Annotated in this window: 42 protein-coding genes and 2 pseudogenes; 5 read left to right on the top strand and 39 right to left on the bottom strand. The window is 49.0% G+C overall.

Going from position 1 to position 53,604, the window contains the following annotated elements:
* From ACLTD4_RS12730 to rbsK, 26 genes and pseudogenes are all read right to left on the bottom strand, one after another.
* Positions 1-269 (bottom strand): annotated as a pseudogene (locus ACLTD4_RS12730) (sugar ABC transporter substrate-binding protein); the annotation flags it as partial.
* Positions 270-295: 26 nt separating this feature from the next.
* Complete coding sequence (locus ACLTD4_RS12725; protein WP_117634370.1) at positions 296-1,144, bottom strand: carbohydrate ABC transporter permease; 849 nt, start codon at positions 1,142-1,144, stop codon at positions 296-298.
* A gap of 4 nt (positions 1,145-1,148) precedes the next feature.
* Positions 1,149-2,039: a carbohydrate ABC transporter permease gene (locus tag ACLTD4_RS12720; protein ID WP_055657614.1), complete on the bottom strand. Its 891-nt coding sequence runs from the start codon at positions 2,037-2,039 to the stop codon at positions 1,149-1,151.
* 5 nt (positions 2,040-2,044) lie between these two features.
* Positions 2,045-3,091, bottom strand: a complete 1,047-nt coding sequence (locus ACLTD4_RS12715; protein WP_055657617.1) for an ABC transporter ATP-binding protein — start codon at positions 3,089-3,091, stop codon at positions 2,045-2,047.
* A 39-nt stretch (positions 3,092-3,130) separates the two neighbouring features.
* Positions 3,131-4,423, bottom strand: coding sequence for an ectonucleotide pyrophosphatase/phosphodiesterase (locus ACLTD4_RS12710; protein ID WP_055657619.1), 1,293 nt, complete (start codon positions 4,421-4,423; stop codon positions 3,131-3,133).
* A 287-nt stretch (positions 4,424-4,710) separates the two neighbouring features.
* Positions 4,711-5,586: a ribokinase gene (locus tag ACLTD4_RS12705; RefSeq protein WP_117634372.1), complete on the bottom strand. Its 876-nt coding sequence runs from the start codon at positions 5,584-5,586 to the stop codon at positions 4,711-4,713.
* Between the two features lie 105 nt (positions 5,587-5,691).
* Positions 5,692-6,813, bottom strand: a complete 1,122-nt coding sequence (locus ACLTD4_RS12700) for a nucleoside 2-deoxyribosyltransferase (protein WP_117634374.1) — start codon at positions 6,811-6,813, stop codon at positions 5,692-5,694.
* A gap of 15 nt (positions 6,814-6,828) precedes the next feature.
* On the bottom strand, positions 6,829-7,782 hold the full coding sequence (locus tag ACLTD4_RS12695; RefSeq protein WP_117634427.1) for a nucleoside hydrolase: 954 nt from the start codon (positions 7,780-7,782) through the stop codon (positions 6,829-6,831).
* A 63-nt stretch (positions 7,783-7,845) separates the two neighbouring features.
* Positions 7,846-8,253: a secondary thiamine-phosphate synthase enzyme YjbQ gene (locus tag ACLTD4_RS12690; protein WP_055657627.1), complete on the bottom strand. Its 408-nt coding sequence runs from the start codon at positions 8,251-8,253 to the stop codon at positions 7,846-7,848.
* A gap of 14 nt (positions 8,254-8,267) precedes the next feature.
* Positions 8,268-9,410 carry an SIS domain-containing protein gene (locus tag ACLTD4_RS12685; RefSeq protein ID WP_117634376.1) on the bottom strand — a complete coding sequence of 381 codons (1,143 nt, stop codon included), beginning with the start codon at positions 9,408-9,410 and terminating at the stop codon, positions 8,268-8,270.
* Position 9,411: 1 nt separating this feature from the next.
* Positions 9,412-10,314 (bottom strand): nucleoside phosphorylase, encoded by a 903-nt coding sequence (locus ACLTD4_RS12680; protein ID WP_117634378.1) that lies wholly within the window; start codon positions 10,312-10,314, stop codon positions 9,412-9,414.
* Positions 10,304-11,338, bottom strand: coding sequence for a carbohydrate kinase family protein (locus ACLTD4_RS12675; protein ID WP_117634379.1), 1,035 nt, complete (start codon positions 11,336-11,338; stop codon positions 10,304-10,306). The genes ACLTD4_RS12680 and ACLTD4_RS12675 overlap by 11 nt, the downstream gene beginning before the upstream one ends.
* Positions 11,339-11,371: 33 nt before the next feature.
* Positions 11,372-12,295 (bottom strand): hypothetical protein, encoded by a 924-nt coding sequence (locus ACLTD4_RS12670; RefSeq protein WP_412331342.1) that lies wholly within the window; start codon positions 12,293-12,295, stop codon positions 11,372-11,374.
* Positions 12,296-12,355: 60 nt separating this feature from the next.
* Positions 12,356-13,336: an ADP-ribosylglycohydrolase family protein gene (locus tag ACLTD4_RS12665; RefSeq protein ID WP_412331341.1), complete on the bottom strand. Its 981-nt coding sequence runs from the start codon at positions 13,334-13,336 to the stop codon at positions 12,356-12,358.
* A 12-nt stretch (positions 13,337-13,348) separates the two neighbouring features.
* Positions 13,349-15,535, bottom strand: coding sequence for an ADP-ribosylglycohydrolase family protein (locus tag ACLTD4_RS12660; protein WP_117634383.1), 2,187 nt, complete (start codon positions 15,533-15,535; stop codon positions 13,349-13,351).
* A 71-nt stretch (positions 15,536-15,606) separates the two neighbouring features.
* Positions 15,607-16,449 (bottom strand): carbohydrate ABC transporter permease, encoded by an 843-nt coding sequence (locus ACLTD4_RS12655; protein WP_002601213.1) that lies wholly within the window; start codon positions 16,447-16,449, stop codon positions 15,607-15,609.
* A 9-nt stretch (positions 16,450-16,458) separates the two neighbouring features.
* The gene (locus ACLTD4_RS12650) at positions 16,459-17,328 is read right to left on the bottom strand and encodes a carbohydrate ABC transporter permease (RefSeq protein WP_055657638.1); all 870 of its coding nucleotides are present in this window, start codon (positions 17,326-17,328) and stop codon (positions 16,459-16,461) included.
* A 106-nt stretch (positions 17,329-17,434) separates the two neighbouring features.
* Positions 17,435-18,871, bottom strand: coding sequence for an ABC transporter substrate-binding protein (locus tag ACLTD4_RS12645; protein WP_117634384.1), 1,437 nt, complete (start codon positions 18,869-18,871; stop codon positions 17,435-17,437).
* Positions 18,872-19,343: 472 nt separating this feature from the next.
* Complete coding sequence (locus ACLTD4_RS12640; RefSeq protein ID WP_243008338.1) at positions 19,344-20,399, bottom strand: LacI family DNA-binding transcriptional regulator; 1,056 nt, start codon at positions 20,397-20,399, stop codon at positions 19,344-19,346.
* Positions 20,400-20,577: 178 nt separating this feature from the next.
* Positions 20,578-21,669: an ADP-ribosylglycohydrolase family protein gene (locus ACLTD4_RS12635; RefSeq protein WP_147335899.1), complete on the bottom strand. Its 1,092-nt coding sequence runs from the start codon at positions 21,667-21,669 to the stop codon at positions 20,578-20,580.
* 32 nt (positions 21,670-21,701) lie between these two features.
* Complete coding sequence (locus ACLTD4_RS12630) at positions 21,702-22,619, bottom strand: carbohydrate kinase family protein (protein ID WP_117634390.1); 918 nt, start codon at positions 22,617-22,619, stop codon at positions 21,702-21,704.
* A 33-nt stretch (positions 22,620-22,652) separates the two neighbouring features.
* Positions 22,653-24,791 (bottom strand): ADP-ribosylglycohydrolase family protein, encoded by a 2,139-nt coding sequence (locus ACLTD4_RS12625; RefSeq protein WP_117634392.1) that lies wholly within the window; start codon positions 24,789-24,791, stop codon positions 22,653-22,655.
* A 16-nt stretch (positions 24,792-24,807) separates the two neighbouring features.
* Positions 24,808-25,644, bottom strand: coding sequence for a carbohydrate ABC transporter permease (locus ACLTD4_RS12620; protein ID WP_117621491.1), 837 nt, complete (start codon positions 25,642-25,644; stop codon positions 24,808-24,810).
* Positions 25,637-26,518, bottom strand: coding sequence for a carbohydrate ABC transporter permease (locus tag ACLTD4_RS12615; protein WP_117634394.1), 882 nt, complete (start codon positions 26,516-26,518; stop codon positions 25,637-25,639). The genes ACLTD4_RS12620 and ACLTD4_RS12615 overlap by 8 nt, the downstream gene beginning before the upstream one ends.
* A 121-nt stretch (positions 26,519-26,639) precedes the next feature.
* Complete coding sequence (locus ACLTD4_RS12610) at positions 26,640-28,034, bottom strand: ABC transporter substrate-binding protein (RefSeq protein WP_147335900.1); 1,395 nt, start codon at positions 28,032-28,034, stop codon at positions 26,640-26,642.
* Between the two features lie 32 nt (positions 28,035-28,066).
* Positions 28,067-28,975, bottom strand: a complete 909-nt coding sequence (rbsK, locus tag ACLTD4_RS12605; protein WP_320922976.1) for a ribokinase — start codon at positions 28,973-28,975, stop codon at positions 28,067-28,069.
* A gap of 228 nt (positions 28,976-29,203) precedes the next feature.
* Between rbsK and ACLTD4_RS12600 the strand changes: the two genes are divergently transcribed.
* The gene (locus tag ACLTD4_RS12600) at positions 29,204-31,096 is read left to right on the top strand and encodes a PfkB family carbohydrate kinase (protein WP_117634400.1); all 1,893 of its coding nucleotides are present in this window, start codon (positions 29,204-29,206) and stop codon (positions 31,094-31,096) included.
* Positions 31,097-31,179: 83 nt separating this feature from the next.
* Here the strand turns inward: ACLTD4_RS12600 and ACLTD4_RS12595 are convergent, their stop codons facing one another.
* The gene (locus tag ACLTD4_RS12595; RefSeq protein WP_117634402.1) at positions 31,180-32,634 is read right to left on the bottom strand and encodes a M81 family metallopeptidase; all 1,455 of its coding nucleotides are present in this window, start codon (positions 32,632-32,634) and stop codon (positions 31,180-31,182) included.
* A 71-nt stretch (positions 32,635-32,705) separates the two neighbouring features.
* On the opposite strand from ACLTD4_RS12595, the gene ACLTD4_RS12590 reads away from it, so the two are divergent.
* Positions 32,706-33,980, top strand: a complete 1,275-nt coding sequence (locus ACLTD4_RS12590) for a PucR family transcriptional regulator (RefSeq protein WP_055657655.1) — start codon at positions 32,706-32,708, stop codon at positions 33,978-33,980.
* 4 nt (positions 33,981-33,984) lie between these two features.
* Here the strand turns inward: ACLTD4_RS12590 and ACLTD4_RS12585 are convergent, their stop codons facing one another.
* The 3 genes from ACLTD4_RS12585 to ACLTD4_RS12575 form a co-directional block, all read right to left on the bottom strand.
* Positions 33,985-34,809 (bottom strand): carbohydrate ABC transporter permease, encoded by an 825-nt coding sequence (locus ACLTD4_RS12585; protein WP_117634404.1) that lies wholly within the window; start codon positions 34,807-34,809, stop codon positions 33,985-33,987.
* A 2-nt stretch (positions 34,810-34,811) separates the two neighbouring features.
* Positions 34,812-35,735 (bottom strand): carbohydrate ABC transporter permease, encoded by a 924-nt coding sequence (locus tag ACLTD4_RS12580; RefSeq protein ID WP_055657762.1) that lies wholly within the window; start codon positions 35,733-35,735, stop codon positions 34,812-34,814.
* Positions 35,736-35,806: 71 nt separating this feature from the next.
* Positions 35,807-37,177 (bottom strand): ABC transporter substrate-binding protein, encoded by a 1,371-nt coding sequence (locus ACLTD4_RS12575; RefSeq protein WP_055657657.1) that lies wholly within the window; start codon positions 37,175-37,177, stop codon positions 35,807-35,809.
* A gap of 278 nt (positions 37,178-37,455) precedes the next feature.
* Here ACLTD4_RS12575 and ACLTD4_RS12570 point away from each other — a divergent pair, with 278 nt between their 5' ends.
* From ACLTD4_RS12570 to ACLTD4_RS12560, 3 genes are all read left to right on the top strand, one after another.
* Positions 37,456-38,400, top strand: coding sequence for a DUF1177 domain-containing protein (locus tag ACLTD4_RS12570; protein WP_117634405.1), 945 nt, complete (start codon positions 37,456-37,458; stop codon positions 38,398-38,400).
* 13 nt (positions 38,401-38,413) lie between these two features.
* Positions 38,414-39,466, top strand: coding sequence for a GNAT family N-acetyltransferase (locus ACLTD4_RS12565; RefSeq protein ID WP_412331340.1), 1,053 nt, complete (start codon positions 38,414-38,416; stop codon positions 39,464-39,466).
* 261 nt (positions 39,467-39,727) lie between these two features.
* Positions 39,728-41,479 (top strand): sensor domain-containing diguanylate cyclase, encoded by a 1,752-nt coding sequence (locus ACLTD4_RS12560; protein ID WP_117634409.1) that lies wholly within the window; start codon positions 39,728-39,730, stop codon positions 41,477-41,479.
* A 194-nt stretch (positions 41,480-41,673) separates the two neighbouring features.
* Here ACLTD4_RS12560 and ACLTD4_RS12555 read toward each other — a convergent pair.
* The 9 genes and pseudogenes from ACLTD4_RS12555 to ACLTD4_RS12515 all read right to left on the bottom strand — a co-directional run bounded on the left by ACLTD4_RS12555 (position 41,674) and on the right by ACLTD4_RS12515 (position 53,565).
* Positions 41,674-42,952: pseudogene (locus ACLTD4_RS12555) on the bottom strand (serine dehydratase subunit alpha family protein).
* Between the two features lie 37 nt (positions 42,953-42,989).
* A complete protein-coding gene (locus tag ACLTD4_RS12550) occupies positions 42,990-43,637 on the bottom strand; it encodes a GntR family transcriptional regulator (protein ID WP_117634413.1) in 648 nt (215 codons plus the stop codon).
* A 97-nt stretch (positions 43,638-43,734) separates the two neighbouring features.
* Positions 43,735-44,811: a M24 family metallopeptidase gene (locus tag ACLTD4_RS12545; RefSeq protein ID WP_181988668.1), complete on the bottom strand. Its 1,077-nt coding sequence runs from the start codon at positions 44,809-44,811 to the stop codon at positions 43,735-43,737.
* Between the two features lie 46 nt (positions 44,812-44,857).
* Positions 44,858-45,697, bottom strand: coding sequence for a carbohydrate ABC transporter permease (locus tag ACLTD4_RS12540; RefSeq protein WP_002601238.1), 840 nt, complete (start codon positions 45,695-45,697; stop codon positions 44,858-44,860).
* On the bottom strand, positions 45,694-46,557 hold the full coding sequence (locus ACLTD4_RS12535; RefSeq protein ID WP_117634429.1) for a carbohydrate ABC transporter permease: 864 nt from the start codon (positions 46,555-46,557) through the stop codon (positions 45,694-45,696). The genes ACLTD4_RS12540 and ACLTD4_RS12535 overlap by 4 nt, the downstream gene beginning before the upstream one ends.
* Before the next feature lie 71 nt (positions 46,558-46,628).
* Entirely contained in the window at positions 46,629-48,080 is a 1,452-nt protein-coding gene (locus ACLTD4_RS12530; RefSeq protein ID WP_117634417.1) for an ABC transporter substrate-binding protein, read from the bottom strand.
* Positions 48,081-48,095: 15 nt separating this feature from the next.
* Positions 48,096-49,055 (bottom strand): uroporphyrinogen decarboxylase family protein, encoded by a 960-nt coding sequence (locus ACLTD4_RS12525; RefSeq protein ID WP_117634419.1) that lies wholly within the window; start codon positions 49,053-49,055, stop codon positions 48,096-48,098.
* Between the two features lie 237 nt (positions 49,056-49,292).
* Positions 49,293-51,989 carry an alpha-L-rhamnosidase gene (locus ACLTD4_RS12520; RefSeq protein WP_117634421.1) on the bottom strand — a complete coding sequence of 899 codons (2,697 nt, stop codon included), beginning with the start codon at positions 51,987-51,989 and terminating at the stop codon, positions 49,293-49,295.
* A gap of 40 nt (positions 51,990-52,029) precedes the next feature.
* The gene (locus ACLTD4_RS12515; RefSeq protein ID WP_117634431.1) at positions 52,030-53,565 is read right to left on the bottom strand and encodes an FGGY-family carbohydrate kinase; all 1,536 of its coding nucleotides are present in this window, start codon (positions 53,563-53,565) and stop codon (positions 52,030-52,032) included.
* Between the last annotated feature and the right edge of the window lie 39 nt (positions 53,566-53,604).

Below are 53,604 nucleotides of genomic sequence, written 5' to 3'. Positions count from 1 at the left end.
ATCTTATCCTGGGACTCGTTAAACCGTCTGGCCAGCTCCTCATTTGTCTCTCCGATCTTGTCTCCCCAGGCGTACCAGAACTCGATTTTTACCTTTTCTCCTCCAGTGTCGGCTGCAGCTGCAGCTGCCGTTGTCTCTGTCTCTGCCTGTGTGGTTCCCTGGGTATCGGCAGGCACCGCCGTCGTCTCTTCAACAGCCTTCTTTCCGCATCCGCTTAAAAGTGTGCCGGCAAGCAGCAAAACTGACATCATAGCTAATGTTTTCTTCATCTTAAATCTCTCCTTTTCTCTCCTGTTTACTTTTCTCCTGTATAGGTAAACGCCCGTATGATCTGGCGCTGGGCACAAACAAAGACTATCAGAATCGGCAGAACTAAAATCACATTGCCTGCCATTAAAACATTCCAGGAAGCGCCGCCTTCTGTGTTTTTCAGCATGGAAACACCGATGGAAAGCGTGCGGACCTTATCATTGGTTGTCATAACAAGCGGCCAGAAATAATCGTTCCAGCGGCTGATAAACGTCAGAAGCATCAGCGTGACGATGGTTGGCCTCGCCATTGGAACCATAATGTGCCTGATGATCTGCCACTCACTGGCCTGATCCAGCCTGGCTGCCTCTAAAAGCTCTTCCGGAATCTGCATAAAACTCTGCCGCAGCATAAATATCCCAAATGCACTGGTAGAAAAGGGAAGAATCATGCTGACGTAGGAATTGATCAGTCCCATCTTGGAAAAGATCAAAAACAGCGGCATAAAGATCAACTGTCCCGGTATCATGAGCGTCATCATCGTAATCCCAAACAGGATCGTCTTCCCCCGGAATTTGCACCGGGCAAATGCATAAGCGGCCGGAACAACAAACAGCAGCTGCAGGATCATGCTGGAAAATGTGATAATGGCACTGTTTAAAAAGAAATGCAGAAACGGCCCCGATTTCCACGCCTTTACATAGTTCTCAAAATGAAAATCAGACGGAATAAAAATTGGCGGATTTGTCAGCGTTTCCCCGATGGACTTGACTGACGTGGATACCATCCAGACAAATGGAATAATAAACAGCACCAGCAGTATGGCAAATCCGATATACTGTACGGCCGTCAATACTATTTTTTTCAGTCGGTATGTCAGTTGCAATCGTTTCACCCCCCTATTGGTAATGTACTTTTCTTCCCAGTAAATTAAAATAAATAATCGTCATAATTCCGACCAGCACCAGCAGCACCACTCCTGCCGCAGAGGCGTATCCCATTTTATAAAAGCGGAAGCCATTCTGGTAGATATAGTAAACCAGTGTATTGGTGGAATTCATAGGCCCGCCCTCTGTCATGATGGACACGGTCTCAAACGCCTGAAATGAGGTCAGGGTATTCATTACCACCAAAAAGAACAGGTTAGGCGAAATCATTGGAAGAATGATCTTAAAAAAGGTGACGATTCCGGGCGCTTTATCGAGAAGCGCTGCTTCGTAAATCGACTTCGGAATACTCTGCAGGGCAGATATCAAAATCAGTGTATCGTATCCGATCAGCTTCCAGACAGATACCAGCACCAGCGACATCAGCGCCGTGTCCGGACGCTGCAGCCACATGGAGGGTTTGATACCAAGCAGCCCCAGCAGCCAGTTTAACAGTCCGTAGGACGGTTCCATCATCCACATCCAGATAAAGGACACGGATACGAGAGAAATAATGTGGGGGCTGAAAATCGCTCCCTGTACAAATGCGAACATTTTTCCCGGATGGTTTAACCAAACCGCCAGCACAAGTGCAAGTGCGATCGCTATTCCAACGGAACAGAACGTATAGATCAGCGTATTGGACAGCACCTGGCGGAATTCCGCCTTGGAAAACAGGGTGATAAAGTTCTTCAGGCCGACAAAATCCTTGGTTGGACTTATGAAATCCCATTTAAAAAGGCTTAAGTAAATCATGTAGAAAATGGGATAAATATAACAGCACAGAAAAACTGCAATCGACGGCAGAACCATTATGTAAGGCCGGATCCCATCACGGAATGAGGTCTGTTTCTTATTTCTCATATTCTCTACACCTCTCTTTTCCCGCAGTCCATACCAAACGTTTTTCCGCTGTCATCAAAGAAAAAGAGATGTTTTCGCTCTATTATCAGATTCACCTTTTCTCCCGGCTCGGGTAAATAATCTGAATAATTCTTCATCTGAATCTTTCCCGCCTCTGATTCAAAGGTATAGACCGCTTCCGCTCCCAGAAGCTCTCTCGTCTGTACGACAGCCGGAAGGACCAGAGCCTCGCTGCATTCCCTGTCAAGGCTGATCCGCTCCGGCCGGAAGCCTACATACCGGCAGCCCGGCGGACAGCATACCGCATCATGAAGCCTCTCTGCCGCCAGTATATTCATGGGCGGGGTTCCGATAAACTGAGCGGAGAATATATTTTCAGGGCAATGGTATACTGTCATCGGCTTTCCCACCTGCATGATCTCTCCCTGATTCATAATAACAATTTTATTTCCCATGCTCATCGCCTCTACCTGGTCATGAGTCACGTAGATAAAAGTCGTTCCCAGTCTGTCATGAAGCTGAATCAGCTCGCTTCTCATCTGACCTCGCAGTTTCGCGTCTAAGTTGGATAGTGGTTCATCCATGAGGAATACACTGGGCTTCTTCACCATGGCCCTTGCCAGGGCAACCCTCTGGCGCTGACCGCCTGAGAGCTCGCTCGGCTTTCTGCCCAGGTATTCTGTCAGCCCCACAATTTCGCTGACATCCCCGATCAGGGTGTCGCGTTCTTCTTTCGGAACCCTTCGGTTCTTAAGTCCAAATTCAATATTATCTCTCACGCTCATTGTCGGATAGATCGCATAATTCTGGAAAACCATGGCGATATCCCGTTTTCCCGGCGGAACATAATTAACACATTTCCCCGAAATCCATATTTCTCCTGAGGTCGGCTGTTCCAGCCCGGCAATCATCCGGAGAATTGTAGACTTCCCGCAACCGGAAGGCCCTACAATTACCGAAAATGCCCCATCCTCGATCGTCAGATCCACGTGTTTCACTACCTTGGTCTCCCCAAAGCTTTTACAGATATCCTTTAGTATAATCTCAGCCACTTAAAGTCCCCCTCCTCTCGGCCAGGTTAGTATACCGTATCAAGGGCGTACTAACAATTCATGCAAACATCTGCCTTCCAGACCTTCCATCTCCACTCCCAGAACTGCTGCAAATGTCGGCACTTCATCCAGAATACTACACTCCCGGATTGTGACGTTCTTCTTAAAATCCGGGCCTTTCGCCAGCATGACCGGCTGCGGGCCCAAGTGAGGCCGATGTCCATGAGAGGTCTTCACGTAATCGTAATCAGAATCTTCCTCGTTGATCACGACCCTTCCATCCCATTTTGCTGCAAATGCAACGCCGCCCACGCCCTCAACCACATACTCAAAGGGACCTGACAGCTGGAATTTTTCCTCGGCTTCGCGCCTCGTATAAATCGCCTTAATCCCAAATGCTTCTGTGTCTTTTGCATATTCCAAAATGGCCTCCACTTTTTTACGAACCTCTGTATCGGCCGCATCTGCCAGCAGAATCTGGGCTGAAAGCCCGGAAGAATGGCAGTACGCCTGATAACTTACAAGCTCACCGTGATCGTCTGTCTGAATCAGTCCCTCCTCTTTAAAAAGTACATTTAAATTCACCTGCTTATCCACCTTTAAATGTCCATGGTCACTAACAATGATAAAATTGGTTTCGTCAAACCTGCCGCTTTCTGAAACCGCCTGCTCCAATCTGCAGAGCCAGCTGTCCACTTTCCGGATCGCATCGTCGATGGCTGGTCCAAACATACCGTTACCATGGCGTGCAATATCAACTGCCGATACATGAATCATGGCTAAATCAGGCTTTTCATTCCGAATCACCTCTTCTGCAACCGATACTCCAAATTCATCCAACTCCGGCTTCGGATGCCAGCCGAGTTTAAACCGGTGTTTTTCAAAATACTTGTCAAACAGCTGCGGAGAACAGTTCTTCTTATATATAATTGCAGGATCCTCCCATTTCTGTAAATCCCATACTTCCGGCAGAAGCCAGTCAATATCCGCCTGTGCCGTCACCGGCCACATCACGGCATGAGTTGTCAGTCCTTTCCGGTGAGCTGCGTCAAATATGGTCGGTACCTTACAGTCCCAGATCTGCCAGAACCAGTCCGGCGAAAGACGCCCCGGCATGACACGCTCATTGTTGTAAATTCCATGATTCATCATATTTCTTCCTGTCATCTGAACTACATGGATAGGATAGGTCAGTGTCGGATAGACACTCATGACCTGCTCCACTCTCGCTCCGCCATCCATAATTTTCTTAAATCCCGGAAGTGTGGAAGCAAGTTTTAAATCTTCGCCAACCAATGCATCCACAGATACTATTACCATTTTCTTTGCCAAAGCTTTCCTCTCCTTTTAGCTATAGTTGTTAATGTATTACCTTTAATACATTTGATGGTAAAAAATTTTGAAGTGCTCCTGTATTTCGTCTTAGCTTTCGTTTTTTGTCCTCTCTTGTTCTAATGTATTATCTTTAATACATTTATATTATAACGAATTTGCTTTCATATTTCAATAGCTTTTTCAAAAATTTTTTCACAACATTTATCACAAACATTTTATCAAATACCACCGCTTGAAACTGTCGTAACAGGCAGGAGAAAGGGTAATTCCTCCCGCCGTTATCTCTACCTGACTTCCTCCACCCCCGGAATCGACGGCACCGCGCCTTCTCTCGACACCGCGATCCCGGCCGCACGGGCGGCCATATCCAGTGCTGCCTTCACATCACCTTCCAGTTCATACGTCCCCAGAAAATACCCCAAAAACGTATCGCCGGCCGCAGTCGTATCCTTCACCCCGTAGCAGTAGGCTTCCTGCCGCAGGATCACGTCCCCCTGGCAGTACATGGAGCCATCTTCTCCCAGTGTCAGAATTACAGCCATCCCGGGGTACCGGGTAATCAGATTTTTCACTATCTTTTCCGGTTCCTCTTCTCCGGTCAGGCCATAACCCTCCGTCTCATTGATAATGAGCCAGGAAACTTTAGACAAGTCCATGCGCAGTACGGTATCATCGATCGGCGAGGGATTAAAGGCGATCCGCATCCCCCGTTTTCCCGCCATTTCAATCAGATATGGAACATTGCTGATCTCATTCTGGGATACGAGAATGTCCCCTTCCCGGAAATGGGCCAGGACCTCGTCGATCTCCGCCGGACTGATCTCTCCGTTGCTTCCGGCGTAACAGATGATCGCATTCTGGCCGTCTGCATCCTTCTGTATGATGGCGCTCCCGTTGGGACCCCCGCTGTTTTTCAGCCATGTACAGTCCACACCGTCAGCCACCAGAATCTTTTTTAAGAATTCGCCGTCATTTCCAATCTTACCGGCGTGAAAAACCATGGCTCCTGCTCTCGCCATCGCCACCGACTGGTTTAGGCCTTTTCCGCCCGGGAAATCCTTAAATCCCACGGCGGAAATGGTTTCCCCCGGCCTGACAATGTGAGGAACCGAGTACACGTGATCAATATTCAGCGATCCATAATTTAAAATCCGAGCCATGTTCTGAAACTTCCTTTCCTGTTTTATCAACTATATTTAGTATACACGGAACACTGCATTTGGGAAAGGTTCCCGGAAAACTCCTTACCAGTTTCTCCCATAATTTCACCCGTTCAGTTCCTTCGCCACCCTCTCAATCACCTGTTCAAAGCTTCCCTCATAAATCTTCATGGAGCTTCCGAACATTAAATTGGCCGGATAATTGAAATTCTCCACATTGCTGCCTGTCATATCGCGGAACTCTGCGGCCTCGCCCAGATGTGGGATTTTCTCAATGCACGGTCTTGCGTCCTTCATGTAGGCGTACAGCTTTTTCCCCATCTCAAACCCCATACCGCATTCGAATCCCACATCGTTGGAGCACTCATAGCCGCGGTAATCACTCAGATCGGCAATTACTGCATCACAGCTTCTCACCAGCCGGCAGTAATTCTCCGTCAGGGCCGCCGCTCTCACATAGGGGTTGAAGCCTTTCGTCTCCGGAAATCCTTCCGCCCAGTCGCAGGGAGTGACGGCCTCCAGACCGTAAGAAGCGCAAAGCTCCTTAAGGCGCCCGTAAACCTCCTCCGCATCCTCTTCATACCGGATCACATCGGATAAGTAGACTCTCGGCCTCGCCGGAGCATCGGCCGGATCATGTGCCTCATTCGCCTCCCCAAACGCTTTTCCGTCCCGCGCTGCAGCCATACCGCCCGTTCTTCCCTCTGCCTTCCACTCCTCCTCTAAATCCGTCATCAGCATGGCAAGACAGTCATCGAAATCGCCTTCCACGATCTTCGTCGAACCTACCACGGCCGGTGAAAATGGCAGCTCCTTGTAAGGCGCTTTTTTCCCATTTTCATCGTAAACAATGCCTTCCTTCATCACATACTTCTGATCCTTCCATGCCAGCGGGCGTTTATCTCTCGTGTAGCCGTAGCATTTTAATCCATCCGCATACGCCATTCCGATCTCATAGATTGTTCCGCTATCCGCTTCGGAGCCGCGGTAAGCCTCCAAGTCGGCGATGATGACCGTAGTCTCCTTCATGATCATTTTCAGATCCTCAAAAATGCTGTCTGCCCGCTTCTGAAGATCCGGATTTCCCATATCCAGCGGATGCTCGTTGGGAAGCGTAACGCCGAAGCCAAGACTCTCCGCCCTCCGTCTCATTGCATTTAAAATGTCCGGGCCGCCCTTATAGAAACACTCGGGTCCCGCTATATAGATCTTTTCTTTTTCAAACATACGCAAACCTCCCGCTTAAACCAGCACAAGCTTCATGAGAAGCTTTAAGAATCTTTCGTAATCGGCGCTCTCTCCGATTTCCACAACCGGCAGCGATTCCCATACGAAATGGTGTCTCCGGTCCAGAACCGTCATTCCCAGCGTCAAATCACTCTTCGTCTCAATACCCACATGCCCGGAAATGGTGTTTACCAGGGTAGCATCGATGGCGTATCCGACCGCCATACAGTCGATTACCGCACAGTACGCCTCAAAGCCTCTTTCATTTACAAAATGAACGGCCTGTAAGAAAAACTTTGCCTCCGGCTTGTCGCTCTCCTCCAGCATGCGGATATCTTCATCCGTCAAATTCACATCGAAATGAGTCGCCACATCGAGGCCCAGCGCCACCAGCTTCACACCGGAATTGTATACAATATCGGCCGCCTCCGGGTCCACATACACATTCCATTCGCTCTGCGGCGTATCACCTGTAGCATTGGTATACGCGTAACGGTTCAGACCGAACGCTCCGGATATCGCATAGATCCCGGCGATCATCTCTTTGATCTCAGGCGCCTTTTTCATGGCCATGGCCACATTGCTCATGGGGCCGGTGCAGAGGATGTAAATTTCTCCCGGATTTGCCTTTACCGTATCTATGATCAATTCCACCGCGTTCTTATCGCTCAGCGGCGTCACCGGATCGGGAAGGTTATTTTCCGCCTGACCGTCCTTCCCATGGGTAAACGGGTCCTTCGGGCACTTTCTCACCATCGGCTCCGGCATTCCCTTACCAACCGGGATATCCGTTCTTCCGATCAACTCCAGCACCTTCAGCGCATTTTTGCTGGTTACATCGACGCGGTAGTTTCCATTTACCGCTGTAATCGCCTTTACCTCCAAGGCGTCTGATTTACAAGCCATAATAATGGCCATGGAGTCGTCCATTCCCGGATCACAGTCCAGGATTATTTTCTTTTTATCCATTTTATTCTCCTCTTTTCTCAATCTGAGTGCTCCTGCGAGCTTCTTCCAGTTCTGGGAGCGTTTCTACGCATCCGCCTGAATCTTCACAAAGAATTCCCGGTTTCTCGGTCCGTCGAATTCCAGGAAATAGATGCCCTGGGAACCGCCGACCAGCAGCTTTCCCTCATGCACGATAAAATTCCCGGAAATGCCGAGAAGCGCCGACTTTACATGGCCCGCCGCATCCTGCGGGGTGTCGTGCTGGTGTTTGAAATCGATCCGGGTCGGCACCAGCCTGCGGATCTCCTCGTCCAGATCCAGGAACCCGTCCGGGTCCCATGGAGAAAATACCGCCAGACCCGCTGTGGAATGAGGATTATAAACGAGGCAGGTGCCCTCTTTTACTCCGCTTTCCTCCACCGCCTTCTTTACGTGTTCCGTGATATCGTAAACCTCATTGTATTTCGTCTTTATTTTAAAGTTTTTCAGCATTTTTCCATCCTCCGCTATTTCAAAACGATCTCATTATTCTGGACACAGAAGCCATTTTCGCAGAAGCTCCATGGTCCTTCACATCCGCGCCCATACTGCTCTCCCAACATGGCGGAGAGGTAACCGGCGAGAAGAGACATCGGGACGAACTGGGTCACCGGCATATTGACCGGATATTTGGGAGACGGCACGGTTACACAGGATACGCCTTCCGCTCCATCTTCATCGGTGATGACTAACATCGGCCGTCCCAGCTTCTTTCCGTAACGAATTACGTCCTTTGTCCTGCTGAGTCCCGGATTCGTGGTATTGGACACCACCACGGTGCCGATGTGTTCCGGATCCTTAGCGAAACAGTTCAGATGGAACCATTCCTCCGAGTTAATATGCATGGAATATTTCCCTGTGGCCTCCAGCATCTTCGCCTGGCCAAACCATGCCGCAGCGTAGTCGAAGCCCGCTCCTACAAAGTCAAAGCAGGGGAAATCCTTCCATTCTTCCGCCATCTTCGCACACGTTTCCGCCATCTGCGGCAGAAGCGCTTCCAGCAAATCTCCCTGATTTTTCATATCATAGCGGTAGTCCATGGCCTGATCCATGGTGTACATGCCCCGCACCTCTCCGATACGGACAGCCAGCAGAAGGAGCGCCATCACGCTGACCATATAGCTTCTCGTTCCCGGCGCGCTCTCAAAGGGCGGAATATCCAGCTTCAGCACCTTATCCGAATTCTGGGCCAGTGGGGAAGTCAAATTTCCTGTGATCCCAAGGACGAAACAGTCATGGAATTTCGCACGCTGTACCGCCTCCGAGATCCGGGCAACCCGGCCTGAATTGCTGACCGCGATTACGAGGGGATTCTGGCAGTCCACGCCCATGTGGCGTTCACTGTAATACCGTCCGAAATCGATGGCTGTCACCACCTCAGCCTGAATACCTGTCAGCATCTCAAACACATGCTTTGTCGCCATACAGGCCGCATAGGAATCACCGCATCCCGTCAGCACCACACGCTGAATATTAAATATTTCCTGAAAAGAAAGGACTTTCCTGGTCTTTACTTCCAGGTCCTCATACTGGCTCCGGATCAGCTCCGGGAGGCTCATCGCCTGTCTGCACATGGGGTTGTCATACTCTTTCGTTAACATTTCACTCATATCACTGCTTCTCCTCTGCCTTTTTCTCGTTCTTTTCCTGATCTAACCGGTTTAAGACCGCACAGCCCTCCAGTGCGATATCAATCGCAAACTCATGGCCGCCGCCTGCTTCAAACTTCTCTCCGGTGCAAAGATTATCCGCAACGGAACAGATGGAACCGCCCCTGCGTCCAAACAGCGCGGACAGCGTCACGATCGCCGCAGATTCCCGGTCGCCGTTCAGCACGCCGGCCCGGTTGTAGATTCCGGCTATTTCAATATTCCACGGCTGTAAGTATCCGCCGACACCCGGTCTGCCTCCGCCCACAAAATCACTGTCCACGGACAGGGTCACTCCCACATGGTATGGCGCTCCCAGCGTTTTGGCGGCTTCTACCATGGCGCCTACCACCTCATAGTGGCTGACCGCCGGATATCCTGCCGGTATGTACGCTTTCGTCATGGCCTCTTCCCTGACCACACCGCTGGCGATCACCACGTCTCCCGGCTTCACCTCATCGCCGATTCCGCCCGAACCGCCGACCCGCAGAAACGTTCCCGCGTCCGTATATTCCATAAAATCATATAAAATCAGTTCCATTTCCGGCGATCCGCTGCCGCCGCTGACCACGGTGATTTTCGCCCCTTTATACGTTCCCGTATAAGAGGTAAACATCCCGGAATTGCCGATCAGCTCCGCATTCTCCAGTCTGTCCGCAATCTTCTTCGCCGGGTCCACATCATAGGCGCACAGGGGATCCCTCACCGTAATCAGGACAAAATCCCCCACCTTTTCGTGGTCAATCTGGGTAAGTGCCGGACGTCCTTTGATCATAAGCCCGCGCTCCGGCACATTTTTATAGTATTCATACTGCTCATGTATCCGTCTGATGGACGGTTTCTTTCTGATTTCCTCACTCTTCATTTGGGTTATTTCCTTTCATTGCTGCTAAAAGTCTCTGCGCGGCCTCCCGCTTCTCCATTCCAATCTCGTCCGGAACGCCGTACTGTTCCAGGCACATGGCGGCCGATATACTTCCCATCAGGCCGCACTCCTCCGGGGTATGGCCGCTGCTCCACCCGTAAAGCACCGCGCCTGATGAACTGTTGCCGCCGCCTGTGGGATCCACCACATTTACGTGATCCACCGTGGGCACGTATACCACCTCTTCCGGCGTAATCATCACCGCCCCCTTAGAACCTCTGCGCAGAAAAATCAGCTTCAGATGATTCTGTCCGGCAAAAGGAGTGGGACCGCTCACATTTTCTCCAACTACATGAGGGGAACTCTCCATATTCCGCTGTACAGCTTGAGTGGAACTGTCCATCCAGCTCCTGAATTTCCCAATTATCTCGTCCAAAGACTCTGTACCGAATAAATTCCGGGCCTCCGTTAAATTAATCGAAAAGATATCTACATTTCCGGCGATCCGTCTCACCTCTTCCAGGCATTCCGGACAGGTGGAATCGCTGGCAATCTCCCACATGACGGCGGCCGCCCGAGAGCGTGTCTGAAAACTGCTTTCCATCATGGGAAGAATCCCGTTCCAGAACTCCGGGGAGGTATTCTTGAAAATGTAGATCCCCTTTGCCGTCTGAAAATATGGCTCCAGCTCTTCTGGCGTCACCTCGATCTTGCGGTAATGATCCGCCCCGTACAGGGCCGTCTCACTCCGCTCTCCGTCCTCAAAATACTGGATAACGTTGTAAGGCGTCTTCTCGTCCTTTGGGATCAGGCCATCCATGGAAATATGATTCTTCTTATACCATTCTCCAAACATTTCCGCATAGTCTTTTCCCACGCCCGTCACAGGCATAACGCTGTCGCACCAGAGCCGGATTCCGCACAGCGCATAGATCCCGGCTCCGCCCGCCTTCTTTTCCACAGTCTTTTTATCAGCAAACCTTATCTCATCCGTAACAACTGTCGATGCTATGATATAATCCATGTTCTGTCTCCTATTTGTAATGCAGCCGATTTCTTATGAAACAATAAAGCTGTCACACGTCATCGTTCCTTTCGAAATTGTAAATCCGGCTCCGCCGCCCGAGTAAGTGGCATCCGCCACCTCGATCAGCGTCTCCCCGTTCACCGAGAATTCCAGCTTCTCCTGATGAGCCGCAAAGGTAAGCGTATATCCCACATCCTCCTGATAGGAGTATGGCACCTCCGCCAAAATCACCCGTTCCCGGTCCTTCTGTACGTATACCACGGCGCGGCTGTAATCCATGAGTGCGGCTCCATAGTACCGCTTATGGCCTCTGCTCCTCACCACCAGGCCTCCGGCCTCATGAAGGCTGTAGAAGACTGTCGATGACACGGTATAATCTTCCCATTCCCTGCTGCCAATCGTCACCAGACCATCTGCTTCCACATTGGATACACAGTAGGTATGTTTGAAATCTGCCGCAAACTGAACCGCGGAGCTGGCAAAGCCGGCCAGCCAAAGCGGATTCGTATTCCAGATGGAGGTCATCAGCATACCTCTCTGTGCGAAGTCCGTGGGCGCTCCCTTCCAGTCGATGCTGTAGATGACCACGTCCCCGTCGAAACGTTTCCTGCCCGCAACCTCATATCCCAGTTTAAAGATGGACATGCCCTTCGTATCCGGCACGGTCCACTCAAATGACTTTTTCGTTTCATCCAGCAGAACCGCATCTCCGTACATGGCTCTGACCTGATTTTCAATATCGTAATAGAGAATATACGGACGCAGAGTCACTGCCTCCTGTGAACCGGTGCAGGGAGAACCAGCCAAGCCCGCCTCCGTCACCACCTTCTGAGAGGAGTAAAGCGTCGGAGACGCCACGGTAGAAAAGTTCTGCGCCAGCTTCGAGAAATCGATAAATGTCTGGGTGGAAACGTCCGCGATGACGGCGGCGAGATCATCCTCCGATGCTTTCATTGCTTGCCGTGGTCGGCGAAGAACAAGGTGGCACCCGACCGATTCCCACCTTTCTCTCCATCAGGAACCAACATCCGAGGTAACCACATACATCAGATCGGCCACCGGCGTCCGGAAGTCCGCTCCCGCATTGATTCCATCAAGCCCCAGCCTGATTCCGTTGAACGCGCCCACATTGCCCGCGTTGCAGTCCGTATCCCAGGCAGCCGAGGAGGCGATGGAGATGGATTTCTGGAAATCGTCTCCGCCCAGCAGAATGGCCGCGATCACCATGGCGTGGTTGGGAATCATATGGCAGCAGCCTGGAAATACTTCATAGCCGTATTTCGGATCCAGGTAGTCACGGACCTTTCTCCAGTCAGATTCTCTGCCGCAGATATCCCGGACATCACCAATCATATCCTTTAAAACCCGATTCTGCACATAGGCCCCCGCCCGGTCCAGAAGCACATTCACGTCTTTTTCCGTAAACGCCATCGCTTCCAGCGCCGCTAAATGGCAGGCCGCCTCAACTGCAATGCCGTCATGGCTGACGCTGGCCGCTTTTCTCACCAAACTTACCGCCAGCTCCGGATCATCGGGGCAGGCCATGGCGATCGCATCGATGAAAATCTGTGCTCCGATCTGCTCCGCCAGCGTGGTTCCATTGGTCCTGACCGCTCCGCTCTCCGGCGCATCCATGCCGTTCTTCAGATTCAAATAAGCCGTGTGCTCGGTTGACCGTCCCAGGCCGCCCCACCATAGAATCGTCCGGTTTTCGATGATATAGTTCAGCCACGTGTCCCCAAACGCCTTCGCCGGCAGTTCCCTGTCATATCCATTGTCCTCCAAAGCCCTGAAAAATGCGAACGTTCCGGATATGTCGTCATCCGCCACAATTAACGGAACTCCCACCTTCTCATGAACATAGTATTTCACCTCATCAAAGGTTTCCCTAATCTTATCGTAACTCCAGCCTTCCACAGGACGGCCTAAATAGACACCAATAATCTTCCCCAGCACGCCCGCATAAATCTGTTCTCTATATTTTAATACACTCACGCCTTTTTCCTCTCAATCCTTCTTATTCTTGCGGGAGCAGATGCGTTTGACCTCAAAGCCATCCGCCAGGATCGCTCCGGAATCCACTACAAAGCCCGCTCCGCCGCACAGGTAACTCTCATCCTGTCCGCTCACCGCTGTTTTCCCATCCACTGCCAGAGACAGCCGCGGGCCATCCAGAGTAAAGGCAAGCTCCCGGGTATCGTCAATTTCAAAATCACAGGCAGCTTCCGCCACTACGGTGCGTTTTGCATCGCACTGCTTGTAGATCACAGCCTTTTTGTCCTTCAGCACTGCCCCGTAATACCTTCTGTGTCCCTTTGCCCGGGCCACAAGCCCTGCCGCATCCTGCTGGGAAAATGTAATCACCGATTTCACAGAATAGTTATCCCAGTCCATGGTACCCGTCGTCACAACACCGTTAGGCGCCGCATGGGAGATGGAAAATGTCGTTGTATAATCCGGGCAGAAATGATCCGCAGATGAGACAAATGTCTTCAGCCATGATGTGGTCGTCGTCCACGGAGTCAGGGTCGGCGTCATTTCCATGGATCTTCCCATGCGGTAGCACTCCGGCGCCCCCGACCAGTCGAGAGATTTGATAATCACGGAACCATCCAGACGGGAACCGCATGCACCACTTCTTAAGGAAATCCCCAGCCGGTAGATGGCGTGGCCGCCCACATCGGGAATCCGCCATTTTATCTCATTATCTCCGTCGTTAAGCTGGAAGGCGCTGCTGGATAAGGTCTCCAGCTCATCTCTCTCATTAAAGTACTCGATGAAAAAGGTAAAGGCCGGGCTTACCGCTCCCGCCGCTATAACGGCCTTCACTTCCTGGCCGCTGTACAGGGAAGGGGAGCAGAGCACGTCAAAGTAGCTGGTCCCTTCCTTTCCCTTCGGCTGAAGGTCGATAAAAGTGTCGATACAGGCAGTCGCATGCACCCCAGGCCCTAAGCCGCGGTAAGAAAGGCGGCATCCATACTCTTTTGTCTCCTCATTACCATTCTGCGGACTGCAGTGCAGAGGACTTTCCACCAGATTATCGATTCCGCACAGTACCTGTTCTTCCGTATTCTTATCGTAAGGAACAATCCCCTGAACGGCGCCCGGATATTCGAAGGCCAGACGCTCCTCCGGGAAATCAACCGGCTCATATTCCAGACGGCAGGCCGCCTTTAAGATTTTCCTGGTCTCCTGCACCGCATCTGAAATGCAGGAGCCTCCGTCGCTGGTGACCACATACAACCGGTCCGCCACAGCCTTTCTCAAATCCGTGCTCGTGCGAAAACCATCGAGGCCCAGCCGGATTCCATTCAGACAGCCGACATTGCCGGAATTGCAGTCCGTATCCCAGCCGGAACTGCAGGCGATCATACACGCTTTGTTAAAATCGTCGCCGCCCATAATAAATGCCATCAAAAGAGTCAAATGGTTTGTCACCATCGGACAGTTACCAGGATACTTCTCATATCCGTGGTGATCTGCGATCCACTGTCTCACTTCCCTCCAGTCAGACGCCTTGGCACACTGTTCCCTGACCGCTCCGACCAGTCGGATAAATTCAGGATTTTCTATGTAGGCAAGCCCCGCATCCAGCAACCTGTCGATATCCTTCTCCACAAAGGCCAGCGACTCCATAACAGCCAGATAAACTGCTGCGTCGATGGCGATTCCGTCGTGGCTGACGCCGGCCGCTTCCCTGGCCATCTTAGCCGCCCGCTCCGGATTGCCCGGATTTGCCATGGCCCATGTGTCGATAAAAATCTCCGAGCCGATCTGTTCCGCCATGCTCCGCCCGTTTAACTCGATGGAACCGCTCTTCGGAGCCCTGATTCCATTTTTAAGGCGCAGATACGCGGTGTGCTCCGTGCTTCTCGAGAGGCCGCCCCACCAGAGGATGGTCTCATTCTCAATAATATAGTTTAACCAGCTGTCCCCGATCTGCTCCGCCCGGATATCCGGATCAAACTTGTTGTCCTCCAGACTCCTAAAGAACGCGAAGGTTCCCGAGATATCGTCGTCCGGAACGATGAGGGGCGCGCCCGTCCTGTGATTTTTATAGTAGTTGATTTCACCGAAGGTATCCCGGATGGCCTCATAGGTCCAGCCCTCTACCGGACGTCCCAGGTAAACACCGATGATCTTTCCCAGTACACCGGCGTAGATGTCATTTTTGAAACAAGCTATGTTTTTCATGTTGAATTCCTCCATTTATATCTGAGAGTGCTCTTAATTTTCTCTCTGTCTTCCTGCCCGCATGGCTGCACCTAGCCTTTCACAGCTCCGCTCACCATGCCGTCTACAAAGTATCTCTGAGCGCAAAGGAAGAAGACGACGATCGGCGCGATCAGGATTACCGAGGATGCCATCAGAATCGACATGTTGGATCCGTAACTTCCGTTCATAGACAGAAATCCTAAAGTAGCGGTAAAGTTCTTTTCCCCCTGTAAGAAGGTACTTGATACAAGATATTCATTCCAGGACTGAAGGCCGATCAGAATTCCAACCGTGATTAACCCCGGCGAAACCACCGGACGCATCACATGCCAGATCACCTGTCCTGTGTTGGCCCCGTCAATTCTGGCCGCGTCCTCCAGTTCCTTCGGCACATTTAAGAAAAATGTTCTCATCAGAAATACCGACAGCGGCATAAACATAGCCGACAGAATCAGACTGGTTGCCGGAATATTTCCAATCAGGTTAAGCTTTGCAAAAGCATAATACAGCGGGAATAAGAACAACTGAATCGGAACAGTCATCGCCATCATAAAGTAGGTGAGTATGATGCCGCTCCCCTTGATCCGGTAACCCGACAGCACATAGCCCGCCAGAGTGGAACAGACCAGAATGATGAGAATCGTACAGCCGCTCAGCTTGATACTGTTGATAAACCCATGGGCAAATTTACCTGTCGTCCACGCCTGGATAAAATTCTCCAGATGAAGCACTTTGGGAATCGACAATGGATTCCTTACAATTTCAGCATTTGTCTTAAATGCGTTGATGACCACCAGCGCAATCGGAAGCAGGCAGATAAGCAAAAGCAGAATCAATACAAAATGAATCAGCACATTGATCCATATTCTTTTCTTTTTCGAAGAAACTCCCATATTCTCCTCCTAATCCATGTTTTCTTTGCGGCTCATTCGCGTATAAATCAGAGAAGCAATCAACCCAAAGAAACTCATAAAGAGACCAACCGCGGCCGCCTTGCCTACCTTCATCTCACTGAATGCAAAGGAGTAGGCGTATGTACCAAGTACCTCTGTAGAATGTGCCGGACCTCCGCCGGTCAGCAGCTTGACGTAATCAAATGCAAGGAAGGAACCAATGACTATCATGACAAACATCAGATTTACCGTGGACTTAATATTCGGCAGATAAATGTAGCGGAATAACTGCCAGCCATTACAGCCATCGATCCTGGCCGCCTCCACCTGATCGGTCGGTGTCTGTCGTAATGCCGCCAGATAAATAACGGTCAAATAACTCCAGTAATGCCAGATATCGACGCCTGCACAGGCAAATATCGCACTTTTCATGCTGGCAAGAGGCGATCCCAAGTCGATTCCAAAATTCTTTAAAAATGAAACAACACCAACAACCGGGCTGAAAATCACGTTCAGCCACAGCATGGCGTTTACCGCCGGAGCCAGAACGTAAGGAATTAAAAAGGCCACCTGATAGATACTTCTCGTCTTCGATCTCGATAAGAGAAGCATCGCGGCCAGCATACCGATACACACCGGAATCGTGATGAACATAATGGTCCAGATTAAGTTGTTGCGGATTGCCAGGAAGAAAATCCTGTCTTGAAACAATTCTTTAAAATTCTGCAGCCCTATAAAATTAAAATTCTGCGAAATACCGTTATAATCCGTAAAGGAATAGACGATGGTCATGATTCCCGGGAGCAGGATAACGGACACGCTGATGAGCAGCGCCGGAGCAATCAAAAGATAATTCCAGTTTATCTTTTTACTCTTCATTGAAAACCTCCTCTTCATTGGAGAAAAATGACCGGTATGCTGTTTCCTTCCTGCATACCGGCCATCTCCCTTCTTCCCTTTTTAAGTTGCCTGTGCTGTGCTGATATCAGTTCATTGCCGGTTCCGGAATCGGAGGTACAAGGCCCTTAGCCAGTGCATCTGCAAAATCCTTATCTATCTTATCAAGATAATCGGATACTGATACCGTATCGTACCAGACATCCTCAATGTTCACCATACTCTGCTGTGTGGAAGCCGGGAAAAATACATTGTCATAATATCCGAAGTTTCCTTTATCCACGGCAGCTGAAATATTTTTCACAACGTCAACAAAGGACTGTGATAAATATCCCATCTTGCTGGTGTCAATGGTGGCTAAATCTTTCAGCGGTGTTCCCCAGTATCCCGGCCATGCGGTTGTCATCTCCTGCATAAATTCCGGCTGAAACATCATATCAATAATCTTAGCCGCCTCGTCCTTATGTTCCTGGCTTACATTGGCATTAATGGACAGGGTACAGGAAGCGCCCAGAGTATACGTTTCATTGGGAACCGTCTCTGTGGAAGGGAATGGGATAAACGCAATATTTTCTGTCTTATCTCCGGTAAAGAAAGACGCTGCCCACTGGAATGCGATTGACGGCCCAATAAAGAACGGAGCTTTTTCATCAGATAAAAGCTGCAGGGATTCACTGAAATTCAAGTTTACATAATCATCACCTGCAAGATATCCTTTATCCCACCATTCCTTTGACTTTTCGATCGCTGCGGTGACATTCGGATTGTTCCATTTTTCTTCTCCGGTCAGACATTTGTACATGGTCTCCGGTCCTGCTACATGAGTTAAAAATACGGAAGCATAGTTTTCATTCACTGGTTTCCAGCCCTTGTTTCCCGTAACAGATGCATACAATCCCTTTGCGAGAGCGTCATCCATGATCTTCTCCATGTCTTCGATCGTCTTCGGAACTTCCCAGCCGTTATCAGCCAGTACCTTCTTATTATAAAAGACTCCCATCGTGCTGACACCGCTGATTAAACTGTACAGTTTACCGTTCACGGTTCCAGATTCATAGAACGGCTTCAGGATACGGTCACTCCACCCGTACTGTTCGGAATAGGTATCCAGTGGCTCCAGTTTTCCTGCCTCTACAAGCGGCATAACGAAAGATGGACCGGAACCATATACGATATCGGGTCCCTGATTTGCCGCCAGTGCAGTTGACATATCCGTATCAACCGATGGTCTGAATTCGATAGCGAGCTTATACTTATCCTGAGAGCTGTTATACTTATCTGCCAGGATTTGCTGCATCGCTTCCTGTGCGTATGGCTCTGCGCCCCAGAACCACAAAGTGATCTCTTCACGTCCCTTTAAATCCTGGCTTGCTATTGTCGTCTCAGCCGCCGCCGTCTCACCCGCTGCTGCCGTAGTTCCTGCCGCATCGCTCTCCGGCGTGCTGGTTGTGGATATGCTGCACCCTGACAAAAGAGTTCCAACCATGGCAACTGATAAAGCTGCTGCAAAAAATCTTTTTTTCATTTACTTTTCTCTCCTTTTTCACTGAAATTTTCACGGTACCTTTGAGCACATGATAAATTTGTGATAAATGTTTCTGTAATTTCATTATATCATTTTATCTACTTTTGTCAATACGAAAAATGAATTCAGAATTTTCATTTTCTCCCTGTATTTTAATAGTGATTTATTCTTATTTATCAGTTATTTTAATATATTTTTTGTACATATAATCCAAATTTGTGCAGATAAACAGGAGTTAAACTGATTCTTTTATTTTTTCCCGTTTTATTTATTCAAATTCACTGTCGAAAAAGTGCAAAAAAATAAAGGCAGGAAACGAATCAATATTCTTCGTTTCCTGCCTTTGCAATATGTGGTATTTAACTTTTATTTAGCCTTTATTTAGCTTTTATTTATCCGTTATTTATCTATCAATCGACTTTTCCTTGCTGCTTATTGCGAATTATAACGTTTCATCTTTTTTCACTGTGTCTTACCGCATTTCACTGCGCTTTGCTGAGCTCTGATTCATCTCTCCCACCGAATCACGCTCCACCACAAACGGCGTGAAATAATAGTTTCTGGCCGGTTCCGATTCATCCGCGGCCGGCTCCTCGATTCTTCGCAGCAATACTTCAACCGCCTTGGAGGCCATCGTATCAGTATTCTGGTCCACACTCGTCAGCGGCACGTCCATAAGGCCGCACAGCTCCGTATTGTCATAGCCAATCACCGATAAATCACCGGGTATGGAAAGGTGATGCTCCTTTGCAAAGAGATACACGCCATAGGCCATCAGATCATTGCCTGCAACCACCGCGGTAACGCCTTTTTCCCACAGGATCTCCATTCCGGCCCGTCCTGACTCTATATCGTAATTTCCGTAATAGACAAGATCTTTATCAAATGGAATCTTCGCCGCGGCCAGTGCTTCGCGGTATCCCTCCACACGCTTTCTGGAGGTGTAAACATTCGCCTCGCCTACGAGGCAGCCGATTCCGGTATGGCCGTGCTTAATCAAATATTCCGTGGCAATCCGCCCGCCGTGTTTGTTGTCCGCCGTCACAAAGTCACAGAACACCGCATACGCCGCCCGATCCAGCAGCACCATGGGAACTCCGCTCTTCTGCAGCGATTTTAGCAGCTTCACATTTTCTTTATCCATCGTTCTGGGCGGTATGATGATGATCCCATCCACGTTCTTGGCCATCAGCCCTTCCACCGCCATATAGAAGCACTGGATATCGTCATTGGTATAACACTGAAAGACTGTGTATTCCTGGTAAAACGCATGTCTCGACGTTTCCTCCGCCAGCCTGTGATAAAAAGAGCTCATCACGTCCGGCACCACCATGCCGAGCGTCTTCACCTTCTTAAACTCCGAAAAATCTATTTCCGATTCCTTCTGAAACTGCATTTCTCTGGCGACCCGTAGAATATGCTCCTTCGTGTCCTCCGCAATTCTGGAAGGGCGGTTATTTAAAACCAGCGACACCGTGGTGGGCGATACCCCTGCCGCTTTTGCAATGTCTTTTACTTTTACTTTCAATGTTATCCCTCCCAATGGTTAGTTGATAAATATATTTATCAATAATATATAATATTTATCAGATGACGTCAACTGTTTTCTTCTTTTCTCATGATTCTTTACATGCAAAATGAAAATATCCGGTAAATCCCTGCAGCAGGAGATTTACCGGATACCAAAACAGTATGTCAGACTCTACTTATATCCCCCTCTCTGCCATACATTTTTCTTCTCTGTGGCGCACCAGCCGGGCTTCCATCAGCTTATCGGCAAGATCATCAAAGGATATGTTATTTATTTCCTCAATTCTTTGCACCACCTCCCGTGTAATACCCTCTCCCTCATTAAAAGCGCCGCATATCCCGCAAGCAATAGCTGCAATCGTATCTGTATCTCCTCCTGCTCGTACCACATATTCCGCACATTTCTGCAGATCAGCTTTTGCCAGACAGACAAAAGAAATAGCAGCCGTTACGCTCTCCTCTACAGGAAGTCCGGTTCCGATAATATCTGCAATAAAATCTATAACCTCATCCTCCGTATGTTTTTTCATATACTCTTGGCAGAGTTCCAGTCTGGCGCTGACAGAGGGGGCTCCAATCTGATTTCCTAATACACGGCCTCTCTCAGCGGCCTTTCGGGCAAAGTCAAGCATCTCCTCAAGCTTTTTGTCAGCAGACTGCCCCTCTCCTTCCGTCTTTTCGTATTCCCGTGTGCTCCTGATATTTGCTGCATAGCAAACTGCAGCAGCCACTGCACAGGCTCCGCTGATGGCAGGTGATGTATTGTGGGTCGGCAGGCAGAGCCTCCTGACATCTTCAATTAAGTCGTCCAGATCTTTCACCTCATGAAGCAGTCCAATCGGAAGAATCTTCATCGCCGCTCCATTGGTAGTCCCTGTCACCCCAGTTTCTTCCATCGGAACACCAGCGGCAATTTTCTCCATCGCCTTAGCCGTGCTCGGTCCGATTACTGTATTGCTCTTTGAGGATGTCTCCGCCCACGTTTTCAATAACTGTATGAATTTTCCAGGATCCACTTGTCCGCCACTGCCGCTCAGCATATCTATAACAAGAATCGTATTTATTGTATCATCCGTTACTTCGCAGGCTTTAAGCCCCTTGGATATAAAATTATTATCATCCCCCGGCAAATGTTCCCGAATTCTTCCGTACTCTGCAGCAATTTTTTCCCGGCTCCACATTTCCACTGGCATCCCAAACGAATCGCCAAAGGCTATTCCAACGAGGGCGCCACGAATTCGTTTCCACAGTTCTTCCTTCGCTTCCACAGCCTTCACCTCCGCTAAAACTTTACACTCTGTCACAGATATTGACCTACCATCTCCAGATCAGGTGAAAATCTTGCTCCAAGGCCGCTGCACGTATGTGCAGCACAAGCTGTGGCAAAACGCATGGAGGACAGCAGATCTTTCCCTTTGATGCAGTAAGAATAGATGAAGCCTCCCATGTAGGAATCGCCCGCTCCCGTAGTATCAATCACATTCACCTTTTTACATGGGACCTCATACTTCGTTCCATCCCGGTCATAAGCGGCCGAACCGCCGCTGCCCAGAGTAAAGAGCAGAACTGCATCTGTATAATTTCTTAAATATCCGCAGCACTCATCCAGGTTTTCAGTTCCTGTCAGATCAAAGAGCCCCTGCCTGCACGGAGCAAAGACATCGACTTCCCTGATACAGGCAAGAAGTTCTTCTTTTGATACTCCCAGACCATTCATCGTTGCCAAGCCCACCTGCATATTGAACACCGTTTCAATTCCTCGATTTCTGGCAGCAGTAATTGCCTTCATTGCCGGTTTTCCAGGGCAGAGATCTGTATAGAATACCTTCGTTTTCTCTACATAAAGCTTTTTCATATCATCATATTCCAGTTTTTCGAAGGTATCTCCCATGTTTAGCATAATGAATTTGTCACCATTCTGATCAATAACAATATCCGTGTGAAGTGTCACCCCCTTATCAAACACCTCCATGCACGAAGTGTCTACGCCTTCTGCTTTCAGATTATTCAGGATATCAAGCCCGTATCGATCCTTCGACAAGGCCGCAATATAACCGCATTCCGCCCCTAGTCTTGCCAGTTGTACAATCACATTGCTTCCGCTCCCCCCTGGCTGATATGAAGTATTCTCAACCATGCAGAAGCCGTCTTTTTGCGGGAGCATATCCACCTGCATAAGAACGTCCATCGCAATCGTTCCAAGTCCGCAAACTTCCATAGAAAACCGTCCTTTCCGTCAATCAATGCCTCCCTATTTCACTCGAATTCCGCTGCAGCTCATATGACTTCCTTCCAATACAGCCAGGCCGATCCCGCCGTGTAAATATGCCTCCCCATCGTCTGCCCAGGTGATTGTCTCTCCATCGATCCCGGCAGTAATCACATTCCCGGCAACATTAACGGTAATCTTATACTCTTTGCCGTACTCCCAGTCAAACAGCTTTGATGCCATCGCCTTATATCCATTTAAATTTTTAAATACGGTTAATCTGCCTGCCACATCGAATCCTACACCGTACGACCTCATTGCTCCCTGGCTTCTGACAATCACCATATGGTGAGTCCCAGTCATCGGTGTTATAGTAAATTCGGCCGTATAATCAGTCCAATCATACCTTCCAGTACTGATCTCGCCAAAATCACCGCATGCAATGTGGACTTGTCCATTTGCGAGATACGTATTGCCTTTCAGTTTTGTAAACTGGCTGATCTCTCTGTGCACCGTGCCAGGCCAGTATTCTTCTTCCTCCTTTGTGAAATCCACCCTGTAATCCGCTGCGCCGTCAGCATAGAGATCATCAACAAATCCAACAAAATCAAAATGTTCCATATGTTTACCTTCAATATGAAAACACATGCCCATCTCGCCAATTAATGCATCCATATTTCCCGGAATCTCGAATATCAGTTCTTCCCACTGTCCTTTTACCAGTTCTTTAATCTCTCCCTCATATACTTTTCCTGTATGAATGTCTCTCACATACAGGCCCGCTCTCGCTTTCGGCCCGTATTCCGGAATGCATACACTTCCATGAAGAGTCTGGCCTGGATAAACAAGCGGTGAGAAGCAGGGATCATAGCGGCTGTCCGAAAAGTCTTCCGGCCTGTAATAAGTTTGCTTATAAACGTAGACGTTTTCTCCAGGTTCCATAGTTCTGGCCAGGAACTTCAAGGAACGTTCCCCTGTATATGACGTCTCATTCGTATTCATAATGGAAAGTTCTCTGTTTCCGGAGGCCTTTCTGTCGTTTGTTTCAATTCTCAGTCTCATTGCATGGGTGGAACCAGGATACTCAAAGTGGCAGCTGTCAATCCTCGATTTCGTGATTGTCTTCCACAGTTCAGGAAGCTCTGTACCCTCCAGTTCACTGGCCAGCTTCACAATATAGGACGCCCCATAAGGGATATCCATAATATTTAACGAGCCCACTACGCTGGAGCATATGAGCAGATCATTGATCGGTTTTCTCCATTTATCATAAGAAATGCCTTCCAGCCCACAGATTACTCCCATAATCGTCGCTACATTTCCCACGTTGCAGTCTGTATCCCAACCACAGAGATTACAGATCTCCAGCGTACGGTCAAATTCACCATTTCCATACAGGAGAGCCAGAATCATCACCGCAACATTGGGAATAATATGGCAGTTTCCAGGATATTTGTCATAACCATAATTATCATGTATAAAATGATAGCACGCTCTCCAGTCATCCGGATGGCCCGCATGATACTCCATTACAATTCGTACCACGTTTGCATACTCGCAATTCTCCGGAATATAGCTCAAACCTTTTTCTATAATTTTAACAATATCTTTTTCGTCGAACGCACAGCTAATACAGGCAGCTACAAAGATACCGCCATACACGCCGTTACCACCATGGGTTACGCTGGCAGCTTCCCTTGCCATCGCAGCGGCTTTATCAGGATTTCCCGGATTTACCAGTCCCCATGTATCAATAAAAATCTGACCGCCAATCTGTTCCGCCATCGTGCTTCCATTCTGTTCGATACTCCCGCTTCTCGGCGCAGAAATGCCATTTCTCAAGTTTAAGTAAGCAGTATGCTCCGTTGATATACCAAATCCGCCCCACCAGAAAAATCCATGTTCAAAAGGGGCATAATTCAGCAGAGCTTCCGCCACATCCTGAGATTTCACATGATATCCTTTTTTGCTGTCTTCCACTGAGCGCAGGAAGAACAAAGGACCATTGCTGTCGTCATCTGCAGCAAAATTAATATAGTCTGCCGGATAATGTTCCAGCTTCTCGCCAAAGATATTTTTAATCTTATCATAAGTCCAGCCTTCAACAGGTGCTCCGAACCGGATGCCGATTATCTTTGCCAGCCATCCCGCGTATATCTTTTCTATATATTCAGTCTTCATATATTCTCCCTTTCCACTACCCTTTCACGCTTCCGCTCGTCATACCTTCAATAAATTTACGGCTGAACAGCAGATACAGTATAATAACAGGTGCAATCGTAATAACACTAGCCGTATAAATCTTCGCCATATCGCTGCCATACTCACCAGTAAATTTGACAAACCGGGTAGCCACCGGTTTGATAATCTCCGTAGTAACAAACGTATTTGACCAGAGGTACTCGTTCCACACATTCACAAACACAAGAATAGCCACAGTTAAAAACATCGGTTTTGCAATAGGCAGCGTAATTTTCATAAAGCTATCCAGTTCATTGCAGCCATCGATCTTCGCTGCCTCCTCCAGTTCTCTGGGAATTCCCGCCAGAAACGTCTTTAAAAGCAACATATTAAATGGTATCTGCATCGCAATGTATACCAGCATCAGTCCTACTCTGGTATCAATCAGATGAAGTTTGTTAAAGATAAAGTAATCCGGTACGATATAGAGAAATCCAGGCAGAGAAATTGCCACGAAGAAATAAGCATTAAAAAATCCTCTTCCCTTGTATTCCAGCTTGCTGATAGAATAAGCCCCCAAACCGGCCACTGCCAAAACCACGACAATTACCACTGCCGCTATCAGTAAGCTGTTAATATATGCCTGTCCGTAACCGCCGATCTGCCATGTCTCAGGATAGTTGTTAAACACCCACTGTTTCGGCAGCCCTAATGGCATCGTCTTTACCTCCCGATCCGATCGGAAGGAGTTTATGAATACCTGAAGCAGTGGCACAAGCGCAAACAGCAGCATCCCAAATAAAAATACATATTTAACGATATACCAGATACTGATTTTCTTTTTCTTATCCATTCTCAATCCCTCCCTTCTCGCTGATCACCTTCTGTACAAAATACAGTATGATGCAGATACCGCACTGAATTACGCAGAGTGCATTGGCATAACCCGCCCGGTACTTTGTAAATGCATTCTTATAAATATACGTCGACATAATCTCTGTCGCATTGGCCGGACCGCCGTTCGTCATAATGTAAACGTAATCGAATGTCAGGAAGGACCACATGATCGTCATAATGAGAACAAAAGCAATTGTAGGTCTGATTCCCGGGATAGACACGTGCAAAAGCTCCTGAAACCGGTTTGCTCCATCCACTCTGGCAGCTTCATAAAGTTCGGAATCAACCTGCTGCAGTGCTCCCAAAAATAACACCATGATAAATCCCCACCAATGCCAGTTGTCAACAAACGCAACCGAATACAGGGCGATCTTGGGATTTCCAAGCCAAAGTGTTTTCGCCAGGCCATCCCAGCCAAGTTTTGCAAATACCTGATTAAACCCATAATACGGGTTCATATAGGCAGTCCAGATTTTACCTGCAACCGCCGCCGATATGACATAAGGGATAAAAAATGTTGTACGAAAAATCATCTGCCCCCGGTTTAATTGGCTTACAATAATTGCTACAACAAACCCAAGAATGAGCGGTACTGTAATAAATACCAGCAGCCATTCAATGTTATGTAAGATTGCCTGTTTCACCATAGGATCCGCTGCAATCTCTTTAAAATTATCCAGGCCTATGAATTTAGCAGCGCCCAAACCGTTCCATTCATACAGTGACATAACCAGTGTGCTTAACGACGGCAGGGTAACAAGCGCAAGATGGATTACAAAGGCCGGAAGTATAAAAAGATATGGTGTCAAATGTATTTTCTTGTTTTTCACGTATTCACCTTCCTGATAAAACACGGATGAGTGTGCGTTTCATGGGAATTCCCTTAATATTGAAACATCACTCATCCGTGTCCGATTTATTTATGATTCAGCTTTCTGCAAGTCTTTTTAATTATTCAGGAAGCACCGGAGCTGTACCACTTGCCAGCGCAGCATCGAGATATTCCTGAGATTTATTCATAAAATCGTCCACGCTGAGTACCCCTAAGAACATAGAATCCACATTTTCATTCATATAGACTCTCATGTCAGACGGATAGAATGTCCAAGAGCAGAAACCAATCTGGTTGTTCGTTTGTGCATCCATAAGCAGCTGGTACTGGTCAAACATCTTCGGGTCCATACCCTCAAGTTTGGATATGTCGAAATCCTTTAAAGGATATGGCTGATACCCTGCTTCATTAATCGATGCATAGTGACGGTCCATACTTGTAAATAAGTAATTTAATACTTCCGCTGCCAGATCCGGATTTTTAGAGTTAGCATTAATGGAATACCCACCGCCTGTCGCAAACGGAAGTATGCTTCCGATCTCCGGATCTTTCGGCATCATCTCAGAATCCCAGTTACAGTCTGGATATGTCGTATTCAGCTGGTTTGAAGCCCATGTTCCATTTATCATCATCGCTGCTCTGCCTTCTGCAAAGAAAGCCATCATGTCTTCGTTCGTAATAGACTGAGAAGCGTTGTCTCCGAGCCAGCCTTCTGTCCACCAATCAACCATGGTCTGAATTGATGCAGTCAGCTTCGGGTCTGTGAATTTGCCTTCTCCTGTCAAGGCCTTACGAAGAACATCCGGTCCAGCGTAACAGCTGGTAAATGTTGAATACAGCCAGTCAACTGCGCCCTGATAATTGGAGTTTCCAAACGACAGTGGTATAATCCCTTTGTCCTTAATTTCCTTCATCAGGGTGATCAGCTCATCTTTTGTTTCCGGCTTTTTCCAGCCATTCTCTTCCATGACGTCCATATTGTAATAAATCACCATGCCCTCAAAGCTTGTCGGCAGTGAAAACAGTTTTTCATTATAGAAACAGCTGTCATAGGCCCAGCCATAAAACATATCCTGCCAGCCATATTTTGCCGCATAATCATCAAGTGCCAGAACACGTTCCGCTTTCGCGAATTCAGCAACATCGGTTGGGCCATCCAGGTCCAGAATATCAGGGCCACCGCCGCCGGCGACCTCCACCTGCAGACTTTGACGGTCATTATACATCTTGATCTCAATATCCACATCCGGAAATGCTTCCTGCAGTGGACCATCTATATATTTCTCTCTTACCGCCACCTGCGCCGCATCAGCCAAATACGTGGAAATAACCAATTTTTCTCTTTTTCCCTCACCCTTTGCTGCCTCAGTTTTCTCTGCTGTTGTTGTTTCTCCTGCCGCCTGTTTTTCTGTTGTCGCCGTCTCAGACGCTTTTTGGCCCGAGCAGGCGGTCAGTGCCAGCAGGCTCCACGCCGTCAAAGTTAATGCCAGTATCCTCTTTGTTTTCTTCATCATCTTCTTCTCCCTTCTCTTTCTTAAAATATATTTCACATAATCACCGCCACTTCTTCTCGTATTGGAAGTGATTCCTGCGCCCCTTTCCGGGTTACTGCAATTGAAGAAGCTATATTGGCAAATAGTATTGCCTCTGCCTCGCTCTGCCCCTCCGCCAGCGCTGCAACCATAGCTCCATTAAAGCAGTCTCCTGCAGCCGTCGTGTCCACTGACACCACTTTTCTTGCCGGATAAAATGTCTCGCCATACCGGTTAACCAGCAAAGCTCCTCTGTCTCCCAGAGTTGCAATTACATTGCTCACTCCGCGGCTAAGCAGTTTTTCAGCCCCCTCCCTGATATCGTCTTTACTTTTACCATTCAATGCGATAATTTCCGTCTCATTGGGGGTAAGGTAATCCACCAGCGAAAGAATTTCTTCTGGTATTTTGTCCGGTGCCGGCGCTGGATTTAAGATCACCGTCTTCCCCAGTTCTTTTGCCCGTTTCACCGAATACCAGACCGCTTCATAAGGAATTTCCATCTGAAGTACCACATAATCGCACCAATGAAATTGTTCATCCTGCGCTTTTAAATACTCAATATCACAAGCCATATTTGCGCCCGGAATTACAACAATGCTATTGTCACCGTTATCATCTACATAAATTACCGCAGTTCCTGTCGGCAGATCCCGGCTTTCTTTAATGTAATCAGTCTCTACACCGGACTCTGACAGGCTCTTTACCAGCTTTTGTCCGAATTCGTCCTGTCCAACACACCCCAGCATCCGGACTCTCCCTCCCAGCTTTCCAGCTGCGCACGCCTGATTGGCCCCCTTTCCTCCAGCTTTATAAGCGATTCCTCTTCCCAAAATCGTTTCGCCGGTCACAGGCATCTTAGCCAGGTCAATGGACAGGTCCATGTTCAGGCTTCCAATTACCAATATGCCCTTCTTCATCATTACCTCCGTTTGATATTATGTATAGGAAAATGTTTTCTTAAATAATTTTCATAGTTATATATTATCATATTTTTTCCACTTGTCAATATGTTTTAGCATTAATATCAACAAAAATGTTTTTAGAAATTGTTTTTTTATATATTATCTACAATATGTTTTTTTATTTCAATTGACAAAGATTCCCATCTATACCATAATAGACTTAACATATATATAGGGAGAATCCATATGACCATTAAAGAGATCGCTCAACTTGCAGGCGTTTCCATCTCTACCGTATCAAAAATTGTTAACGGCAAAGATGCCAACATTAATACAGAAACCAGAAACCGTGTACTTAAAATAGTAAAGGAATACAATTACACCCCCTATGGCACTGTAAAGAATACTTCAGATGCCAGAACTTTTATCCTGGGAGTGCTTTTAAAATCCGCAGTTAAAACAAACCGTTTTATAAATGGGGCCGTATCCACCGCCCAGAATAATGGTTACAGTGTATTGCTCTACGACAGCAAAGACAGCCCTGAAAGTGAATTAAAAAATATAACTTCACTTTGCAAGAATAATGTTGATGGCGTAATCTGGGAACCGGTATGCAATAAAAGCCTGGAATACGAACGTTACTTTGCAGAGAACAATATTGAGGTCTGCCGCATTAGCGCTCCGGCCGAGCCTTCCTCTTTTTTTATTGATTTTTCTGCCATGGGCTATGCGGCTACAGAATTTTTGCTGCAATACGGGCATACAAAAATAGCCTGTCTGACCAAACACAGCAGTGTGCGATCCGCTATGGTTTTTGAGGGATTCAAGAAATGCCTTTTTGACCATAGCATTCCATATAGTGACTCAATGAGACTTTCTGTCGAAACGGATGATTGGTGCGACGGTATTCTGTCACACACTCCCACAGGAATTGTCAGTACTCATTATGCCTCCTCCCTGATTCTGATGGATCATTTATCGAGGCGCCAATTTCATGTACCACAGGATCTATCCCTTGTCAGTCTGCGTGACGATGCAAGGGAAAATATAGCATTCCCCTGCATTTCCAGCATCAAGATTCCATACTACGAATTTGGAGCATTTGTCTGTAAACGTCTGATTGAAAAATGTGAAAAAAAAGAAGGGGGATCCGATAGTTTCCAGGCCGAATATGTTTTAGAGAATACAAAAAGCCTGGACCTTCCTTTTTCATCTCATGCCCGAAAGATTATCGTGGTTGGCAGTATCAATATCGATATTACGCTGAATGTGGATGAACTGCCCCAGCCGGGGCGCACCGTAGGTACCAGTAAACACTCAGTCATCCCCGGTGGTAAGGGTGCCAATCAGGCGGTTGGTGTCGCAAGGCTTGGCAGTGAAGCAGTACTGATCGGGAAGGTGGGAAGTGACTACGATTCGATCCTCGTCTATACCTGTATGGAAGAAAACCACGTAGATATTCAGGGCTTAAAGCGGGTTCCCAATGAGGAGACAGGAAAAGCCTATATTCATGTACAAAACGACGGCGAAAGTATGATTACGCTTTTATCTGGCGCCAATAAAAAACTGTGTCCCGATGATATCACTCCATATGAGAAAGTATTTGAGACAGCCGGATATTGTCTGCTTCAGACAGAAGTTCCGGAAGAGGCTGTGGAGGCAGCTGCCAGGATATCAAAAAAATACGGTGTACTCAACATCCTGAAACCGGCTGCAATGAACCGGATCAGTCCCTCACTCATGGCGTTGATTGATATCTTTGTACCCAACCGAAAAGAAGCCGAGCTTCTTTGTCCCGAAATTTCTGATATAGAGGAGAAAGCAGAGGAATTTATCCGGAGAGGAGCAAAAACGGTTATCATTACACTGGGACATTCCGGGTGCTTTGTTAAAAGCCGCGATTTTACCGGCTATATTCCGGCAGCTCCCTTTACCCCTGTGGATACCACCGGTGCGGCAGATGCCTTTATTGCAGCTCTGGCTGTCTATCTCTCTGCAGGCCACTCCATAGAAAAGGCCGCAAAAATAGCAACCTATGCCGCCGGATTCTGTGTACTGAGGCAGGGAGTCATCCCTTCACTAATTGATAAAAATTCATTGGAAACTTATATCAAGCGAGTAGAATCAGACATTCTATAGGATATTTATTCCAAAAAACACAAAACAGGAACGGACAGGGCTGCTTATTTACCGCCTGTCCGTTCCTGTTATATTTTCTCCGGTCAATCGTCTACTACTTCATACGTCTCCGCAATCCGCCTCTCATCCCCCACGATATCAAGCGGTTCCATCGGCCTGCGCACATTCCTATACTCCGCCATAGTAAGATCCTGGGCGCAGTTTCCCGGTGTCAGAGCCATGATATACTCTTTCAGCACCTCGTAGAATTCCGGCGTCAAATACCCCTGTTTTACCACGGTAATCCGGTAATCATATGCGCTCAGTCCGTACGAATTCAGCACGGCCTCCGAGGTGATCGGTCCGCGTTCGGCCAGGATCAGCACGGTCACCGCATCTGTTTTCACGACTGCAGCCGTCGCTTTTCCTCCCTGCCGGAATACCTCCACCAGCTCGGCGTCCGTAAGCACCGTTCTCACGCTTCCCGCCGGATCGATCGTGCCGCCCAGGCTTAAATCAAACCGGTCCCCCTTCTCCTTTGCGGCGCAGAACGCCACAGCGGGGCCGTCGATAAAATGGGCGACGAGAACGCCTTTAATCCCCTGTTTCAGGATCATATCCAGCATATACGCGTTATCCCCCGCCGCGCCTGCCGTCACATTATCCGCCGAATCCGAGAGAAAGGCCGGATAATGGCCGCACCGGTCCAGCGTGAGAAGCGCCTTAAGCGGCTCCATTGCCGTACCCTGAAACTTGAATTCCGCCCTCCGCTCCCAGATTCTCCTGCCCAGTTCCACAGCGGCCTTCACTCCCGGGCGCTTATCCCCCACTCCCGAGATCACAATGGACGAGCCGCCCTGCGCGCAGTCCACCCATGGCATTCCGGCGAAATATGAGGCGCACCAGACGCCCGGAACACTCTCTAAATCCGCCACCATGGAGATCACTTCTTTTCCGAATCCGGCTTCCGTCATCATATTTTCTCCCGGCATCATAAAGGGCAGACGGACTAACTCCGTCCATGGCTCTTTTCCTTCCTCGATCGCTTTTATCAGAAGCTTTGCGGCCCGTATGCTGGTCTCTTCGATGTCGATGTGAGGCGCGGTCCGATATCCGTAGATGATATTCGACAGCCTTGCGAGAGTATAGGTGTTATTGGCATGAAGATCCAGCGCCAGGGCAATCGGAACCCTGGGGCCCACCCGTTCCCGCAGCATACTGATCAGAAACGCGTCCCCGCTCCCGATGAACTCCACCTCCAGCGCCCCATGAGACGGGAAAAGGATGCCGCTCAGCGAACCATCCAGCGGAAGCTGCTCCAGGATCTCCCCCACCATCCTGCGATAGTCCTCCAGCTTTAAAATCCCCCCCGGCCAGGCACTGGCACAGAGCCCGGGAATCACCTCATAACCGGCGTCCTCCAGTTCTTTGACGCCAGGCGTCTGAGACGTCAGTTCCTCCCCCTTCAAATACGTCAAAAAATCTTTTTGCTCTGACATGAGCGGAGAAAAGGAGTTGCTCTCCTGATAAATACCTGCCACGAATATTTTCTTTTTCATCTTACTATTATTCCTTTGCAATTTGTTTCATTTCGTTTATAATTAAATATACTTTTACAGGGAGGGAAATCATGGGAAACGATAAAGCTTACAACAAACCTGTCTATAACGAACTGATCCGGGTTTCCAACTTATATTATTCCAACTGCAGCCTGTCTGACCTTCTGGACTATCTCGCAGGTGTCTCGGGATTTACGTTCATTCTGACCGACGCCGGCTTTCATCCGGCAGCCGCCAGACTGGCCTTTTCGAGTCACAGGAACACCTTCGCCGCGTCTGATCACGCGTTCGGAGAGATTCCTCCCCCGCAGATTTCCCTGCTGTCCCCTGCCTGCGAACCGGAATCCGATACGGCCGAATTTTCTATTTCCGGAGAAACGATTGTATGTAAGGCGCTTCCGCTTCCCAACTACAGCTATTACCTCTGCATCGATAAAAAGATCGAACTGACTGACAGCCGCTTTCTGGCCATTGTGGAGAACGCGCTTCCTTTTCTTGCCCTGACATTAGACAAGGAAACTGCATTTACCGCCGCCGGTTTTTCCAATAATTTTTACGCGCCGTTTCTCCAGGTTCTCCACAGCAGCAGCTCCAAGACTCCGGATGAGATCAGGAACATCTGTAATATTTACAATTTCAATCCGGACTTAAAACGGGTCTGCATGACCCTGCAGCTTCAGGACTCGGAGGATAACGAGGACGAGCTTCGTGAGCTCATCTCCAGACTCCGCAATTACCTCACTGCAGACAAGTACTTCCTGGTCTATAACCACAATTTTGCCAGCGTCTTTCTCCTCTATCCGTATAAGGATCAGGATCTGGATATCATCACAAAAAGCTATGTGCTGGCCAACAATCTGTACAAGGAACTGGAATCACGCTTTTCTCTGAGAATCGGGATCAGCAGCGCGCACTTCGGTGTGGAGACCATCGCCCTCTCCTTTGAAGAGAGCTTCAAATCCATCAAGGTTCAGAAGCAGCTGAACTTATCAAACAGCGCCTCCTCCTATTTTGAGCAGAGCATTTACCACATTCTCAACATCCCGGAGCTAAAGGACTTCCGGAAGCTGAGCCGTGATATTATTTCGCCTCTCATCGAGTACGACGCCAACAACGATACCAACTTTTTTGAGACGCTTCAGCAGTATTTTCACAATTCCTTTAACATCCAGAAGACTGCCAGGGCCCTGTATATTCACCGGAACACCCTGACCTACCGGCTCCAGCATATCAAGGAGCTGCTGAAATTCGATTTTGATTTTGAACACAACACAGATGCGCTCTTCACCCTGTATTTATGCATCTGTGTCTATCAGCTTGGATATCATAAGGATTTTACCTCGTAGACTTCTAGCCTTTCACGCCGGAGCTCATGCTTCCTTCTACGAAGTAGTTCTGTAAAAAGAAGAACAGGATTATCATAGGCAGGATCGCTATGGCGGAAGCCGCCATCAGGAGCGCCCAGTCCACTCCGTATGTATTGGTAAACTGGCTGAGTCCCAGGGAGATCGTCCATTTCGTGGATTTCGTCAAATAGATCAGCGGACCCATGAAATCGGTCCAGGACCAGACGAACGAGAAGAGCGCGACAGTGACGATGGCCGGTTTCTCCAGCGGCAACGCGATCCTTGCGTAGACCCACAGTTCACTGGCGCCGTCGATTCTGGCCGCCTCCATGAACTCGTCCGGCAGATTCCGGTAAAACTGGCGCATCAGGAAGATAAAGTAGGCCGTACCCAGGAAATCCGGCAAAACCAGCGGAATATACGTATTGATCCAGCCCAGCTTCGAAAACAGGCTGTATAAAGGAATCATGGTGACGGTGAAGGGAAGCATCATGGTGGCAACCACGAGCATGAACACCTTATCCCGTCCGGGCCATTTTAACTTTCCAAAGGCATAGCCGATCATGGGGGCCGACAGAACATTTCCCAGAACCGCCAGAGAGGTGGTTTTCATCGTATTCAGGATATATTTCAGATACGGAATCGCCTCGAAGGCCTCCCTGTAATTGCTGAATTTTGCCGGCTTCGGAATCCATTTGGGCGGATACGAGAAGATCTGGTCGGAACTTTTCAAGGAGGTGCTGATCAGCCAGATAAATGGCACCAGGAAAAATAAGCCCGCCAGACAGAGAGGAATATACTTCAGCGCCGATTTGATACATCTTTTCATTCTCATTCACCTCCGTAATAAACCCATTTTTTCGATCCCTTGAACAGGAAAAAGGTAATGATGATCATTACCACCAGCATAATAGTCGCCAGCGCGCTGGAATATCCGAATTTCAAATACTTAAAGCCTTCGTTATAAATGTCCACCGCATAGAATAAAAGCGAATTTTTCACACCGCCCAGCGTACCGTTTCCCTTGGGAGCCGAGGCCGCCACGATATAGGACTGCGTAAAGGTGTTAAAGCCCATGATAATGCCGTTTACGACCTGAAAGAAGGTCACATTTGAGAGCATCGGCCACGTTATGTAGCGAAACTTCGAGATTGGGCCGCCGCCGTCTAAGTCGATCGCCTCGTAATAATCTCTGGGAATATCTCCGATGCCTGCAAGGTACACGATAATGGTATTTCCAATTCCCCACAGGGTCATCAGGATAATGGCCGGTTTGGACCACTCCGCCGAAGACAGCCACAGCGGCTGCGGCAGATGAAAGAACTTCAGGACCGCATTTACCAGACCGTACTGAGGGTTGAGCATCCACATCCAGACAAGGGAGCTGGCCACTGGCGGCACGAGAGTCGGAAGATAAAAAAGGGTGCGGAAGATTCCTCGCCCTTTTACGTTCATATTAAGTAAAACCGCTGAAAATACCGACAGCGCGATTTGCAGGGTCACTCCAATCACCACAAAATAGAGGGAGTTATAGACTGCCTTGTAAAATAAATCGTCATGGAATATTTTCTTATAATTTAACAGGCCGACAAACTTCGGTGCCTTCATCAGGTTGTATTCCGTGAAACTGTAATAGACCGTTGAGACAATCGGATAAATATGGAACAGGAGCAACCCAATCACCCATGGCAGCAAAAATACCATGGCCAGACGGATCTGAGGTGCCTGCGAATTGTATTTTTTCTTTTTCTTCATCTGTTTTTCACCTCTGATAGAAAACAGGGCCGCTTTTCCACGGACAGCAGCCCTGTACTTCTTATTAAAATTTATCTGGCATTTTTCCATTCATCAGCAAGCGGCTGCAGCTGTTCATACATGCTTTCCACCGCTTCTTCCACAGTCTTGTCGCCGGAATAGACAGCCTGCTCCTCAAGCCCCTGAATATCGGAGTATTCCGCGCTGAAAGGTACCGCCGGGAAGGCCTTCGCTTTGCCTTCCAGCACACTCTTTATAAACGGTTCCAGCTGAGGCGCCTGTTTTACAAGGTCTTCTGATTCCAAAGCAGAGTACGCAGTCGGAAGGTTTCCAATCAGGGAACAGAATTTAACGTAAGCGTCACCGGAGGTAAGATAACGGATTACCTGGAAGGCCGCATCAGAATTCTTGCTGGTAGACGGAATAGAGAGGAGACTTCCCTGCAGTCTTCCGCAGCCTGCGATCTCCGGCTTTGCCTCGGTAACAGGAACCTGCACCGCTCCCCATTCGAAATCATCCGGTGCGTATAAATTGATGAAATTCTCAAACCACTCACCCTCGATGGAGAATACGATCTTCCCCTGGAATAATGCGTTGTCATTGGAAGCGTAAGCGCCGAAGCCGCTCTTGAACTTGGTCACTTCCGGAATTCCATATTCGGTATAGAACTGTGCCTTATAATTCAGCGCGTTCTTAAATTCATCACTGGTACACGTCACCTGGTCATTATCAAAATCATAGAATTCCGCTCCGAACAGATACGGAATCTCAACTCTGTCGATCCACGGATAATCCGGAACGTATCCGAGCCGTGTGTACTCTCCATTTGCATCCTTTACCGTAACCTGCTTACACATCTCCGCCATCTCTTCCAGTGTCTTCGGCGGCTCCAGTCCCAGTTCATCGAGAACGCCCTTATTATAGAAAAGCATGTAGGAATCCATGGTATACGGCAGGCCGTACTGTTCTCCGCCATACGTGCCGAGGGCGTACACAGAAGGGTAAATGTCATCGACCTTCACATTTTCCGAGGTAATATAGCTGTCAAGCGTGCTTAAGAGACCGGCCTGCGCCCACTTGCTGCACGTAGTATCTGAAGTATGTACGATATCCGGGCCGTCGCCGCTGGGAATAGCAGTCAGCATCTTCTCCTCGGTCTGAGACGCCAGAACCTCAACCTGGATCTCATCCTGGCTGGCGTTAAAATCATCGATTACCGTCTGAAATGCCTCGGCCTCACTGCCGCTCCACATATGCCACATACTGACCACCGTCGCAGAGCCGGAATCTTTCTTTTTCTCACCGCTGTCTGAAACCGTAGTCTCGCCGCTGACCGCCGCCTGACTGTTATCCGTCTTTTCCCCCGACGAACCGCAGCCTGCCAGAGACGCAGCCACCATGGCCGCCATTGTAAGAGTTGCCAAACATTTCTTCCTTCTCATAATCATTCCTCCTTGGTTTTTAAAAAATAGCGGACCGTCCCCAATCCAACGGTCCGCCTCTTTGCTGACGTTTCACTGAGATCAAGTATATCGGATTTTTTATTTTATGGCTTCGTTACCATGCACATGGTTTTTTTTATATTTAATGCGTTTTGCACAATTAACGCTCTATATTTTAAATTTTCTTCAATTAACAGTCAAAACCTGGGAGATCCTTCTTGATTTTCAATTTTCACTATACTATAATGACTCAACATGAAATAAAGGAGGCTTTCCTAATGGTAATGAAACAACTTCTCGAAGTTTTCGATATTCTTGACGACAGCGCGGCAAGCGGTGAGCGCATGAAAGATTATCTTCTCTCCGTCAATCCGGCTGCAAATATTGAGGTATTTCCTCTCACTGGACCGAAAGGCAGCACGGATGTAATCCGTGTTCTGATTCCGGGAAAGAACGGTAAATCATCCGGCAGAACCGCGCCCACGCTGGGTATCATCGGCAGGCTCGGCGGCCTGGGAGCACGGCCAGTCATGACTGGATTTGTCTCTGACGGGGATGGCGCATGCACAGTTCTTACCGTCGCCGCCAAGCTGCTGGATATGCAGAAAAAAGGGGATATCCTGGAAGGCGACGTCATCATCGCCACCCATATCTGCCCCGACGCCCCAACGGAACCGCATGATCCCGTCCCATTTATGGGTTCTCCCGTGCAAATGCATCAAAACAATGAGACGGAAGTGTTGTCCGCCATGGATGCCATCCTGTCGGTCGATACGACAAAAGGGAACCGGATCATCAATCACAGAGGATTTGCCATCTCCAACACCGTAAAATCCGGCTACATCTTAAGTGTCTCCGACGATCTTCTGGACATCATGCAGACTACCACCGGACAGCTTCCCCGCGTATTTCCTCTGGCGACTCAGGATATCACGCCTTACGGCAATGATTTATACCATATCAACAGCATCCTTCAGCCGGCCACGGCCACGGACGCGCCCGTAGTCGGAGTCGCCATCACGACAGAGACCATGGTAGCCGGATGCGCCACCGGGGCCACCCATCCGACCGATTTGGAGGAGACGGCCCGCTTCGTCATAGAGGCGGCCAAGTATTATGGCAGCGGCAAATGCAGCTTTTACCGCGAAGACCAGTTCCGCCATCTCACTGAATTATACGGGGATATGAAACACTTACAGACATTGGGAGACACTTCCCGTTAGGAAAGGACCGCCTATGACAGAATACCGAAAAGCCCTCTGCGGAGAATTACCGCAGATCATAGAATTTATCGACATGGTTTTCAGCCTTTCCGGCACCCCCCATGATTTTGCCTCTCTGGTCCCCAAATTATATGGGAACGAAAAAAATACCGAGCCATGCCATTTTCTGGCCCTTGAGGAAGGGAAAATCAAGGCGGTCGTCTGTTCTCTGCCCTTAACACTCCGTTTTGGCAGCCGTTCTCTTACATGCGCCGCCATAGGCAGCGTGGCGGTCCATCCGGACAGCCGCGGGAAAGGCTACATGAAGCGCCTGATGAACGATGCCATCCAGGATATGAAGGAAAACCACATGGCGCTCAGCTGCCTCACCGGCTTGAGACAGCGTTACCGCTATTTCGGTTATGAGCCATGCGGCAGCGTCACGACTTATCGGTTCAGCCGTGATAATTTCCGTCACTGCAGACATGCCTTTTCTCATTACGATGTATGCCTGCGTGAAGTGACCGGAGTCCAGGACCCTGTGTGGAAGGAAATCGCCCGCCTGCATAAAGCACTGCCATACCGCGCAGACCGTTCAGCCGCTGACTTTAAAGACATTTCAGGCAGCTGGTACGAAAAAACTTACGAGGTTCTTCACAGCGGCGCCTTCGCCGGTTACTTAACAGCGGGAAAAAATACGGTTTCTGAGCTGCTCCTGAAAGATGAATCCATGGTCTTCTCCTGCCTGGAGACGTATTTCCGGGAAATTTCCGATCCGGAACTTTTGCTGGAGGTTTATCCCCACGAGACTGGCCGCATGGAGACGTTGTCCGCATGCTGTGAGAGATGGCAGATGAGGCAGGATGACAATTACCGGATACTCGACTTTGAGGCAGTGCTGTCATTCTTTCTTTCTCTGAAAGCAGCCTCGGAACCGCTCATCAACGGCGCCCATCCTGTCGGTAGAAAACAACGGCAGCTACCTGCTGACTGTGACCGATGGAATCCCCTTCGTCTCCCGCACCAGCGAAATATCCTCCTTGCCGCTGTCCGAAACAGAGGCCATACGTTTTCTCTTTTCTCCTGATTATCAGGAAACCCGTGCCCTGGTGTGCAGAAACAGCCGGATCAACTGGTTTCCGCTCCCTCTATCCATGTGCTGCCTGGATAAATGTTAGCATATCCCTGGCATCAAACTATTTAAGTAAAATTTTTACTGTTTCTGTAGACCACCGGAAATCGCATAGATTTTTTCCCGCCTTCGCGCTATAATTCGGATATAATACCGATATTATACCTTCATCGGCAGGAAGGAGGATATGCGATTTCCGCTTTTTGCGGTTTTTGTATGCAAGCTATGGAAAATACCTGTAATTCACCGGTTGAAAATGGTGTTCCTATTACACCAGAGCATTTTAATCATCTGATGATGGAACTGAAAAAAGCCCAGAAGGAACTGGCCATGCTGTCTGAGACCGTGCTTGGCGGAACCGCACGTCTGTCTGTGGACGACGAATTCCGCATCATTACGGCCACTGACGGTTACTACCGAATGACTGGATATACGGAGGCGGAGAGCCAGTCTCCCCCCTTCTGCGGCAAAGGAATGAATCTCGTCGTGCCTCAGGACCGCCCGATCGTCACGGAAGCGCTGCAGAAGCTTCTTGTAACGAATGAGCCTGCCACCGTCACCTACCGGATCCAAAAGAAAGATGAATCCATCGCCTGGAATACGGCCTACTGCGCGCGGGTGGATGAGACCGGCGCCGAGCGGACGGTGAACGTTTTTTTCATCGATATCACCGATAAGCATCAGGCAGAAACCAAGCTGGAGAGCCTGATCAATACCATTCCGGACAGCCTAATCCGGCTGCTGATCGGGAAGAAGAATATGGTACGTTATGTAAACAAAGAATTTTATCGTCAGACGGGCTGGCAGCCTGAGGAGCTTCCTCCCGGAAGCCCACTCTCTCAATTTTACCAGATCATTTACCCGGATGACCGTCAGATGGTGAAAACGCAATTTCTCGACTACGTAAAGTCTGATTTGGACAGCTGTATCATGGATTACAGAATCCGCACCAGGCAGGGAGATGTGAAATGGATGCATGCCAGGGCGTTTCGCTTCCGCTCCGACATGGAAGCCGGCCAGATCATTCAGTTTATCATTTCTGATATCACCGAGGAGAAGCTACAGCGGGAAGCGACCGCACTCAACGAAGAGCGGTACCGGATTATCTCTGAGCAGACAAGAGACACGGTGTTCGACTGGGATATTCTTAAAGACAGGATCCAGTTCTCTCCTGTCTATGAGAAAATGTTCGGGTTTCCTCCTCCTCCCGATGTTTCCATAAAGAACCTGACGGAGTACGACATTGTCCATCCGGATGACAAGAAAAATGTAGAAGATATGATCTCTGCCATACTGGGCGGCGCGCCCTATGCGGAGGCAGAATACAGGGCAAAACGGGCGGATGGCACCTACCTGTGGTGCCGGAACCGGGTGACCACCATCTTTGACAGTGAGAAGAGGCCCGTTCATGCCATCGGCCTGCTCAGTGACATCGATGACTACAAACAGGAGACCGCGCTCCTGCAGGAAAAGGCCACGCGCGATTCCCTTACCAGCCTGCTGAACCGGATGGCTTTGCAGCGGCAGGTGGAACGCCGGCTTAAGAAGTATCCTGGCCGGCTTAACGCATTTCTGTTGTTAGATATCGATCATTTTAAAGAGATCAACGATACCCGGGGGCACAGCATGGGAGATACCGTGTTAAAAAGCATCTCCGCGCTGCTCTCCCAGCATTTCCGCAGTACGGATGTCATCGGACGCATGGGCGGGGACGAATTTGCCGTCTTTTTGACCGACCTTCCCTCCCCTTCCGCGACGCTTCGAAAAGCCGGGGAATTAAAGCACAAGACTGCACAGCTCTTCGAGTCCGGCCCCCTGTCCGGAACGGTCACGGTCAGTATCGGAATTTCGCTCTATCCCTACGGAGGAAAGGACTTCCAGACGCTGTATCAGAAGGCCGACGAGGCGCTGTATCAGGTTAAGAGGAAGGGCGGGAACGGTTACTTCATGAATCCGCCCCACCATTGAGCCAGTCCTCCGCCTGGCAGACCAGCTTCGCATGACAACCGGCGCTGAAGGCGTTTAGAGGGGACAGAACTGATGACGTTTGAAGGGGGGCGGAACTGATGACGTTTGAAGGGGACAGAACTGATGACGTTTGAAGGGACAGTAAAATCATGAATCGTATGATTTTACTGCCCCTTCTATTTACTATTTACTGTTTACCTTACCATAATTTCCAATATCTTCGCATCGGTCACATTCATTCCCTGTGATGCAATCTCACAGACGCTCTCAATCGTATTTTCTACGGTGTCCTTTACAATCCCGTCTCCTGGCTGGAATTCCTCCGCCTCCATCGACAGGCAGTGCGCCATTATCGCTGCATCCACGGCGGTCGCTATCTTGGCCGCACACGATGGCTTGGCACCATCACAGATCATTCCTGATACGTTGGCTAATGTATTTGTGATTGTAGCACAGATCTGCTCATACGATCCCCCTGAAAGATATGTAATTCCGGCGCCTGCGCCGCATGCCGCGCTGACCGCTCCGCAGTATGCAGACAATCTTCCGATTCCGGTCTTCTGGTGAATCGCAATCAGATTGCTGAAGACCAGTGCGCGCACAAGCTTTTCATGGCTGACGCCCATCTCTTTTGCGTATTCAATCACCGGGACTGACACGGTAATGCCCTGATTTCCACTTCCCGAATTGATCACAACCGGATAAAGACAGCCGCTCATCCTCGCATCGCTTCCGGCGGCCGCCATGGCGCGTGCTCTGACCTGCACGTCATTGCCGTAGTATTTCACAAGGTTGGCGCCAACGGATACGCCGTACTCCTTTTGCATGCCCTCCTGCGCAATTCTTTCGTTATATTCAATCTGGCGGTCGATCAGCTCCTGAATATCCTCCATCTGAACCGCATCTGCAAATGCCAGAATATCAAGGACATTCAGGCAGCCTCTGTCCGTCAGGGATTCGTCAAAGCTGCCGGGCTGATACGGTTTTTCGTACAAAGCAAGACCGTCTTTCTCGATTCTCACCAGATTGGTATGCTGATGTATCAATTCCACCTTGCTTCATGGCCATCACGCATCCCGGTAATTCTCACATGCAGGTTCGCCGGGACTTCATAACCCTGACTTCACAGAAATCGCGGTCTTCAAGCAGTTTTTTCGTTAATTCAATCGCCGCTTCTGTTACTCCGGTCAATACTTCCAGTTTTAATTCCGGATTACCTCCAGCCGCCCCCAGCACCGCCGCGGCCTCAATCCCTTTTAATCCGCCGGAATTAGGAACTACGGCGCCTTTCACGTTCTTTATAATGTTTCCGCTGCTCTCCACCACCAGATGATCCGGCATACCGCCAAGACATCCGGCCGTCAGAGCCGCCGCATAGGCGATGCAGGTCGGTTCCGTACAGCCAAGGGCCGGAACCAGTTCCTCCTCCAGCACGGCAATATACTGTTTGTAAATATTCTTGTCTATCCTCATACTTCTCCATCTCTTTTTTATCCGGAGAGGCTCATTTCTACGGCCCGAGAATCTCATTCCACAGGCATTCAATATCTTTTACCAATAGTTCTTCCGCCAGTTTTCCATCCTGATGGCGGATTGCTTCCATAATTTGTACGTGGCCATTGGCATCTGTCGGATTACCTGTCTCCCAGGACTTATTAAAGTACTGACTTGCCCCTCTGGAACAGAATTTTAACACATCGTTTAACGATTTATACATAAACTGGTTGGAACAACACTCACAAAGCATCAGATGGAACTCCATATTCGTCGCCCAATGGGTCGTAATATCACGCTTCTGCGCCAAAGCTCCCGCATGCTTTGCATGAGCATTCAACTTATCAATCTGTTCCCTTGTAATGATCTTCATCGTCTTTCTAAGCGCACCTGTCTCCAGGACGATTCTGTATTCGATTATCGCATTGATCTCAGAAGGTGTAATTACAGGAAGCTGATACCCGTATCTTGGAATATTCTTTAAAATCCCCTCACCGCATAACTGAACCAAAGCCTCTCTCACCGGTGTCTTGCTGACACCATACTTTTCTACTAACGTCCTCTCATTCAAAATTGAATTAGCCGGGTACACTCCCTGAATGATATCATTCAGGATTCCCTCATAAACAAGTTCTTTGATTGACTGATTTTTTGCTCCATCCATACCCTTGTTTCCTCTCTGTCGTCCTTTTCCTGCAGGCAGTCCTGCCTCTCGGAATTTCTGTACTAAATATACCACAATAGCAGGAATAATAACAAGTTTATATAATGGCAAATTCCTTTGAAGCCTTCGTGAAATTTTCAAAACCAGTCTCTGTTATGACTCCCATATCTTCAATTCTAATTCCAAAATCATGTTCCAGATAGATCCCCGGTTCCACGGTCATCACCACATTCGGACAGATTATCTCCTGACAGGTTTCATTAAATCTCGGGTTTTCATGGCCCTCCAGACCTATGCTGTGACCTAATCCGTGTTCAAAGCAGCCCTGATATCCGCTTTCGTTAATATAATCTCTGGCTATGCGGTCAATATCACAGCCTCTGACTCCCGGATGGATACTGATCAGCGCTTTTTCCTGGGCCCTTCGCACAATTTCATAAACTTCTTTTTGACGGTCCGTGGCGCTCCCTACCGCAAATGTTCTGGTACAATCAGAATGATAGCCTCCGATTACCGCCCCAAAATCGATCATGATCAAATCACCGGATTCCACCACCTTATCTCCGGTCCCGCCATGCGGCAGTGAGGTTTTGCTTCCGGAAGATGATATATAGCCGATATCGAAATTCTCTGATCCCTGCCGGATCATGAAGCTTCCCAGTTCAATCCGTATTTCAGACTCTTTCAAGCCCTTTTTTACGCGTGTTAAAATATACTCATATGCACGGTCCGTGATTTCCTGAGCCGTCCTCAGACAGGATAATTCGTATTCATCTTTTCGTTTCCGATTTTCCTTAATGATGGAATCCATACAGTACGTATCGTCGAGACAAATCCCCTCCAGAACTTCTTTTAAATACAGATACCTTTGATGGGATATATTCTTTTCGCAGCAGACAGAGGACAGCTTCCGGTCTTTTACGATCTGTCTCATAGCCTCTTCGATACTCTTACACAGCCGTACCTCGCAGTCCCGGACTGATAATGACGCCATTTCATAATAGCGGAAATCTACCAATAGTACTGCTTCCTCCTGAGTGATCAGCATACTGCCTTCCCAAATATCTGCATAAACCAGATACTCCCGGTTTCTCCGGTTCTCGATCAGAGCTGCCTCTATCCCTTTTTCTCTCATCTGTTTCTGAAGCACTTCAATTCGATTTATTTTTCCCATAGCTTTTTCTCCATTTTTATCTGACAGTCCGTTCTCCGGCATTCTTTTATCCCTTTACAGCTCCTGCAAAACTGCCTCCCTTTTGGAATCGTTCCAGAATAATGTATAAAATTATGATAGGAATAATGATGAGCGTCGTTCCAGCCAGGATTACCGGCCACGGAGTGGAAAGCCCTTCACTGATCGGGAGCAGCGATATCGTCACAATCAACGTGTATTTGGCCTGTTTCCGCAGATAAAGCAGCGGCCAGAAGAAATCGTTCCATCTGGAAATTAATGTGACCGCTCCCCACGAAGCCAGGGCCGGTTTAATAATAGGTACCACCACCTTCATAAAGATCCCAAAATCATTACAGCCATCAATCTTGGCAGCCTCCACCAGTTCGTCCGGCACATCTGAGATATACTGATTCATATAAAAGATTCCGATTGCGGTGGCTATTCTTGGCACAATCAGGGACCATAAGCTGTTTACCAGATTTAATTTTCTCATTATAATAAACAGGGGAACCGCGCCGACCTCCACCGGAACCAGCATTGTCGCAATAATAAAATAGAATAAGAATTTTCTTCCTGGAAAACGATACTTCGAAAATGCAAAACCGGCCAGGGCACAGAAAAACAGTGAGGTCAGGGTTCCTGCCACCGTAGTGAACACACTGTTAAACGTATTCTGGGCGATGGGGATCAGCTCGAACAGCCTTTTAAAGTTGGACAAGGTTGGATGCTCAATCCACAGAGAATGAAATCCTGTCATGCTTTCCGATGTACTCTTAAATGAGATCAGGCACATCCATAAGATCGGAAACAGGCAGAAAGCTACGATAACGATCAAAATCGCGTGAACCATGAAGGACTGCCATTTTTTCTTTCCTGTATTTTTCATGATACGGTCTCTCTGCCTCCTTTTCTGACGATGAACTGCACCAGTGAAATGATGGTCAGCAATACAATCAATATAACACCGATTGCCGACGCATAGCCCATGTTAAATACATTAAAGCCCGATTCATACATGTACTGGAACAGCGATGTATTGGACGTTCCCGGACCTGGAAGAATATAAGGTTCATTAAATATTTTCCACATATCCACGGTCAGCGTAATGGAACAGAACAGCAGGATATTGCTTATGGAAGGCAGCGTAATATAGACAAATTTCTGATAGGTATTGGCCCCGTCTACAGTGGCAGCTTCATAGTAATCCGTCGATATATTCAGAAGTCCCGATAATACAATCATGGTATACCACGGGGTATTTCTCCAGACGATCAGGAGGATTACCGGTATTTTCGAATACGCTGTACTGGCCAGCCAGGGAATCTTCTTTCCCAACACCTCGTTGACTAAACCGACATTCTCATCGAACAGCATTCTGAAGATCAACCCCATCGCTACAGCCGCGCAGATATTCGGCAGGAAAGTGGCCGTCTTAAAAAACGCCTTTCCCTTTAGCAGCTGGCTGTTCAGCAAGGAGGCTATCAGAATCGCAAGAAATAAGATAAGCACAAGTCCGGTGAGCCAATACACTACCGTATTCCATAGAGCCTCCCAGAACATGCCGTCGATCAGCATCTTTCTGAAATTATCCAGCCCAACAAATTCCGGTGCTCCGATTCCTCTCCATTTCGTAAGGCTTATGTAAAAAGTCCATACCGTAGGAATTAACTGAAATACTAAAAACAGAATAAAAAATGGGAGTATAAACAAATAAGGTGCTTTATATTTTTTTATCGTCTTAATCATCTTCTCACCTATAAAGATATGACAGCAGAAATAGCAGTCTGCCGTCATATCTCCCTCTGCTGCAATAGAAGTTATTTTACAATCTCAGCTTTTCCAATCTTAGCCTTCAGATTTTTATCCATATTGGCAATTGCTTCTTCCATCGTCTGGTCTCCAGCTACATATTTTTCAATTTCGGCGGAAATGATCTCGTCTCCCTCCGCATCCTGCGGCGTTACAACCATATTATCTGCACCATTTTTAAGAGTCAGTGCCTCCCATTCACGGAAAGACTGTCCTCCATAATAATCAGAAGGCTCCTTCCAGAAATCGTCCTCTAAAAGCTCTAAGGAAATCGGGTTCGTATACGGCGCATTCTGCTCTTCCATCGATTTAACCCATGCTTCCTTTGATTCTTTATCAAAAGTGAAATCTTTCCACATCTGTTCTACCAGTTCCTTATAAACGCCGTCTTTTCCCTTTTCAAGCACGCATAAATAACTGGATACAGGGGCGCCCGCCCTGCCTGCACCGTCAAATACCGGTGCCGACATAATTCTCCACTGTCCCGCTACGGCCTGGCAATTCTGTCTCATAAACTCGTCCCAGTAGGCGCCAATATCAAAGGTAGCGATCTTCTGGCTGTTGACCGCATCGTACAACGCGGGATCATACATCTCCACACGCATCAGGAGGCCCTCCGAATACATGGTATCCAATGCACCCAGGGCTGTCTTTGTCCCTTCATCACTGCCTATAATGACATTTCCGTCATCGTCCCAGATCTTCGCATTCGCCTGCGGCATGAGTCCGCGCCTTCCCCAGCACTTCCAGGTCATATTATTAGAGCCTATCCAGGATAAGTAAACCTCACCGCTGCTTTTTTCTTTCAGCTGTCTACCCGCCTCAATATAGCCATCCATCGTAGACATCTGTTCCGGATCTACGCCGTACTTATCGAAAATCTCTTTGTTATACATCAGCAGCTGCGGCCTCACGGAATCCGGGAGTCCGTACATCCTGCCGCTTACCATGCCGTCTGTAACAGCGCCGTCAACCATTTTCTCTACAAACGGCTCCAGAAAGCCGGTCTCATCAACCAGTAATCCTGCCTGCACCAAATCCATCAGATTCAGCCTGTCTAAGAACACCGCATCAGGCAGGTCCTCCACCGCCCCCGCCAGGGAAGTCATCGTAATTTTTTCTCTGGCATCCGCGTTGCTCTCCACCTGCACGAACTCTACAGAAACTTCCGGTGCAATATCCCTGTGATTATCGAGCCACGTCTCAAAATACTGCTGTCTGTACTGAGGATTGCCGTTCATGTAAAAGGTTACAGTTCCTTTCGGAAATACTGTAGCTTCTGCTGCCTTCTCTGTCTCCTCCTTCTCTGCCGTTTTGCTCTCTGCTGTTTTGCTCTCTGCCGCCTTCGTATCCTGGACCGCTGCCGTTGTCGGCTGACTGCTTTCTTTTGCTCCGCATCCCGCCAGTAATGATGCTGCCATGGAAACCATTAATAAAGTTGCTGCGCCTCTTCTTCTCATAACATTCTTCTCCTTTTAAATACTTCTTACTGCGTCTACAATTATCTTAATCCTTTCATATGGAATCTCTGTTGGAAGGGTACAGTCAGCCCCCATGATGAAACCCTTTTTTCCAAAATCCATAACAACTTTTTTTGCTGCCTCTGCGAGCTGCTCTCCGGTACCATCTACCATGACACCACTTCGATTCGCCAGTCCCCCCATGACAGCGGCGTTCGGAAATAACTGTCTCCCCTCTTCAAGAGAAAATCCCGTTTCATAAACTCCCCAGTTCACGACATCGGCTAAATCGCCATACGTCGCATACCGGTTCATATTCAGATTGTTTTTACACATATGCAGAAATGTGTACCCATCCGCTTCTTTCACTGCACGTAAAATCTGCTTGTCATACGGTTCTATACACTCGGCAAACTCGTCGTCCGTAAAGTAATGCTTCTCTCCGCCTAAAGCCGCATAATAGACACCGTCAAGTCCCATCTCGATGTATTTCTGGGACAACTGGCACATGCCATCGGTTATTCGCTTAAATGCCTCGATTACTGGTTTCTTATTTTCCCTGATGTGAGTGCAGAACAGTTCTCTGACAGCCTCGTATCCGTATCTCGCTTCAATTGGATGGATTGCCGAAGCGCAGATCCCGTGAATGGTGCCTAATTTGAAAGCACTGGGATCACACTTTTGAAGAATCTCATCTACCAGATGAATCTGATCCTGCATAAAGGTGTCTTTTAAGGAATACGACGGAATCTTATTCCAGTCCTCCGGAACCCGTATCTCTCCGATATCCGGAACGAGATTCTCGTTCATAATCTTCAGAATATCCGTATCAGTCCTTTCAAAAAACTCCAGATGTGACTTTACAGCCTCCTTTCCAAATGCGCGTTCTGCAGGAAAATGCAGAGAAAAGCCAGTCGGAACATAATCGGCCTCACCCCCCTGAATTGCAGTGATTACCCGCTCCCTCTTTGTCATTGCCTACCTCCATACCCTTTTAATATTATTTCTATTACTATTACTGATAATACTACAAGACTTATTAATAGTCAATACATTTTTAGCTAATTTGTATATAATTCTTCATTTCATTTTTCCTTTTTATTCATTTATTACATATCAGGCAGAAAGGTCCTGTATTTCAACGTAAAATAAAACAGAGTGAACATACCAGGGCCGCCTTGCCCTCCCAGTATGTTCACTCTGTTTTTCCTGCTATATTTCAAACACAATCCGATACGTCCCGGACCCGGCTTCCGCCTCCATAAATCCGTCCCCAGGTCTAAAGCACAATCCGTCGTCTTCCACCACGCGCTGCGCACGGTCAAGACGTATGGCCGCTCCGGTGTTGGCCGGGATATCTGCCAATAAGGAGATCCGTTTTCCCTCCATCTCCCAGCGCACACGGATCGTGCCGTAGATGGTCTTATGTCTGGCATCGGTATAGCTTAAGCCTCCACCCATACGCGGCCAGATCACCGCATGTTTAAAGCCCGCCCCTGTGATAGCGGCCTCATCTGTCTCTATTCCAGCCATAACGCGGTACATCCACTCGCCGATGGCTCCGTAAGCATAGTGATTAAAGGAATTCATTCCCGGGCTCCACATGGTTCCGTCCGGCTTGATCCCATCCCAGTGCTCCCAGATGGTGGTCGCCCCCATCTTCACCTGATACAGCCACGAAGGGTAATCTTCCTTTAAGAGCAGGTCGTAAGCCTCCTTTAAGCAGCCATTCCGGCTTAAGGCGTGGCAGAAATACGGCGTTCCGATAAAACCGGTTACGAGATGGCCGTCTTCTTTATCCAGAAGGCGTTTTAACCCGTTTACGGTCTGTTCGGTCCTGCCTTCCGGCACCAGTCCGAAGTAAAGTGCCACGATATGGGCGGTCTGTGTCTGGGCCTTTAAGCTGCCGTTCCCGTCAAAAAAGGTGTCCTGGAACTTCTTCACGATATGCCCGTATAAGTCCTCATACTCCGCCGCTTCATCCTTCTTCAGAATTCCGGCGATTCTGGCAAATAATCCTGTGGAATAGGCAAAATAGGCCGTGGAGGTCAGGTCGGTCGGCGTAGCCCCGAAGAAGCTTCCCTCCTCGGCGTCCAGCGCCACCCAGTCGCCCAGCTGAAGCTTGTAATTCCAGATGTAATCCTCGGAGTGTTCCCTCATGAACTCGATCCATTTCCTCATACTGTCGTACTGCCGCTCCAGGATCGCCGTATCTCCGTACATCAGATACATGGTCCATGGAACGATGACGGCTGCGTCCGCCCATGCGGAGGCGGAATGAGGTCCCTGCTTCAAAAGCCAGTTGCCTTCCGCGTGCTCCTCCTCGATGTTGGGAACCACATGGGGAACTCCGCCTTCCGGCGTCTGATCCGCTTTTAAATCCCAAAGCCATTTCTTATAAAAGGTATAGGTATTCATCAGATAACACGCCGTGCGGCAGAAAATCTGAGCGTCTCCCGTCCATCCCAGCCGCTCGTCACGCTGCGGGCAGTCCGTAGGCACATCTAAGAAATTGCCCTTCAGCCCCCATAGATAGTTGTGATGAAGCTGGTTCAACAGCGGATTGGAACAGGTGATCTCTCCGGCCGGCTCCATCCCGGAGTGAAGCGTCTCTGCCGTAAATGCCTTCGCCTCCGGCGTTCCCGGATACGAGACCACCAGGGCATACCGAAATCCCATATAGGTAAAATGCGGGTGGTACGTAATCTCGCCGTCCCTTCCAAAGATATACTTCATTGTGGTTCTGGCCTTCCGCAGGTTATCCAGATAGACGCTGCCCTCCGTGTCCAGAATCTCGAAGCAGCGCAGCTCTATGACATCGCCCTTCTTCCCGCTTGCCGTCACGCGGATTCTTCCTGCCATATTCTGTCCAAAATCGATGACAGTCTCCCCTTTGGGTGTGATGAAAACTTCTTTCGCAGGAATCCGGTCAATCACCCGGACTCTGGCGCCGCCCTGTGCGTGCAGGACCGAGGTGTCAAACGGGACGGTTTCCACGGCATGCCAGCCGCCGGACGTATGATCTGCGGCATTCCTGTCAGCCCCGCACCAACCCGGAAGCTCCAGAGAGGCGTCATACGTTTCCCCGTGGTATATTTCAGAAAATACCACCGGGGCGTCCGCCCCCTCCCAACTGTCTCCGGTACAGACGGTCTCTTCCCGTCCGTCTTCATATCTCAAAACCAGCTGCATGGCGAACGCAGTCTGGTCTCCATAGTTATTGCGGGATCTCGTGAGGCCCATGACGCCTTTGTACCATCCCGCCCCCACCATGGCGCCTGCGGTGTTGACGCCTTCTCTTAAGCATCTGGTGACATCGTACGTCTGGTACAGCAGGTGGCGGCGGTAGGATGTCCATCCGGGCGTCATCTCATCCTCTCCCACCTTTTCTCCATTTAAATAGAAATGGTACAGCCCCAGCGCCGTGGTAAACGCATACGCCTCTTTTAAACCACTGCCGACCGAAAAGCTTCCTCTCACCAGGGTTCCCTTCGACTCTTCCCGGCAGGCGGGCGCGGATTCGGCCGATACGAAGGGCGCCTTCCACTCCTCGCTGCTTAGCAGGGCTGTCACAAAGCTTCCCTCACACCAGGCGCTCTCCTCACATTCCGCTAAAGCGGCGTGGAGGACATCTCCTGCTCCTGCCCATACCCGGACACGGACACCGTAATTCACAGCGGATTTCAGTTCCACGTGAAGCGGGCGGATGTGGGCGGATTCACAGCTCTCTGTCACTCCGCTGTCGTAGACAGGTGTATCAAAGTCACGGTTTTCTGCAATCTGCAGCTGGTACGCCTTCTGCACGACACCGCGTTTATCCGACTTCAGTTCCCAGTTAAACTGGGGCATCTCTTCGACGCCGGCCGGATCTTTTTCGTAATCCATTAAGATTCTTACGATCTCTAACATGATGATTCTCCTTTGCTCCCTCAGACACGCTATAGTCTTCTTAAGGCTTCAGCACCATTTCCACGGCCGCCTTCCATCCCTTCAGCTTTTCATTCCGCTCCGCGGGATTCATCGCAGGCGCGTACTGGATGCTCGGAAGCCTTCCAAACAGGGATTCATCGTAAATCCCGGCTCCAAGACCGGCCGCATAGGCTGCTCCAAGGCCGGAAAGCTCCTCCACCCCGGGCACCCTGATTCTGCTATCCAGTATATCACTCTGGAACTGCATCAGGAAGCTGTTTTTTGTTGGACCTCCATCGACCCGAAGCTCCACCTCACCGATTCCGGCCGCTTCCTTCATCAGCGCCACAATGTCTGCGATCTGGTAAGCAATGCTGCATAAACCGGCCTTCACCATTTCGGCGCGGCCGGTGGTCCTGCTCATACCGACAAAAGCAGCAGACACGTCGCTGCGCCAGTACGGAGCCCCGAGACCGGAGAACGCCGGAACGAGGTACGTGCGGTCTGCCGGATTGGCCGTTTTGGCCAGTTCCTCCGATTCCGCCGCATGCTTCAGAAGGCCCACCTGATCTTTCATCCAGGTGATGACGGCGCCCGTATAGTTAATATTTCCTTCCAGCACGTACTGGACACGGCCGCCCGTCTTCCAGGCCAGGGAGGTGACAATTCCCAGATCTGAGAAGATCGGCTGCTCTCCGATGTTCATCATGATGGAGGAACCCGTGCCGTACGTGGTTTTCATCATGCCGCGGGTGAGACAGCCCTGGCCGAACAGCGCGCCGTGGGAATCACCCATCACGCCGTGGATCGGCACCTCGGCAGGCAGGATTCCCTCAAAATCGGTCATTCCGAAATATCCATCGGAATCAGTCACCTCCGGCAGGCAGGCGATAGGAATTCCAAATATTCCGCACAGCGTCTCATCCCATTTTAAATCTCGTATATGAAAGAGCTGGGTTCTGGAAGCGTTGGAATAGTCGGTGCGGAATTCCTTCCCCTTTGTCAGACGGTATACCAGGTAGCTGTCCATAGTGCCGCAGCAAAGCTCCCCGCGGGCGGCCAGACCGGCAGCCCCTTCCACGTGTTCCATAATCCAGGCCAGTTTTGCAGCGGAGAAGTACGGGGAGAGCTTAAGGCCGGTTCTCTGTCTCACGTCTTCGGCTGCACTAAGATCATCTTTTTGCCTCACCTCCCCGGCCGTGCCAGGGTATGTCTCCAATCGGCTTCCCGCAATCCGCCTGCATATCTCCTCTCCCCTGGCGCACTGCCAGACGATGGCGTTATAGACGGGTTTCCCGGTATTCCGGTTCCACGCCATGGCGGTTTCCCTCTGATTGCTGATTCCCACGCAGGCCACGGCTTCGCGGTCCACGCCGCTCTTCCCCAGCAGCTCTTCTACCACCAGAAGCGTATTCCGGTAGATTTCTTCCGGATCGTGTTCCACCCAGCCGCGTTCATCAATCAGCTGGGCGTGGCTCCTGTCCGTCCGGTGAAGCAGATTTCCATTTTCATCGAACAGTATCGCCTTCGTTCCCTGGGTGCTCTGGTCTATTCCTATGATAAATTTCTGTTTCATAAACTGCACATGGAGACTCGTGCCTTTAGACATGAGAGG

It is taken from the genome of Hungatella sp. (genome assembly GCF_046966825.1).
Note: the sequence above shows the minus strand (reverse complement) of the source record. Positions and strands in the feature narration are given on the sequence as shown.

Coding starts and splice junctions, on each gene's coding strand:
- ACLTD4_RS12720 (WP_055657614.1), bottom strand. CDS start 2,039: ATGAGAAATAAGAAACAGACCTCATTCCGTGATGGGATCCGGCCTTAC.
- ACLTD4_RS12705 (WP_117634372.1), bottom strand. CDS start 5,586: ATGGCTCGGATTTTAAATTATGGATCGCTGAATATTGATCACGTGTAC.
- ACLTD4_RS12700 (WP_117634374.1), bottom strand. CDS start 6,813: ATGTTTGAAAAAGAAAAGATCTATATAGCGGGACCCGAGTGTTTCTAT.
- ACLTD4_RS12695 (WP_117634427.1), bottom strand. CDS start 7,782: ATGGATAAAAAGAAAATAATCCTGGACTGTGATCCGGGAATGGACGAC.
- ACLTD4_RS12690 (WP_055657627.1), bottom strand. CDS start 8,253: ATGCTGAAAAACTTTAAAATAAAGACGAAATACAATGAGGTTTACGAT.
- ACLTD4_RS12685 (WP_117634376.1), bottom strand. CDS start 9,410: ATGAGTGAAATGTTAACGAAAGAGTATGACAACCCCATGTGCAGACAG.
- ACLTD4_RS12680 (WP_117634378.1), bottom strand. CDS start 10,314: ATGAAGAGTGAGGAAATCAGAAAGAAACCGTCCATCAGACGGATACAT.
- ACLTD4_RS12675 (WP_117634379.1), bottom strand. CDS start 11,338: ATGGATTATATCATAGCATCGACAGTTGTTACGGATGAGATAAGGTTT.
- ACLTD4_RS12670 (WP_412331342.1), bottom strand. CDS start 12,295: ATGAAAGCATCGGAGGATGATCTCGCCGCCGTCATCGCGGACGTTTCC.
- ACLTD4_RS12660 (WP_117634383.1), bottom strand. CDS start 15,535: ATGAAAAACATAGCTTGTTTCAAAAATGACATCTACGCCGGTGTACTG.
- ACLTD4_RS12655 (WP_002601213.1), bottom strand. CDS start 16,449: ATGGGAGTTTCTTCGAAAAAGAAAAGAATATGGATCAATGTGCTGATT.
- ACLTD4_RS12650 (WP_055657638.1), bottom strand. CDS start 17,328: ATGAAGAGTAAAAAGATAAACTGGAATTATCTTTTGATTGCTCCGGCG.
- ACLTD4_RS12645 (WP_117634384.1), bottom strand. CDS start 18,871: ATGAAAAAAAGATTTTTTGCAGCAGCTTTATCAGTTGCCATGGTTGGA.
- ACLTD4_RS12630 (WP_117634390.1), bottom strand. CDS start 22,619: ATGGAAGTTTGCGGACTTGGAACGATTGCGATGGACGTTCTTATGCAG.
- ACLTD4_RS12625 (WP_117634392.1), bottom strand. CDS start 24,791: ATGAAGACTGAATATATAGAAAAGATATACGCGGGATGGCTGGCAAAG.
- ACLTD4_RS12620 (WP_117621491.1), bottom strand. CDS start 25,644: ATGGATAAGAAAAAGAAAATCAGTATCTGGTATATCGTTAAATATGTA.
- ACLTD4_RS12610 (WP_147335900.1), bottom strand. CDS start 28,034: ATGATGAAGAAAACAAAGAGGATACTGGCATTAACTTTGACGGCGTGG.
- rbsK (WP_320922976.1), bottom strand. CDS start 28,975: ATGATGAAGAAGGGCATATTGGTAATTGGAAGCCTGAACATGGACCTG.
- ACLTD4_RS12600 (WP_117634400.1), top strand. CDS start 29,204: ATGACCATTAAAGAGATCGCTCAACTTGCAGGCGTTTCCATCTCTACC.
- ACLTD4_RS12595 (WP_117634402.1), bottom strand. CDS start 32,634: ATGAAAAAGAAAATATTCGTGGCAGGTATTTATCAGGAGAGCAACTCC.
- ACLTD4_RS12590 (WP_055657655.1), top strand. CDS start 32,706: ATGGGAAACGATAAAGCTTACAACAAACCTGTCTATAACGAACTGATC.
- ACLTD4_RS12585 (WP_117634404.1), bottom strand. CDS start 34,809: ATGAAAAGATGTATCAAATCGGCGCTGAAGTATATTCCTCTCTGTCTG.
- ACLTD4_RS12580 (WP_055657762.1), bottom strand. CDS start 35,735: ATGAAGAAAAAGAAAAAATACAATTCGCAGGCACCTCAGATCCGTCTG.
- ACLTD4_RS12575 (WP_055657657.1), bottom strand. CDS start 37,177: ATGAGAAGGAAGAAATGTTTGGCAACTCTTACAATGGCGGCCATGGTG.
- ACLTD4_RS12570 (WP_117634405.1), top strand. CDS start 37,456: ATGGTAATGAAACAACTTCTCGAAGTTTTCGATATTCTTGACGACAGC.
- ACLTD4_RS12565 (WP_412331340.1), top strand. CDS start 38,414: ATGACAGAATACCGAAAAGCCCTCTGCGGAGAATTACCGCAGATCATA.
- ACLTD4_RS12560 (WP_117634409.1), top strand. CDS start 39,728: ATGCAAGCTATGGAAAATACCTGTAATTCACCGGTTGAAAATGGTGTT.
- ACLTD4_RS12550 (WP_117634413.1), bottom strand. CDS start 43,637: ATGGATGGAGCAAAAAATCAGTCAATCAAAGAACTTGTTTATGAGGGA.
- ACLTD4_RS12545 (WP_181988668.1), bottom strand. CDS start 44,811: ATGGGAAAAATAAATCGAATTGAAGTGCTTCAGAAACAGATGAGAGAA.
- ACLTD4_RS12540 (WP_002601238.1), bottom strand. CDS start 45,697: ATGAAAAATACAGGAAAGAAAAAATGGCAGTCCTTCATGGTTCACGCG.
- ACLTD4_RS12535 (WP_117634429.1), bottom strand. CDS start 46,557: ATGATTAAGACGATAAAAAAATATAAAGCACCTTATTTGTTTATACTC.
- ACLTD4_RS12530 (WP_117634417.1), bottom strand. CDS start 48,080: ATGAGAAGAAGAGGCGCAGCAACTTTATTAATGGTTTCCATGGCAGCA.
- ACLTD4_RS12525 (WP_117634419.1), bottom strand. CDS start 49,055: ATGACAAAGAGGGAGCGGGTAATCACTGCAATTCAGGGGGGTGAGGCC.
- ACLTD4_RS12520 (WP_117634421.1), bottom strand. CDS start 51,989: ATGTTAGAGATCGTAAGAATCTTAATGGATTACGAAAAAGATCCGGCC.
- ACLTD4_RS12515 (WP_117634431.1), bottom strand. CDS start 53,565: ATGAAACAGAAATTTATCATAGGAATAGACCAGAGCACCCAGGGAACG.